This is a genomic window from Calidifontibacillus oryziterrae (assembly GCF_000331575.1).
GTDB classification, from domain to species: domain Bacteria; phylum Bacillota; class Bacilli; order Bacillales; family Bacillaceae_J; genus Calidifontibacillus_A; species Calidifontibacillus_A oryziterrae.
The window spans coordinates 173015-230685 of the sequence record NZ_ANOK01000005.1; the positions used below are offsets into that span (position 1 = coordinate 173015).

46 protein-coding genes, 1 CRISPR repeat array and 1 riboswitch (2 of these 48 running past the window's edge) are annotated in these 57671 nt (G+C 35.0%); of the genes, 14 read left to right on the forward strand and 32 right to left on the reverse strand.

Going from position 1 to position 57671, the window contains the following annotated elements:
- Positions 1-474, reverse strand: partial view of a DHA2 family efflux MFS transporter permease subunit gene (locus D612_RS0105325; RefSeq protein WP_017754459.1) — the 5' portion only. It extends 1071 nt beyond the left edge of the window; 474 of the gene's 1545 nt are visible here — the first part of the coding sequence; the start codon lies at positions 472-474; the stop codon falls past the left edge of the window.
- 383 nt (positions 475-857) lie between these two features.
- On the opposite strand from D612_RS0105325, the gene D612_RS0105330 reads away from it, so the two are divergent.
- Positions 858-1745: a dimethylarginine dimethylaminohydrolase family protein gene (locus tag D612_RS0105330; RefSeq protein WP_017754460.1), complete on the forward strand. Its 888-nt coding sequence runs from the start codon at positions 858-860 to the stop codon at positions 1743-1745.
- Positions 1746-2692: 947 nt separating this feature from the next.
- On the opposite strand, the gene D612_RS0105340 is transcribed toward D612_RS0105330, so the two are convergent.
- The 3 genes from D612_RS0105340 to D612_RS0105350 form a co-directional block, all read right to left on the reverse strand.
- Entirely contained in the window at positions 2693-3436 is a 744-nt protein-coding gene (locus D612_RS0105340) for an amino acid ABC transporter ATP-binding protein (protein ID WP_026092405.1), read from the reverse strand.
- Between the two features lie 15 nt (positions 3437-3451).
- Positions 3452-4111: an amino acid ABC transporter permease gene (locus D612_RS0105345; protein ID WP_017754463.1), complete on the reverse strand. Its 660-nt coding sequence runs from the start codon at positions 4109-4111 to the stop codon at positions 3452-3454.
- A 205-nt stretch (positions 4112-4316) separates the two neighbouring features.
- Complete coding sequence (locus D612_RS0105350) at positions 4317-5102, reverse strand: amino acid ABC transporter substrate-binding protein (RefSeq protein ID WP_017754464.1); 786 nt, start codon at positions 5100-5102, stop codon at positions 4317-4319.
- A 262-nt stretch (positions 5103-5364) separates the two neighbouring features.
- Between D612_RS0105350 and D612_RS17945 the strand changes: the two genes are divergently transcribed.
- Complete coding sequence (locus tag D612_RS17945) at positions 5365-6399, forward strand: WG repeat-containing protein (protein ID WP_017754465.1); 1035 nt, start codon at positions 5365-5367, stop codon at positions 6397-6399.
- A 382-nt stretch (positions 6400-6781) separates the two neighbouring features.
- Here the strand turns inward: D612_RS17945 and D612_RS0105360 are convergent, their stop codons facing one another.
- The gene (locus D612_RS0105360) at positions 6782-8056 is read right to left on the reverse strand and encodes an MFS transporter (RefSeq protein ID WP_017754466.1); all 1275 of its coding nucleotides are present in this window, start codon (positions 8054-8056) and stop codon (positions 6782-6784) included.
- Between the two features lie 124 nt (positions 8057-8180).
- Positions 8181-8627 (reverse strand): YaiI/YqxD family protein, encoded by a 447-nt coding sequence (locus D612_RS0105365; RefSeq protein ID WP_017754467.1) that lies wholly within the window; start codon positions 8625-8627, stop codon positions 8181-8183.
- A 112-nt stretch (positions 8628-8739) separates the two neighbouring features.
- Between D612_RS0105365 and D612_RS0105370 the strand changes: the two genes are divergently transcribed.
- Positions 8740-9504: an NUDIX hydrolase gene (locus tag D612_RS0105370; RefSeq protein WP_017754468.1), complete on the forward strand. Its 765-nt coding sequence runs from the start codon at positions 8740-8742 to the stop codon at positions 9502-9504.
- A 79-nt stretch (positions 9505-9583) separates the two neighbouring features.
- Here D612_RS0105370 and D612_RS0105375 read toward each other — a convergent pair whose 3' ends face one another.
- The 6 genes from D612_RS0105375 to D612_RS0105400 all read right to left on the reverse strand — a co-directional run bounded on the left by D612_RS0105375 (position 9584) and on the right by D612_RS0105400 (position 17230).
- A complete protein-coding gene (locus tag D612_RS0105375) occupies positions 9584-9781 on the reverse strand; it encodes an FmdB family zinc ribbon protein (RefSeq protein ID WP_017754469.1) in 198 nt (65 codons plus the stop codon).
- A 430-nt stretch (positions 9782-10211) separates the two neighbouring features.
- Positions 10212-11411, reverse strand: a complete 1200-nt coding sequence (locus tag D612_RS0105380; RefSeq protein ID WP_017754470.1) for a phosphoglycerate dehydrogenase — start codon at positions 11409-11411, stop codon at positions 10212-10214.
- Positions 11412-11555: 144 nt separating this feature from the next.
- A riboswitch (ZMP/ZTP riboswitch) is annotated at positions 11556-11636 on the reverse strand.
- A 90-nt stretch (positions 11637-11726) separates the two neighbouring features.
- Positions 11727-12680, reverse strand: coding sequence for a carbamate kinase (gene arcC / locus D612_RS0105385; protein ID WP_017754471.1), 954 nt, complete (start codon positions 12678-12680; stop codon positions 11727-11729).
- A gap of 2 nt (positions 12681-12682) precedes the next feature.
- Positions 12683-14107, reverse strand: coding sequence for a YlbE family protein (locus tag D612_RS0105390; RefSeq protein ID WP_017754472.1), 1425 nt, complete (start codon positions 14105-14107; stop codon positions 12683-12685).
- Between the two features lie 12 nt (positions 14108-14119).
- Positions 14120-15355: a SulP family inorganic anion transporter gene (locus D612_RS17950; protein WP_017754473.1), complete on the reverse strand. Its 1236-nt coding sequence runs from the start codon at positions 15353-15355 to the stop codon at positions 14120-14122.
- 249 nt (positions 15356-15604) lie between these two features.
- The gene (locus D612_RS0105400; protein ID WP_017754474.1) at positions 15605-17230 is read right to left on the reverse strand and encodes a PucR family transcriptional regulator; all 1626 of its coding nucleotides are present in this window, start codon (positions 17228-17230) and stop codon (positions 15605-15607) included.
- Positions 17231-17511: 281 nt separating this feature from the next.
- On the opposite strand from D612_RS0105400, the gene upp reads away from it, so the two are divergent.
- Complete coding sequence (gene upp / locus D612_RS0105405; protein WP_017754475.1) at positions 17512-18141, forward strand: uracil phosphoribosyltransferase; 630 nt, start codon at positions 17512-17514, stop codon at positions 18139-18141.
- 217 nt (positions 18142-18358) lie between these two features.
- Here upp and D612_RS0105410 read toward each other — a convergent pair whose 3' ends face one another.
- Positions 18359-19045, reverse strand: coding sequence for a YjjG family noncanonical pyrimidine nucleotidase (locus D612_RS0105410; RefSeq protein ID WP_017754476.1), 687 nt, complete (start codon positions 19043-19045; stop codon positions 18359-18361).
- A gap of 1155 nt (positions 19046-20200) precedes the next feature.
- Entirely contained in the window at positions 20201-21550 is a 1350-nt protein-coding gene (locus D612_RS18655) for a stalk domain-containing protein (RefSeq protein ID WP_017754479.1), read from the reverse strand.
- 573 nt (positions 21551-22123) lie between these two features.
- Here D612_RS18655 and D612_RS0105430 point away from each other — a divergent pair.
- Entirely contained in the window at positions 22124-22405 is a 282-nt protein-coding gene (locus D612_RS0105430; protein ID WP_154649439.1) for a hypothetical protein, read from the forward strand.
- Positions 22406-22489: 84 nt separating this feature from the next.
- Here the strand turns inward: D612_RS0105430 and rlmD are convergent, their stop codons facing one another.
- The 7 genes from rlmD to D612_RS0105465 all read right to left on the reverse strand — a co-directional run bounded on the left by rlmD (position 22490) and on the right by D612_RS0105465 (position 30674).
- The gene (rlmD, locus tag D612_RS0105435; protein WP_017754481.1) at positions 22490-23920 is read right to left on the reverse strand and encodes a 23S rRNA (uracil(1939)-C(5))-methyltransferase RlmD; all 1431 of its coding nucleotides are present in this window, start codon (positions 23918-23920) and stop codon (positions 22490-22492) included.
- Positions 23921-24233: 313 nt separating this feature from the next.
- The gene (locus D612_RS0105440; protein WP_017754482.1) at positions 24234-25121 is read right to left on the reverse strand and encodes a diacylglycerol kinase; all 888 of its coding nucleotides are present in this window, start codon (positions 25119-25121) and stop codon (positions 24234-24236) included.
- 902 nt (positions 25122-26023) lie between these two features.
- Positions 26024-26728, reverse strand: coding sequence for an ABC transporter ATP-binding protein (locus tag D612_RS0105445; RefSeq protein WP_017754483.1), 705 nt, complete (start codon positions 26726-26728; stop codon positions 26024-26026).
- Entirely contained in the window at positions 26721-27494 is a 774-nt protein-coding gene (locus D612_RS0105450; RefSeq protein ID WP_017754484.1) for an ABC transporter ATP-binding protein, read from the reverse strand. The genes D612_RS0105445 and D612_RS0105450 overlap by 8 nt, the downstream gene beginning before the upstream one ends.
- Entirely contained in the window at positions 27484-28464 is a 981-nt protein-coding gene (locus D612_RS0105455) for a branched-chain amino acid ABC transporter permease (protein ID WP_017754485.1), read from the reverse strand. The genes D612_RS0105450 and D612_RS0105455 overlap by 11 nt, the downstream gene beginning before the upstream one ends.
- Before the next feature lie 4 nt (positions 28465-28468).
- Positions 28469-29353, reverse strand: coding sequence for a branched-chain amino acid ABC transporter permease (locus tag D612_RS0105460; protein WP_017754486.1), 885 nt, complete (start codon positions 29351-29353; stop codon positions 28469-28471).
- 136 nt (positions 29354-29489) lie between these two features.
- Positions 29490-30674 (reverse strand): ABC transporter substrate-binding protein, encoded by a 1185-nt coding sequence (locus D612_RS0105465; RefSeq protein WP_017754487.1) that lies wholly within the window; start codon positions 30672-30674, stop codon positions 29490-29492.
- A gap of 555 nt (positions 30675-31229) precedes the next feature.
- Here D612_RS0105465 and D612_RS0105470 point away from each other — a divergent pair.
- Positions 31230-31745, forward strand: a complete 516-nt coding sequence (locus D612_RS0105470) for an acyl-CoA thioesterase (RefSeq protein WP_017754488.1) — start codon at positions 31230-31232, stop codon at positions 31743-31745.
- Between the two features lie 165 nt (positions 31746-31910).
- On the opposite strand, the gene D612_RS0105475 is transcribed toward D612_RS0105470, so the two are convergent.
- The 4 genes from D612_RS0105475 to cas1 form a co-directional block, all read right to left on the reverse strand.
- Positions 31911-32642, reverse strand: a complete 732-nt coding sequence (locus D612_RS0105475; RefSeq protein ID WP_017754489.1) for a hypothetical protein — start codon at positions 32640-32642, stop codon at positions 31911-31913.
- Positions 32643-33008: 366 nt separating this feature from the next.
- A CRISPR array of direct repeats spans positions 33009-37148; the repeat unit is 37 nt; unit sequence ATTTCAATCCTCTAATCGCGAGGCTCTGCTTTGATAC.
- A gap of 358 nt (positions 37149-37506) precedes the next feature.
- Entirely contained in the window at positions 37507-38160 is a 654-nt protein-coding gene (gene cas4, locus D612_RS0105480) for a CRISPR-associated protein Cas4 (protein ID WP_017754490.1), read from the reverse strand.
- A gap of 21 nt (positions 38161-38181) precedes the next feature.
- Positions 38182-38448 carry a CRISPR-associated endonuclease Cas2 gene (gene cas2 / locus D612_RS0105485; RefSeq protein WP_017754491.1) on the reverse strand — a complete coding sequence of 89 codons (267 nt, stop codon included), beginning with the start codon at positions 38446-38448 and terminating at the stop codon, positions 38182-38184.
- A gap of 2 nt (positions 38449-38450) precedes the next feature.
- Complete coding sequence (gene cas1, locus D612_RS0105490; protein WP_017754492.1) at positions 38451-39470, reverse strand: CRISPR-associated endonuclease Cas1; 1020 nt, start codon at positions 39468-39470, stop codon at positions 38451-38453.
- A gap of 160 nt (positions 39471-39630) precedes the next feature.
- On the opposite strand from cas1, the gene D612_RS0105495 reads away from it, so the two are divergent.
- Together D612_RS0105495 and D612_RS0105500 are read left to right on the forward strand one after the other, a co-directional pair.
- The gene (locus D612_RS0105495) at positions 39631-39903 is read left to right on the forward strand and encodes a hypothetical protein (protein WP_017754493.1); all 273 of its coding nucleotides are present in this window, start codon (positions 39631-39633) and stop codon (positions 39901-39903) included.
- Positions 39893-40210 (forward strand): type II toxin-antitoxin system RelE/ParE family toxin, encoded by a 318-nt coding sequence (locus tag D612_RS0105500; protein ID WP_017754494.1) that lies wholly within the window; start codon positions 39893-39895, stop codon positions 40208-40210. Before D612_RS0105495 ends, D612_RS0105500 begins: the two co-directional genes overlap by 11 nt.
- 68 nt (positions 40211-40278) lie before the next feature.
- On the opposite strand, the gene cas6 is transcribed toward D612_RS0105500, so the two are convergent.
- From cas6 to cas3, 5 genes are read right to left on the reverse strand one after another with little or no spacing between them, the layout of a single operon-like run.
- Positions 40279-41277: a CRISPR system precrRNA processing endoribonuclease RAMP protein Cas6 gene (gene cas6 / locus D612_RS0105505; protein WP_017754495.1), complete on the reverse strand. Its 999-nt coding sequence runs from the start codon at positions 41275-41277 to the stop codon at positions 40279-40281.
- A gap of 15 nt (positions 41278-41292) precedes the next feature.
- Positions 41293-41997 (reverse strand): hypothetical protein, encoded by a 705-nt coding sequence (locus D612_RS0105510; protein WP_017754496.1) that lies wholly within the window; start codon positions 41995-41997, stop codon positions 41293-41295.
- 11 nt (positions 41998-42008) lie between these two features.
- Positions 42009-42944 carry a DevR family CRISPR-associated autoregulator gene (locus tag D612_RS0105515; RefSeq protein ID WP_017754497.1) on the reverse strand — a complete coding sequence of 312 codons (936 nt, stop codon included), beginning with the start codon at positions 42942-42944 and terminating at the stop codon, positions 42009-42011.
- On the reverse strand, positions 42941-44638 hold the full coding sequence (locus D612_RS0105520; RefSeq protein WP_017754498.1) for a hypothetical protein: 1698 nt from the start codon (positions 44636-44638) through the stop codon (positions 42941-42943). Before D612_RS0105520 ends, D612_RS0105515 begins: the two co-directional genes overlap by 4 nt.
- 11 nt (positions 44639-44649) lie before the next feature.
- Positions 44650-46986: a CRISPR-associated helicase Cas3' gene (gene cas3, locus D612_RS0105525; RefSeq protein WP_017754499.1), complete on the reverse strand. Its 2337-nt coding sequence runs from the start codon at positions 46984-46986 to the stop codon at positions 44650-44652.
- A 780-nt stretch (positions 46987-47766) separates the two neighbouring features.
- Here cas3 and D612_RS0105535 point away from each other — a divergent pair.
- The 6 genes from D612_RS0105535 to D612_RS0105560 all read left to right on the forward strand — a co-directional run bounded on the left by D612_RS0105535 (position 47767) and on the right by D612_RS0105560 (position 54988).
- Complete coding sequence (locus tag D612_RS0105535; RefSeq protein ID WP_017754501.1) at positions 47767-48975, forward strand: hypothetical protein; 1209 nt, start codon at positions 47767-47769, stop codon at positions 48973-48975.
- Position 48976: 1 nt separating this feature from the next.
- The gene (locus D612_RS0105540) at positions 48977-49378 is read left to right on the forward strand and encodes a hypothetical protein (protein WP_017754502.1); all 402 of its coding nucleotides are present in this window, start codon (positions 48977-48979) and stop codon (positions 49376-49378) included.
- A gap of 14 nt (positions 49379-49392) precedes the next feature.
- Positions 49393-49647, forward strand: coding sequence for a hypothetical protein (locus D612_RS0105545; RefSeq protein ID WP_017754503.1), 255 nt, complete (start codon positions 49393-49395; stop codon positions 49645-49647).
- Positions 49640-52513 carry an AAA family ATPase gene (locus D612_RS0105550; RefSeq protein WP_161603220.1) on the forward strand — a complete coding sequence of 958 codons (2874 nt, stop codon included), beginning with the start codon at positions 49640-49642 and terminating at the stop codon, positions 52511-52513. Before D612_RS0105545 ends, D612_RS0105550 begins: the two co-directional genes overlap by 8 nt.
- A gap of 213 nt (positions 52514-52726) precedes the next feature.
- The gene (locus tag D612_RS0105555; RefSeq protein WP_017754505.1) at positions 52727-53953 is read left to right on the forward strand and encodes a toprim domain-containing protein; all 1227 of its coding nucleotides are present in this window, start codon (positions 52727-52729) and stop codon (positions 53951-53953) included.
- Between the two features lie 255 nt (positions 53954-54208).
- Positions 54209-54988, forward strand: a complete 780-nt coding sequence (locus tag D612_RS0105560; RefSeq protein ID WP_017754506.1) for a YhfC family intramembrane metalloprotease — start codon at positions 54209-54211, stop codon at positions 54986-54988.
- A 597-nt stretch (positions 54989-55585) separates the two neighbouring features.
- Here the strand turns inward: D612_RS0105560 and D612_RS0105565 are convergent.
- Complete coding sequence (locus tag D612_RS0105565) at positions 55586-55936, reverse strand: hypothetical protein (protein WP_026092406.1); 351 nt, start codon at positions 55934-55936, stop codon at positions 55586-55588.
- Between the two features lie 466 nt (positions 55937-56402).
- Positions 56403-57671 carry the 3' portion of an Asp-tRNA(Asn)/Glu-tRNA(Gln) amidotransferase subunit GatB gene (gatB, locus tag D612_RS0105570; RefSeq protein ID WP_017754507.1) on the reverse strand. It continues 162 nt past the right edge of the window, so the window shows 1269 of its 1431 coding nt (coding positions 163-1431); its start codon lies beyond the right edge, outside the window — the gene reads right to left on this strand; its stop codon occupies positions 56403-56405.

Consider the following 57671-nt stretch of genomic DNA (forward strand, 5'->3'; position numbering starts at 1 on the left):
TGCAGGAGCAGCCATTAAAATAAGTCCAAATACACCCATGGCTGCTCCCCTTTTTTCAATTGGGAAGCTTATAAGCATAACATTCATCAATAATGGCATCATAATCGCTGAACCCGCAGCTTGCACCATTCTACCAGTTAATAGTATTGGAAAAGCGTGGGCCATTCCGGCAATTATTGTACCTATTGTAAATAAACCCATAGCAAATAAAAAAATATGACGAACTGAATATTTTTGAATTAGAAACGCAGTTGTTGGAATTAATATTCCGTTTACTAACATAAATCCTGTTGTTAACCATTGAACAACGGATGCGTCAACCTTTAAATCAACCATTATCGACGGAAGCGCAATATTTAATAATGTGTTATTTAAAAATGCAATAAAGGCACCAATCATCAAAATTGAAAGAATCCCATATGGCGGACGATCAGTATTGTTTGTGGATTCTATATTTTTCTTAGAAAAGTCCATTATTTCCCCCCCTGTTTACTCTGTATGATGCGTCGATCAACAAAATCTTTTCAGATAATCTATATCATAAACCATTAGCTCCAGTTTTACATTAAAAATGAATGTTTCTTTTAAAAAAACATGATATCGATAGTATCTCACTATATTAAAAAATCATTACTGCGTATAAGGAATTGTCCAGTAAATCAATATTTTAATTCTAAATAAATATTATTTCTTTTACATGTAAAACATATTTTTGATACATGTAAAATCATATTTTCGATACATGTAAAATCATATTTTCTATACATGTAAAATCATATTTTCGATACATGTAAAATCATATTTTTATTACATGTAAAATCATATTTTTGTAATCATAAGGCTAGGAGGAACGATAAATGACGGGAGCCACTGAAGATATCAGTAAGACATTTTGCTATAGTGAATACGATGAATTAAAAAGAGTGATTTTATGCGAACCCCATTACATGACAATCCGCGATGTCATTAATGAAACACAGAAACATTTTGAAAACGAAGGAATCCATATTGAACGTGCAGTAGAACAGCATGGACAGTTTGTAAAAACATTACGTGACAACGGTATTGATGTGGTTTTACTTCCTTATCACAAAAAATACCCTGAACAGGTGTTTACACGCGATATTGGGTTTACACTAGGTCATACCATTTTCGTAGCAAAAATGGCAAGTAACGTGAGAAAAGGCGAGGAAGATGTGTTAAAGCAATGGTTGGATGATGAAGAGATTTCATATTTTAATTTACTGGAGGACCGTATTGAAGGCGGTGATGTTATCATTGACCGCAATACGATTTACGTCGGTTTAAGTGAACGAACAAACCAGAAAGCCGTTGATCATTTACAAAGTATTTTAACCCAATTCAATATAATCGCTGTTCCTTTTAAAGAAAGATATCTTCATTTAGATTGTGTATTCAATGTTATTTCAAATGAAATAGCATTAATCTATCCTCATGCCCTAACAAAAAAAGACGTTGAGTTATTTTCCTCCCGTTATGAGCTAATAGAGGTAACGGAAAAGGAACAATTCACATTGGGTACAAATGTTTTGGCAATAGGAAATAATAAAATACTAAGTCTCCCTGTAAATGAAAATGTTAATAGACAGCTGCGATCTAAAGGCTTTGATGTGATTGAAGTAGACATTACAGAAATTATTAAATCAGGTGGATCATTTCGCTGTTGCACACTACCAATTTTGCGTGGGAATGGGATGCAGAGCTACTATCATTTACGTATGTAGCTAGGATTTAATCGATTTTTTTCAAATGTAATCCGGGTAATCGGGCTTATTGCGGAAATCGGCCTTATTGCGCGTTATCGGCCTTGTTGCATGTTATCGGTCTTGTTGCATGTTATCGGGCTTGTTGCAGAAATCGGGCTTGTTGCGCGTTATCGGGCTTATTGCAGAAATCGGCCTTATTGCGCGTTATCGGCCTTGTTGCAGAAATCGGCCTTGTTGCAGAAATCGGCCTTATTGCATGTTATCGGGCTTGTTGTAGAAATCGGCCTTATTGCATGTTATCGGGCTTGTTGCAGAAATCGGCCTTATTGCGCGTATTTAAGGGATTGTTTATAATCTTAGTTAGCATACGGACATAGGTTCCGTTATTTTGAAAAAAAGACCTGTTTGTTGAATTTAACGGACTCAGGATACGTTATTCGACTGAAACACGTTCATTTTTGATTGGTTTTCATCAAATAACGGATCTGTGGTCCGCTATAATAATTATGGGCTAGCATTTTAACAAAATAACGGATCTGGTGTCCGTAAGCTTTCTTTTCCCCTTGTTTAAGACTTTTTTCATCGAAAACACACCCGGTTTTTATTTGCTCACGATAGAAACCTCGTTTGATTCCTGTCATACTTTTCTAACCTACTTGGACAACCACCTCTGCCTCACTTGATTCCCGTTCGATCAGTTTGCCATCGCATACAACCACCACTAAACTTACTTGATTCCCGTTCGATCAGTTTGCCATTGCATACAACCACCTCAAAACTTTACACTGACGGAAGATACAAACATAATATCAAGAACAATCGAATCCAACGGAACGCCCTATAACTTCAAGTTTTTGGCAGTTGAATTTGATGATGGTCAATCTACAAATGGCGCTTGTAATGTAAATTTTTCTATAGGCGGGATTCCTGTTCTGCCATTATTGAGCATAAAAATGGAGACATAATTACAAGGTACGATTTAGGAATGCCTTCGTTCGCTCAAACTGAGGATTTAAAAATAATTGGGATGGATGTGCAGACTCCACAATTTCTCCATTATCCATAAAAATAACTCTGTCCGCTACATCTCTAGCAAATCCCATTTCATGTGTTACAACAATCATTGTCATATGTTCTTTTGCTAAGTCCTTCATTACTTGCAATACTTCCCCTGTTAATTCAGGATCTAAAGCTGAAGTGGGCTCATCAAACAACAAAATTTCAGGATCCATCATAAGTGCACGGGCAATAGCAACACGTTGTTTTTGACCACCCGAAAGGTTAGCAGGGTATGCTGCAGCACGATCTGAGAGCCCAATTTTCGCTAACAACTCAGAACTTTTTCGTTGAATATCGGTATTTAATCCTTTTTTATGTAATTTCGGAGCGATCTCAAGATTTTCCTTAACGGTAAGATGAGGAAAAAGATTAAAATGCTGAAATACCATTCCCATCTTTGCTGTGATCTGTTTAATTTCCTGTGGTTTTGAATAGACTCCATCTTTTACAAGATAATCACCATCGACGCAAATACTCCCACCATTGATTTCTTCTAGATGAACTAAACCCCGAAGCATCGTACTTTTCCCAGAACCAGACGGTCCGATGACAGCTACGACCTCGTTTTTATTTACTGCAAATGTAATTTGCTTTAAGACCTCAAGGTTTCCAAACGATTTTTTCATATTGGACACTTCGATAATTGCCACCATTACCCTTCCTTCCTATTGAAACGTAAACCGCTGTTCTAGCCATTTAAAGAACATGGTCAATATAAGCGTCATAACCAAATAAATTATACCTGCGACGAAGAAAGGCACAATCGTAAAGTCGCGATTGACTGCTGTTTGCGCAAAGTGTAGTAATTCTGGAACAGCCACTGCATAAAGTAAAGCAGTATCTTTTACTAACGTAACGGATTCGTTGGCAACTGCTGGCAAAGCAATACGAAACATTTGTGGTAATACGATGTGTACAGTTGTTTGCCATTTCGTCAACCCTAGTACTTGTGCTGCTTCATATTGACCCTTATCAATTGCGAGCAAACCACCACGAAAAATTTCTGCAAAATAGGCTGCATAGTTCAAGATAAATCCAATACAAGCAGCTACAAAACGGTCAAAGACTAAATATTCTCCAACTACAGGCAGCATTGGTAACCCAAAGCATATTAACAATAGCTGTAGTAGTAATGGTGTTCCACGCATTACATATATGTACCCTTGTGCAAATAGAGACAGTGGCTTAAAACTACTTCTCACTGCTAGTGTTAAAACAAATCCTAATGGAATGGATGCCACAATAGCAATGATGAACAATAAGACAGTCATCTGTGCCCCTTCTAGCATCGGTTTAAGAATTGTAATTAAGTAATCCAGAGACATAGAGAATTCCTCCATAATTTAAAAGCGCTGGAGTTTACAAATGCGCAATTTTTGATTTTAGCAAACAAAAAGGCTATCCCCTTGGGATCTGACCGCTCTGGCAATTACAAGTTAGCATTGGGATACTGTTTTAACTAAGCTAAGTGTAGTGGCCAGAGGTGCCTAACCCTAATGTGGGACAGCCCCTTTTCATCCTAATTTAATATTACTTTAATACTTTGTCTTCACCAAACCATTTAGTAGAAATCTGAGCTGCCGTGCCATCTGCATTAAGTTCATCTAATGCAGCTTGAAGCTTATTTAACAACTCTTCATTTCCTTTTTTAACACCAATTCCATATTCTTCTGGTGCTAATGATTCTTCTAGAACCTTAAATGTTTGCTGCTCTTTCGTCATGTAATAATTAATAACAATTTCATCAATTACAACCGCATCAATACGGCCACTCTTCAAATCATTTAACGCTAACACATTATCAGCAAACTCTGTAACAGTTTTAATTTTATCTTTAATCGGATTCGCATTTAAAGCATCTGATGCAGATGAAAGAGATTGAAGTCCAACAATTTTGTCTTCCAAATCAGCTAGTTTCGTAATATCTGAATCCGCTATTGTCACAACAACTTGAGCATTTTTTAAATAAGGCTTTGTAAAAAGCACCTTCTCTTTACGTTCATCGGTAATAGTATAACCATTCCAAATCAGATCAATACGGCCACTGCTTAACTCAGATTCTTTAGTTTTCCAGTCGATCGGCTGAAATTTAGCTTCTAAGCCCATTTTTTCTGCTGCAGCTCTTGCATAATCAATATCAAATCCAACGATTTCATTATTTTCATCTCTGAATCCCATTGGTGCAAATTTATCATCAATACCGATTATAAGGGTGTTATCTTCATTTTCAACATTCCCCGCAGAATCTGAAGAACATCCTGAAATAATCGAAATTACCATTATTATCGCTAAAACACTCATCATTAAACGTTTCATATGTTGAACCACCTTTAAATAAATTATGATTATGATCTATTACTTTAGCATGCTACCATGTTATCATGCTATCGCACTAACATATTATAACACTATAGCTTTATAAATTACAATATCCTACAAATTGTTCGATATTTTGACACCCTCTTTATACCACTGCGGGTATATGATAAAATGATTTTTAAAGGACAATAGTCTCATAGTTATTTATTCATGAGGTTTAAAATCTCCGTTTAGATTAAGGAAGTGAAAGGAAACTATTATGATAAAAGAAAGAGTACGTTTTCGTGTATTATTTTTATTGTTAATTGGATTTATAACCATAACCGGTTGTTCAACGAACCCTACCGTTAAAGTAAAAGAAATTGCTTTTGAAAACCTTTATGTTATAAATAAAGATGGGAAATACGGGTTTATTAATGAAAAAGGGGAAATTGTGATTGAGCCCCAGTTTGAATATGCAGAAAACTTTTCAGAAGAACTCGCTGTCGTACAAACTCACGGTAAGCTTGGGTATATTACCAAAGCAGGATCCTACCAGATCGAACCCCAATATTCACTAGCTAACTCCTTTCATGAAGGGGTTGCCTCGATCATACCTTCTTTTGACAAAGGTCAATTGTATGGAATTATTGATAAAAACGGAAAGAACATTATAGAGCCTACTTACGATTGCATCAATGCGTTTTCAGAAGGGCTGGCTGCTGTTCGAATCAATCAGAAATATGGATATATTAATAAAGAAGGGAATCTTATCATCCCTGCTACATTTGACCACGCGACTGCATTTTATGATGGTTTTGCCGTTGTTATGATAAATGATAAATATGGATTGATTAACAATAGTGGGGAATTTGTTGTTGAGCCCGTTCATGAATACATTGGCGGCTATTCAGAAGGGTTGGTCGTTATAGCAAAAGACAATCGTTGGGGGTTTATCGATTTAGATGGCAATCCAATCATCCATTTGGATTATGAAAAAGCTAGTAGGTTTTTCGAAGGTTTAGCAATCGTAAAGAAAAACGGTAAATTCGGAGTTATCAATATGCAAGGTGATTTTATTATACAGCCTCAATTTGAAGTCATTCAGGAACAAACTGAAGGGATATTCGCAATGAAGCAAGCTGGAAAATACGGTTTTATTAGTATAGACGGAACTATTATCGCTTCTCCACAGTACAAACATGCACGCCCTTTTACAAATGGTTTAGCTGCTGTATACACTGAGGACACTTCGGGATACATAACGAAACAAGGCGAGCTTATATGGAGTGGTCCTTTACCTTCTAATAAATAGGTTTTGCAATAAGTCTATGTTTATATCAACTATGAAACTCTGTACCCGCTGCTTCTCTATTTAAAATGAATAGGCTTTAACAATTAAGTCTGTGTTTGTTTCAACTATGAAACTCTGTACCCGCTGCTTCTCTATTTAAAATGAATAGGCTTTAACAATTAAGTCTGTGTTTATATCAACTATGATACTCTGTACCCGCTGCTTCTCTATTTAAAATGAATAGGCTTTAACAATTAAGTCTGTGTTTGTGTCCCTTACTCACAAGCTATCGTAGCAAATAAAGCTTGTAGACCATCATTCCCTTGATAAGTCTACAAGCTTATTATTTTACACAATTAATTTATAAGTATACTCATCACAAATGGCTTTAGTGATGATCGCTTCAGGCATTTGTTTCTACTTGTTTAGCATGGTTCATTTCCCTAGCTTGTTCTTTAATAAGTAGACCACCGATCAAACCTATCAGTGAGAAAAACACAGGAATAATTAAACCATAATAATAGCCAACATTACTTGAAGATATTTGAAAGTAGTCAAGTACTCTCCCAAATATACTTGGCAATAATACCGCACTTAAAAAGCCCCCAGTATTAGCAAAGCCCGAAACGACTCCTACCTCTTTTATATTAAAGGATTGCCGTACAACAGCAAACGTTAAGGCGCCCGCTCCATTTCCGTAACCAATAATAAGGAAAAGAATTACAAGAATGAAAAAAGGCGGCTTCCCGCTAAATAACAGAAACATAGCCCAGCTAAGAAAAACACCAATATGAACAACAACATAAGGTTTTTTTATCGATCCGATCCGTGTTGAAATCCAGCTCGTTAGTGGCGCACCAATAATTGCCCCGATTATACCAATCATGATAAGCTGGCTAGCATCAGACCGCGTCATATCATATACATGCATTCCATACGGAACTGCCCACGATCCGATAAATCCAACATATGTCCCAACAACACCAAAATGGCATAAAAATGTTGCCCAAGCTTGACGAGTAGTAAATACACGACGCAAGATTGTTATTGTTTTCTCCCTTTCCTTTTTCTCCGCACAGCTAATTGAATGATCCTTACGCATTCGTTTTGGAATACGTACTAACACTATGTATAGAAGCAATCCCGAAATAACTAAAGTAATTCCAACTGTAAAAAAAGAGGACCTCCATCCGGCTAATTCGATCCATGCTGAAAAGGGAAAAGTCGCCATCAAAAACCCTATACTTCCACACATTCCTGTAAAACCTAGCAATCTAACAAATTCATTTGGTTTGAACCATTGACTTAAAATTAAAACTAAATTAATCCAAATCGTCGCATCGCCAGTTCCTACTAAGAATCTTGCAAAAAGAAGGATTATATCATCTGTCGCTAAACTATAAATTAATGTTCCTAAGCCATTAAGGAGTGTCCCAATAATTAGAAAAAAATTAGGACCAAATCGGTCGGATAAAATCCCAATAGGAATTTGCAAGCCGGCATAAGCCAAAAATTGAATACTCGTCAAAAGCCCAATCACAGAAGCTGTCACACTAAATTCTTTCATCAATTGATCGGTAATTAATCCCGGAGCAGTTCTTTGCGTAACAATCAAAATATATGAAAATAATGCAGTTGCAAAAACGACCCATCTGTATCTACTGTTTTGATTTTCCAATGTCTTCTTCTCCCACTTTTGCTTTATCTACGTAATTATACTTCATTTTTAAAATGCAAAATATAAAAATCCCTAGTAGTTTAAAAATTTTTATAATTACTTTTTTTAAAAGTCTTCCAATAGTTTAAATTAAAAGCACATCATTACATAATCTTTTTAGGCTTTCTTCGAATCTTATGTCTGATTCCTTTTCTCGTTTCTTTGGTCCTTTCGTTCTTCCACCCGACTCTCTAATTTTTTTCGCTAAATGCCTTGTAAATAATAACTGATCAATATTTTCCGGGGTATAAAGCCTTCCATTTTGGTCGATTGCATACCCTTTTTTTGCTAACACCATTGCAGCTAAGCCATAATCTTGAGTAATAACGATATCCCCCACTTGAACACGGTTTACTAGGACAAAATCGACCGCATCAGATCCTTTTGATACAGTAATCGTTGTTGCACCTTCTCGTTCTATATAATGGGATGTATCACATATTAGAATAACACTTAAGTTAAACTCCTTTGCAACCTTAATCGTAGGATCAATGACTGGACAAGCATCAGCATCTACTAAAATTACAGTCATACTCATTCCCCCCTTAGAAGAATAATTCCCATAAGAACCCTAATGAATTCTCTTTCGTATAATAAAGTACTTCAATTCTCATTATAACAATTTTGATTTATGGAGGTTCATCATGTTTTACAGACAAGAAGTTCAACGGATTCTTCCAGAGAGATTGGACGAAGTAAATCGTTTCTTTGATAAGTATTTGTTCCCTACTCAATTAAAAAATGGTGCAAAATTGGTTGGTCGCTGGGTAAGTGCAGCAAACGATGAAATTATGACATTATGGGAATATCCAAGTTATGAAGATTATTTGAAAATAGAGGAACGCGTGAAAAAAGATGAAATTTATCTAAATTCAAAAAAACAGCATTCAGAAGTTGAAAAGCATATTTTAGATTCAAAGCATGATTTTTTATCAGCTACGGGTTCTTACCAGCAACCAAGGCATACTGTAACAGTTAGCGGATTAATTACAAATGAAAGCAATGAAACGTTATTGGTAAAAACGTTTTGGCGTGATGATACGTGGGAGTTACCTGGTGGTGGTGTTGATGAAGGCGAAACATTGGACGTTGCACTATCCCGAGAAATCCTTGAAGAAACCGGAATTGAAGTTAAGTTATTAGGAATAACAGGTGTCTATTCTAATGGAGCTACAGTTGCGATTGTTTTTCGTGGAAAATACCGCGGCGGCGCTATTAGAACATCTGAAGAAACAAAGGATGTACAGTTTGTTAAACTTGATCCAGTCAATGTCCGAAACTATATAAAAAGAGAAAAATTCGTTGCAAGGGTAGTGGATGCCCTGCAAGGGAATTGTATACCATACGAATCATTTAGCGTTCGCCCATATAGGCTATTACAAAGGCTTGAGGGCACGTTTAACATGTAAACGCACCCCCACGTCACTTTTGGCTCAAGCATAATATTAGTTTGCTTACCACGAAACTCGCGGATTAACAACCACCTGCTCATGTGAATCCTCTTGAAGGTGGAGCATAGCCACCGCCAGATCCAGATGAGATCGGACCTTTTATATTTGCTTTATATACCCTTTCATGATTTGTACTTCCGCAATCTGGGCACTTCACTTCGGATAGTTTTGAAAAAGAAACCATTTCTGTAAATTCTTTTTGGCAATCACGACAGCGTAAATCAAAAAAGGCCATTTACACTCAACTCCTTGTAAAACATAATACACCTGTAGGTATTTTACCAAAGACCTTTACTTCGAGCAAGAAAGAACTCTTTGTAGCATATATCAATGCGTAAATCGTACAATTCGCTACAAATAACTCTTCATCCATTAGAGACTTTTATTACAATTACCTAAAACAAAAGCTATAAGTGCCCTGATTAGCGACGTATAAACTAAGAGCGCATCGACTGAGATAAACAAAACACGTCGAGGAACGAGTCGATGTTGACTTATCTCAAAAGAGATGAGCGAATTTTATTAGTCGCTGGGCGCTTGCGCTGGACGACTACTCTCTGTGCTATAGTATTTATCCACAGGATCAAATTGTATAATTTCCTAAACAAAAAAAAAGAAGCAAGAGAACTACCTATCCCTTGCTTCTGGGACACGAAACCTGTCCCCTAAATAATACGTACTGTTACGATATCGTTAATTTGGTTGATTTTTTCTTCTAAGCTCGGAATAATATCACCGTTGACTTTATTATCAATATCAATCATTGTATAAGCGTAATCGCCACGGCTTCTATTAACCATGTCTGCAATGTTCAAATTGAAGCTAGAAATGGCAGACGTAATTTGCCCCACCATATTTGGAACATTTTTGTGGAAAGCGGCAACACGTTTCTTACCTGTATATTCTAAAAATGCATTAGGGAAATTCACCGAATTTTTGATATTCCCTGTTTCTAGAAAATCCTTCACTTGGCGTGCAGCCATAATTGCACAGTTTTCCTCTGATTCTGCAGTAGAAGCGCCAAGATGTGGAATTGGTACTGCATTCTTCATTTTCAGCACATTTTCATTTGGAAAATCTGTAATATACTTTCCTACCTTTCCGCTTTCAAGTGCGGCGGCCATATCCTTTTCATTCACTAAACCACCACGAGAGAAGTTTAAAATATGAACGCCATCCTTCATAATACTGAAGCTTCCTTCGTTAAACATTTCTTTTGTATCATCTGTTAACGGAACATGAACGGTAATATAATCAGAATTAGCGAATAACTGTTCAATTGTCATCGCACGTTGAACATTACGAGATAAGTTCCATGCAGTGTCAACTGAAATAAATGGGTCATACCCAATTACATCCATATCTAAATCAAGGGCATCATTCGCTACAAGAGCTCCAATTGCTCCTAAGCCAATTACACCTAAAGTTTTTCCCTTAATTTCTTTTCCAACAAATTGCTTCTTCCCTGCTTCAACAAGCTTAGGAATTTCTTCCCCTTGACCTTCTAATGATCTAGTCCATAACACACCAGCAAATAGATTTCTAGATGAAGCCATCAATGAAGTTAAAACAAGTTCTTTCACAGCGTTAGCATTTGCCCCAGGTGTATTAAAAACAACAATTCCTTGCTCTGTGCATTTTTCAATTGGAATATTATTTACACCAGCTCCAGCCCGCGCAATTGCCTTTAAATTACTGCCGAAATCCATAGAATGCATATTAAAGCTGCGAACGACGATTGCATCTGGGTTTTCACTGTCATTGTCAATTGTATATTGATCTTTACTAAAAACATTTAAACCCCTCTCTGCAATACTATTTAATGTTTTTACTGTTTTTACTTTCTCTAATGCTACTGTACTCATGTTTTCTCCTCTTTTTCTTTAAATAATTTTTCCCTTAAAATTAAGCCTACTACAAAAACATAAACATTTCATATCACAGACCCATTACACCCTTAGCTTACCCCTCCTAATAAACATAAAAAGGTAAGGGGATCGATTCTCCCTTACCTTTGCCCAGGCGAACGGCTTTTCGAAACTATGCGCTCCCTCACGGTTACTCCGCGTTCGCCAGTCACACATAGTCTTTTGATTTATTAAAATATTAACAAAATATTCACCATTCTTCAAGCATTTTTATCAAACAAAAAATCTAAACGGTTTTTTTGATTGTTCTATTTAGGCCGAAAAGGTTTTCACCTTATTGTAAATAACTGTACCCGTCTCACCAAGAACCGCTTCTTTCGCTTTTTCTAATGAAGAAATAATCGCTTTTCTTCCTGGTTTTGATTCGACGAATTTAATGGCGGCTTCTACTTTAGGAAGCATACTACCTGGTGGAAATTGACCTTCATCTATTAATGATTTAGCTTCCTCAACAGATAACGATTTTAAATCAACTTGGTTTGGTTTTCCAAAGTTTATTGCGATTTTTTCGACTGCAGTAAGTATAAACAGAAAATCAGCATCAATTTCTTCAGCTAAACATTCACTAGCTAAATCCTTGTCAATTACTGCTTCGACACCGATTAAATCGTTACCTTTTTCAATAACAGGTATTCCACCACCACCAACTGTAATGACGACTTGACCAGTATTGACTAAGCTTTCGATTGTTTCTTTTTCAATAACCTTTAATGGTTTTGGCGATGGAATAACTTTACGATATCCTCGACCAGAATCTTCTATATATTTATCATTGCTCTCTGCCATTAGCTTTTCAGCTTCCTCTTTCGTGTAAAAACCACCAATCGGTTTCGTCGGATTCTGAAAGGCAGGATCATTCGAATCAACAACTACATGAGTAACGATTGTTGCGACCGGCTTTTTCATATAACGTTCACGTAGCTCTTTTCTTATGCCATTTTGCAGGTGATACCCAATATAACCTTGGCTCATTGCACCACATTCTGGAAAAGGCATTTCAGGTATATTCGGATTTTGCTTTGAAGCAATCTCAAAGGCAAGGTTGATTGCCCCTACTTGCGGACCATTCCCGTGTGCAATTATGACATCATGTCCTTGTTCAATCAGGTCAACAATAGGTTTCGCTGCTTCTTTAACTAATTGGAGCTGTTCTGAAGGTGTATTACCAAGAGCATTTCCACCTAGAGCAATTAAAATTTTACTCATGCCTATTTTTCCTCCTTATACGCTTCATACAAAGCAAGTAAGCCCTTATCAAAGCATGGTTTTGGCGGATGTACAATTCCTGCACCAATTTGTCCAACACCAGCAACCTTATGGGCAACCCCAGTATTAATGACTGGCAAAATTCCTGTGTCGATTACTTTTCGGACATCGATTCCAAAAGCACCACCACGGAAATTAAGAGTAGGTATTGAATTGTTGCTATTTTCTCCAACTGTAATATCATACATTTGCTCACTATACTGAATAGCGTCCTCTACTTCTCCACCAACAAATTGAACAATAGCAGGTGCTCCACCCATAGCAAAGCCGCCAATACCCATTGTCTCTGTAATTGCACTGTCACCTAGGTCACGTGCTGCATCTTCATCCGAAAAGCCTGGAAACAATAGGCCTTTAACAAATTCTGCAGGTGCTGTGAACCATTCTTTTTCCCCTAGACCACTTATTCTAATACCAAACTCAACACCATTTCGAGCCATTGTTGTAACGACTGTTGAATATGGAACGCCATGACCTGCGTCTAAAGCTGATTTACATGCAGGCATTGATAAGTTTAAGAAATAATGCTCATTTTTCTTAATAAATGATAGTACTTCATTGAGCTCCTCTTTATTTAAATCTGTTTCCAAGAAATAACCAACAATTTCTCGGTAAAATAAGCTTGTTGCTGCTTTATTACGATTATGGCATTCATCACCCATATGAAGAGCTTGAGAAATAATTGATTTTAAATCGATTCCATTTGTTTTAACCAATGCCTTTTTTAAAGCTGGTGCAAATGAATCTTTAATCCATTTCAAACGATCAATAACTTCTTCAGAAAAAGCCCCGAATCGTAAAACCTTCCCTAAGCCTTCATTTACTGTACAATATGCTCTATTTCCGTGTACTCTATTCTCGATAATATGAACTGGCATAGATGCTGATACAATCCCAGCCATTGGACCAACAGTCGAGTGCTCATTACATGGTGAAAAATCAATTTCGCCGGATTCAGCTAATTTACGAGCTTCATCTTCATTCGTTGCAAGTCCTTCGAATAAAAGAGCACCAATTACGGCTCCTTGCATTGGGCCGCACATATTTCTCCATTCAACAGGTGGACCAGCATGTAAGATCTTTTTTGGATGCATGCCTGGAATCACGTTTCCTGCCAGGTCAATATCAACTAAGTGAGGATGTGCATCCTTAATACGTTTAATAGCTTCTAGGTTAGCTTCTTCTACTTTTTCGTTATCTACTAAAAAATCTAATGCTTCAATCAGTTTAATATTCCCACCCGCTGGTGGCTGCCAATCAACTTGGACTGACTCTACCCTTTGCAGGTCTAAATCTTCCTTAAATTTTGAAGTACCAATATTTATCACCTTTAATGGTTGAGAAAATAAACCATCGTATTTACTCATTTTCATTGCCCCCTATCCTATCAACTGAGTTTCAGCGCTTGTATTTGCACTAGTTAACGCTGTATCGACTATGTTTTGCCCCCAGTTCCCTACCCAAGGAATGATTGCTAGTATAATTGCCGGAGCATATTTCAGATCAACAGCTTGGAATGCCTGCGAGCCAATAATCAGTCCAATATATATTAAGATCGGTACAATTGCTTCTAACGGAATAATTGTCAATAGCAAGGATATAAGCCCTAACCAAGTCAATAATAGTATCGCTAAACCTGTTGCCCATGCATAGCCAAGTCGGGCACCAGCTTCCTTCCAGCCTGGATGACCAATAAATACGGCTGTTGGGAAAGGACTACCAAATAAACTTGCTAGGATTGTCGTTGATCCATCTGCTAATAAAGCTTGTCTTGTGTTGTAATGGTCACCCGCAACCTCAGCGCTTTCAATGTTGTCAATCGTTTCGAAGAAATTGTAAATCCCTAATGGAATCGCTGCGATTAAATAAGGTGCCGCTTCCGAAAAACCATTCATAATTCGTTCAATTGAAAAAGTTGGCAATGAAAACTCGACCTGTTTAGCTGCTTCTGATACTTCTTTAATGTCCATAAAACCAGTTAACCAGCCAATTATGGTTCCAACTATAATTGCAAACAATCCTACTGGTATATGAAACGGAAATTTAATTTTTCCAAACCAGCCTAGAAAAATTATGACTAAGGATATTAAGCCAATGTATGGTAAATCAAATGTTTGCATTGCCGGTGTCATGGCGATGAAAGTTAATGACACACCCGCAAGGGAACCTAACATTGCAGCTCTAGGTAATAGTTCTCTTACCTTCGGGCCAATAGCAGCCCCTAAAAGCTCAACGAGTCCTTCAACAAATCCCCAGGCCAATCCCGCAAACCATGCTAAATACGGATCACCAGTTTTCCAGTACACCGGACCCATAATTAAAAAGACAATTAAAAACATATGTGGTACGCTTGTCCCTGAAGGCAATGCGGTTACCGTATTTCTACCTTCTTTTTTTGCAAGTTGATAAGCCATCCATGTATATATCAGACTGCTAGCAAACATGGAAAGTCCAACTGCCGGAAGAATTTGTCCATATGCGATGTTAGCTGGCAAACCAATCGAAATATTTAGCAACCCTGCCATTACTAGTATGTTTGTTAAATTGTTTGTAAATAATCCGAAAAAACCATCAACATCAGCCTTCTGCCAAAACCTTACTTTGGTTTGTGTCATGGGAAACCTCCCTTAACTGATTCATTTATGTAACTCAAGAGTTATGTTGCCTATTATGTACCTCCTTCCTTGTACTCAAGCACATAATATCAGCAAAACTTTAATCATTCATTGTTAATAATTCACAAAACAATTAACAATTATTCGTTAAGTATTGACCAATAGACTAATTAATGTATTAAAAAAGTACAAAAGACGTTGCGCTTCAAGAGAAGATACAACGTCATTTGTACAAATTATGAACAAGATTTATTTTGTATTTAAATATTGATATAACTGGATGGCTACCGAAATATCGGTTAATTCAAAGCCATCTTCTGTATTTATTCCTAGCTCTTTTAATTTATTTACACGGTATCGCAGCGTATTGTAGTGGATAAACATATCTTGAGCAGTCTTTTGGATATTCCAATTATTTTTTATTAAAAAATCGATTGTTTCAAGCAAATTGGAATCCTTTTTATTATTATACTCAATAATATTCCCGATTTTTTCCTCAACATATCGTTGTAAAAACGCTTCGTCATCTATTTGATAAAATAGCTTGTACATACTTAAATCTTCATAAAACTTTACAAACGTAGCTCCTTTGAGAATTTTCTTTTGAATTTTATACGTTAACACCGAGTGCTCATATGCATCTTTTAACTTGGAAATATTATAAACACTTTCCGACACACCAATAGATAGTTCACCCTTCTGTTTGAAATACGTTATTAACCTTTCCCCTGCTTTCTTTACCCTTTGCTTCAATCTATTTTCAAATAATACACTGATGAAACAAATAAGAGAATCGTTGTAATAAATTAACTTACAATTTTCTGCGGAAATGTCCATTATTTCTGAAACAATTCTTTCAACTAGCCCAGATTCCAATATTTCATAGGAAATTGCACGTTTTTTATCAACATCGTCAATGTTTACTTGAATGTTTAACAAAGTAACCGGGAAATGGAATTGCCATTTGTATATTTTGGCCTTTTCAATGACCTCTGTTTGGGAATTATATTGGTCGTTAAAAATATCGCGTATGAATGCATCTAAATAGTTTCGTTCTTTTTGAACAATTGTTTTCTCTCGTTGAAATACAATTCCAAACAATAACGACGCTTCCTCTAGTGCGGCGATTATTGAATCAGATAGACTTTCCTTTTTATTTAGCAAAACTACTACTTGTCCAAATAACTCCTCCTTATTACCATAGATCGGCTGAATATATATATAATCACCTTCATACATCTTTTCGCCTAATCGAATCTTAAAATTGTTCATTTTTGTTGCATTTTGTTTATGTGGCAAAACTTTAAATGCTGCATCTTTAGTATTAATCGAGGAATGAATTAACTCGTTTTTATTGTCTAGAAGCACAATTGGATTATTTACTATTTCAGCTAAAGCCTGTACTAAATGTTGTAAATCTGAACCCTTTAGCAATAACTCCATTAACTGCTGATGCACCTTGTCCCGAAATTCAAGAATCGATGTTTTGATCCCTAATAGCAATTCTAAAATAGTGTTTGTTAATAGTGATAAATTCGCATCGCCCGGTAACAAAATTATAGGAATATTATATTCGTTCGCTTGTTCAATCATTAATTCTGGTATTTCATCAATATAGCGCCCCGGTTTAATTGCAATCCCCGCAATTTTCCGATCTATCAACCTTGGTATAAAATTATTAATTGCCGCTTCATTATCGGCAATCGGATAAAGTGTCGTCAATAATAAACCATTTTCATCTATAAAAGCATAAATATCTGGAACTTCCATAAAAAATACATTATTTACCACACGATTTAGTCCAGAAAGTCCAGCAATGACTTCGACATTATTAAATTGCTCAATTGTTAAAATATCATTTACAGTTACTTGCACACTTAATCTCTCCAAATCAACTTATTTTAAGATTTAAATTATAAAAAGGTTCCATTTCAACCAGGTTAAACCGGATTAACCGGAAAAACCTTTTAACAACGTGAAAATAGCTAAATATTAATAACCACTTATAAAAAGACTATATCGAAAAACCTTTTATAAGTCACTTATAAACATCGAGAAACTATTTTAGCGTAATTTTATTCATCGTTCTGTCTTGATTTATTTATTTTTGTTATGTACACTTTGAAGGAGTTATGGCAATTAAAGGAGGCAACAGCATGGGAAATGTTTACGTTCTAGATCATCCACTGATTCAACACAAAATGAGCATTATTCGCAACAAAGATACGGGGCCTAAAGAATTTCGTGAGCTAGTAGACGAAATCTCTACATTAATGGCTTTCGAAATAACAAGAGATTTACCATTAGAAGAAGTTGAGATTGAAACACCTATTTGTAAGACTAAGGCTAAAATGTTATCCGGAAAGAAATTAGGAGTCATTCCTATCATGAGAGCCGGTTTAGGCATGATTAACGGGATTTTAAATATGATACCTGTTGCTAAAGTCGGTCATATCGGTCTATATCGAGACCCTGAAACATTAAAGCCCGTGGAATATTATGTGAAATTACCAACGGATATTGAAGAGAGAGAATTAATAGTCATTGACCCAATGTTAGCAACAGGTGGTTCTGCGTCAGCAGCAATTCAAGCTATCAAGAATAGAGGGGCAAAGCATATTAAATTATTATGCCTAATCGCAGTCCCTGAGGGAATTGAAGTCATTCAAAAAGACCATCCTGAAGTAGATATTTATCTAGGGGCTATGGATCCAGGATTAAATGAAAAAAGTTACATAAAACCAGGTTTTGGTGATGCTGGAGATCGATTGTTTGGCACAAAGTAAATATATTGTAGAATAGGGCGTAACGATAAGCGATTACACGCCACAAATAATAATTAAAATAAAACTCTAAACACTAGCATAACAATTTAGTTGAACCGCAACGATAAACTAAGCATACTACAAAGAAAAGTCGACTTCTTAAAAACTGCACCGAATTGTAATTTATACCTACAAATCGGGTTCAGTTTAAGAAGATCGACTTTATTAATTATTATATTCAAATTAGAATTTGATAAAGATCCGCTAACTTTTGGATTTGATAGGTTGGGTTAATATCCGAATCGTTTTGATTCTTATCAGGATTAAACCAACACGTATCTATGCCAGCTAAGTTGCCACCTTTAATATCTGCATGTAGTGAATCCCCAATAATCATTGTTTGATCACTTGAAAAGTTCACAATTCTTGTAAAAACATAATCAAAAAATTCCCTTCTCGGTTTTTGAAAACCAGCATCTTCTGACACAAAAATCCCCTTTAGCAATGGACTTATCCCTGAATCACGTAAACGCTTATGCTGAGTTTTAGATACACCATTCGTGACAACATACAGGTCAAAATCATTCTGTAATCTTGTTAATAATTGCAAAGCTCCTTCGACAAGATGATGACCTTGATCCAAGTAAGTACGATACGCACCTTCAAGAATGACCCCATCTACCTTTTGATTATATTCGCTAAATAAAATCGTAAAACGACTATTAACAACCTCTTCGCGTGTTAGCTTTCCTTCTTCAAACGATTTCCAGAGTCGTTTATTAAGTTGTTTATAATGTAATTCGATTTCCTGAGTTAAAGTCATATTTTGTTCTTCAAAAAGCTTTCGCAACGCAAAGCTTTCTGTTGTACCAAAATCCAATAATGTATCATCTGCGTCAAATAATAATGTTTTATACTTTTTCAAGATGAATCTCTCCAGTTTTACAACCAAATAGTTACTATATAATCCAAGACTAAACATTTATCTAGACATGCAATATTTATTGCATCAAAATACTATCAAATTTTACAATATGTCTTCATTCCTAGTAGGCCTTCTTATTGTTACTTTATCTTCCCAAGCTCGTCAACAAAAGCGGGTCTTCTGTAATAATCTTGCAATAGCTGGCTTATTATAGTTTGTCCATGTTTGTCACCGAAAACTTTTTGATAGAACCACCAATTCTTTTTCAGTTGATTTATTAATTAAACTTTCTTGATTACATGCAGTTAAAGAGTTTACAAGCATTAAAGATATTACAGTATAAAAAATGCTTTTCATTGTACTCCCTCCCCTTCGGTATTGATAGTTAAATAGTACCATTAGTGGAAATCATTTTCCCTAAATTATCTGAAAATATTATGACCTTGTTCTTATTTTTTATTGGTTAAGTATTTACATAGGAACAATTGTCTTTATACTATACAAGGAACATGCATTCTTATTGAGGTGATTTATAAAATGGACAAAATATTGTATTGTCGCTTTTCTGGCGGGCAGCGATTAATAAATGTTTTTGATTTTAAAGGCGAACAAATAATTGGATTTTCACTTGATGAACTTGAAAAAAAGAGTTAACGGATGAATTAATAGAATATATCAAATGATTATTGTAATGTTGATATACATGCTTTTGATAAAGTAGACCCATTTGGAATAACGTAAGTCCGTTCAAACACGCATATAATATACTAGCACCTCCTGGTATGATTAACGTATCAATTAAAGGAAGTACTTTTCATATTCTCAACAAAAACTAACCATTGTCCCCGTTACATTACATCCCGAAAACAAAAATACTTCTGCTGCTGATCCAGTAGAATCTGGCGATCTATCAAGATTCTGAGATTTTAAATCACTATATGCCTTAGTCAAAAGTAACGCAAAAAGCACAAATAGTATTCTATTACGTATTTGATTCATAATTAATCAATACTAAAGTTAATAGGTGAATATGAATGTTAATCATTCATGGAAGTAATGTTTTTAATGATTGAAAATATGGAGAATAACACATCATGAAATTAAAATAAAGTCCCCATCGCCATGACAGGGACTATTTAAGATTTTGTAAAATTGTTAACTTTTAATTTTGGTTACTTTAATTGGAAATTGAATAAAATAGATATAGTCTTTTGTATATAAAAATGGCACTTTTCCATTACCGAGTTTAGTTAGGTCGGTATAGGTTGTAGAACCAACTTTAATCTTCCTTAAGAAATCACCTTCTGATGTAAATTTTTCAAAATATAAGTATCCATTTTGATATCCCCTTATTATAGAAATTCCACCTTCTTGCACTGGAAGCTTATAAGTAGCGGTCTTATGTGTATTTGCATCAAAAATTATATATTCATATTCCACGCCATTGGATAGAACTAAAATATTATCAGACCAAAGAGAGCTTGAATGTAATCCACCATATCCGTGAGGATTTTCTAGTTCAAATAATTCTTCTCTTTGAGTTCCATCTAAAGATAATTTATAAATTCTAAGATATAACTTATTCTTTTCTCTATCAGGTTCATAACTCCAATAATAAAAACTTCCGTTTGCAATATGAAGATCTTTAAAACTTTCATTCTCTTCTAACGTTATAATTGGCTCTATACTCGTACCATCTAAGTCCATCTTATAGAGCTTTTCGCTCTCTTTATAGTTGTTGCTGTATAAAAAATAGATGTGATTTCCGTCTGTGATTAATTCCGCAAACGTATCTGGAGAAAAGTCAATTTTTTCCTTTACACTGCCATCGTATTTTATCTTATAGATAAAAGGATGGTATGGAGTTCCGTTATAACCCCCTTCAGATGATTTAAGATATAACCAATCACCAACCTTCAAACCTCTTGGGTCTGTATCATTATTTGTAATTCCAAAGTTTATTAGCTTTTGTTTATCTATGTCAAAATATGAATTGTATGAATTTCCGTTTTTTATTTCGTCAAATCTAGCAAAATAGTACCAGTTTTTCTTTTCTTTCGTCACACTTTTTACTGGCTCTTCATTTACCTTTATTAAAATTGTTTTTTCTATTGATTCAACAGAAACTGTTCTGTTTTTTTCGTCCCATTCCACTTTTGCCCCTAATATTTCACTTACAAATCTTACAGGTACCATTACTTTATTATTAATTATTTTAGCTGGTACATCAATAGACCTTTGTTCGCCGTTAACCGTTGCTGTACTAGAATTTACCTTTATTATGATCTTTGTATCCTCTTTTGTAGCTGTAACAGTATTAGAACTACTATCCCAAACAACTTGGGCGTTCAAATTTTCAAAGATACTTCTTAACGGTAGCATTGTCTTTCCTTCAATTAACATTGCTCCATCAAGACTTATTGCATCACCATCCTTTGCCATTACATTTGATGTTCCAAACACAGCAACTAATAAAATCATACATAATAACAAATATTTTTTCATATTAGCCCCCTGATATTTAGGTTATAGTAATATTTTACAATATTACAAGTTAGTTGAATAGAATATACGGCATTTTCCGATTTTTTTGCAGTAACGTTACTGAACAATAGCCCCATATTGTTCAATATTCTAAACTAATCTGATTCAATTAACTTACACTGTCATTGATGTAAGAGCAATTGTATAAATATTAGTATCTATACAGTTATTCGTTGAATTATAATTCAGTAAATTTAATAAACATACCGCCAAAATATACATCAATTATTTGCCAGAAACAATCATACTTGAGTAGGTGTGCCTATTTGGCATTATTTATGGCAGACCTGCGGTTGTTCCTCAACACGGGCAAAAGTTAAGTCAATGGTGGCGGACAATAGTATTCGCTCTTATTATGGCAGAACAATAGTAGTGGATTTCCTTTCCGCAGTTATTTGATCAAACATCTGCATTCAGTGGCTCAAAACAGCGCACTGCTGGCTCAAACTGTCCGCAATACTCATATCAAAGGTATAAGGGATTATATTGATATTGATAAAGGATATTTTGATTATGCTTTGCGAGTTGAAAATTTTGGCATTTCAATTCAAAGGACACGAATGGGAAGAACTAGCTAGATGCTGGGAAATTGCTGAGGATTCCGAAATTGTTAAGCAATTCATAATGTATAATTTAGGATCAAATGGTTTTAACAATAAGCAAATCAGGTACGATATTGAACAATTTTTACATGCATTGATAAAAGAAGAGAGGAAGCTTGGGGACAATTATCATGTCTATGAAGCATTTTTAAAACTTAGTGACTCTTCACTGGCAAAATGGATTACAAACAACTTATCTGAGTTGTGGACTTAAATCCTATTCGCTAATGGCATTTGATATATTTAACCATAATAAAAGGCACCTACATTTCTGCAGATGCCCTTTATCACAGCTAAATTACAATTCCGCTGCTACTTCAATATTCATTTCTTTGCCTGTTTTTTCGTCTATATAGTCCTTTTGATATAGCACTACACAGCACTCAACGTGGCTTGTATGCGGAAACATATCCACTGGCTGCACTTCAACTGTTTGAAAGCCGCCGTCCTCTAATATTCGCAAATCACGTGCTAATGTACCTGGGTTGCAAGATACATATACAACCCGCTTCGGCTTCATTGCAATGATAGTATCTAATAGCTCGACGTCACAGCCTTTACGTGGCGGATCGACTACAATCACATCAGCCTTAATCCCATTCTTATACCAATTAGGGATCACTTCCTCTGCTTTCCCTACCGCAAATTCAACATTTTCAATACCGTTCAGTTTTGCATTACGCTTAGCATCTTCGATTGCCTCAGGCACAATTTCCACACCGTAAACGCTTTTAGCTTTTTGCGCGAGAAATAACGAGATTGTTCCGATGCCACAGTAGGCGTCAATGACAGTTTCTACGCCAGTAAGTTCCGCATATTGTAACGCTTTATCATATAAAACCTTTGTTTGCTCAGGATTCACTTGATAAAAAGACCGTGCGGAAATCGCAAACTTTATATCACCAATGGAATCATATAAATATTCCTCACCCGCAAGCACTTTTGTTTGTTCTCCAAAAATAACATTTGTACGCTTAGTATTGATGTTTTGAATTATAGATTTAACCTGTGGGAATGCTTCCAGTATCTCTTTAATTATTTTACCTTTATGAGGAAGTTCTTCTGTTCGTGTAATTAACACAACCATGACGTCCTGAGACTGTCTACCGTACCTAGTGACAATATGGCGAAGAATTCCTTGATGTGTTTGTTCGTTATAGGCTGGTATGCCATATTTCTCAGCAATCGTGCGCACCCCTTGAACAATGCGGTCATTTGCTTCTGCTTGAATCAAACACTCTTCCATATTAATAATCGTGTGGCTACGTTGCTGATAAAAACCAGCCACAAGCCCACCTTCCCTTTCACCAACTGGAACCTGGGATTTATTTCGGTAGCGCCACGGCTCGCTCATTCCTAAAACTGGATGAACTTTCACATTTTCTAATCGCCCAATTCTATTTAACACTTCCTGAACTTGTTTTTGTTTAAATATAAGCTGTGCCTCATACTTTAGATGTTGAAGCTGACAACCACCACACTGTTTATAGATGGGGCATGGTGGCTCGACTCGCTCAGGACTTCGCTCATTTAGCTCAACAATTCGCCCATAACCATAGCCCTTATTTACTTTTACCACTTTTATTTGGGCCCGTTCCCCCGGAAGTCCGTTTGGAACAAATACCGGAAATCCCTCAATTTTAGCGACACCAGCGCCATCATGTGTTAAATCTACGAATGTAGCCTCCACTATTTCGTTTTTTTGAATGGGAGCTTGTTGTTTTGCCATATCATTCTTCCTCTTTACATTTTTTGTCTTTTAATGAAATCAGATTAACCGTTGCAAACCGTCCAATTCAGTACATCTGAACCTCTCACGACTAAAGTAAAAGTCACGGGTGTCCTAGAATATTTTATAAAAAATTCTCATGTAAAAATTGAACTTCATATATCGAAAAAAGGCAAACCATTGCTACTGGTTTACCCCCATTTTACCATTTTAAAATTCTTGACATGAAACTGGGTTGCCCTAACTTTTAAGAAACCATCCGATTAACTTTCGCAATATCTATCCTCCAACTTTACCAAACCAGTACTTTACTCTAATCCTTTGGTACAAAAATTTCAATATGCTGATATAAATTAGTAAATTCTGCTGGCAAAATTCCACCATATTCACCATCAAGGTTCAACTGTACTTTTTCCTCAGAGGTCACTTTAATTCGGTTCGCTTTTGTATAAATAACTAACTCATCATTTAAATGTTCGCCTCGTAAAGCCAAAGTAGCAATTCGTACAAAATCAGCCATTGTTGATTTTTTTAAAATAAGAAAGTCAAACATTCCATCGTCTAATGCTGCTTTAGGTGCCAGCTTTTCAAAACCACCAACAGAGTTCGTATTAGAAACTAAAAATAGCATTACTTCGCCTTCAAATAGTTTGCCATCATATTCAATTCTTACAGGAGACGGCTTCAATGTTGGAAGCATTTCTACACCTTTAATATAATAAGCAAGCTGCCCCAAAACAGTCTTCAATTTACTTGGCACTTCGTACGTTAGTTCCGTAATCCGTCCGCCACCAGCAATATTGATAAAATATTGGTCATTCATTTTTCCAATATCAATTTTTTTTGAATATCCATCTGTTATTATTTCACACGCCTTATCAATTGATCTATTTGCGTGAATCGCTCTTGCAAAATCATTTGTAGTCCCAACAGGAATGACCCCAAGCTTTGGACGTACTACATGTTCAGCTAATCCATTGACGACTTCATTAATTGTTCCATCTCCACCTGCTGCAATAACGACGTCAAACCCACGCTCAGTAGCTTGCCTAGCTGCTTCAATTGCATCTCCAGGACCTTTCGTTGCATGGCATGATGTTTCATAGCCCGCTAATTCAAGCTTATTAAGCACATCAGGTAAATACCGTCTGAAAATTTCTCTCCCAGCAGTTGGATTATAAATTATACGTGCTTTTTGCATGAACAACCCATCCTACCATAATATGAATTCAATTCCACTATTTAACATGATAACGAAAATTATTTGATTAAGCAATTAGGAACTATACGGGAAAAAGAAGCCGCTAATAAATTACCCAACTCACTTTAAAAGTTAATCTGGGTGTCTCCTGCTTTACCCATTCTGTTACCACTACTGATCCACCAATGACTTAAATTCAAATTTCGTTCTATCCATTGACTTGGAAAGTTTGTCGTTGTTATGCTTTCGAACGAGAATAATGTTCTAAGCTGTTTTATAGTAATTGAATTGTGCAAATTAAGGCTTTTGAAATAAGTTACGGACATACGTTCCGCTATTTTCGAAAAATGGTTGGAATATTAATTTTAGCGGACATAGAATTCCTTATTCGCTTGTTCAGACGCTATTTTCGTATGATTTTTATTAAATAACGGATGTGGTGTACGCATAAACAGATTATTATGTAGTATTCCATTAAATAACGGATCTGGTGTCCTTATTATCAACTTGTTAATTAGTATTTCAGCAATAACTTGTTAATTAGTATTTCAGCAATTATGATCTGGCGTCTGCAAAAACAGCTGGGAAATGTCAGCTTCGAGGCGCCCAGCTTTTGGGTCCGACTCTAGTGTTCACTAATAATCCATTTCTCAAATTTCTAGAAATCCAAATAAAATGTACAAGATTTCCTTATTAAAAATAAAAATTTAAAACGCATGGATTTAAATTTTATCTGTATTGAACCAAAAATTAAACTTTGAGGTTCAACTAAAATCCATGCGTTTTTTATCTGTTTATGAATGCCATAAATCAGCTTCTTTACCACTGGCATCTTCGATCAATTCTGTTTATGAATGCCCTAAATCAGCTTCTTTAATACTGGCATCTTCGATCAATTCTGTTTATGAATGCCCTAAATAAGCTTCTTTAATACTAGTATCCTCAATTAATTGAGAGGCTGGACCTTCGACTACAACTTTACCGGTTTCTAAAACGTAACCGTAGTCAGCAATTTTTAATGCTTGTCGTGCATTTTGTTCCACGATTAATACCGTTGTCCCCGACTCGCGAATTTCTTTTACAATCTTGAAAATATCTTGAACAATAAGCGGAGCCAGCCCCATTGAAGGTTCATCTAATAATAACAGCTTTGGTTTTGACATTAGCGCCCTTGCAATCGCAAGCATTTGCTGCTGTCCACCAGAAAGTGTGCCGCCTAATTGACCTTTCCGCTCTCGTAAAATTGGAAAACGATCCATTACCATTTCTAAATCATCCTTGACCCCATTATCGTTACGATGATAAGCGCCCATTTCTAAGTTTTCAAGAACAGTCATTGTCGTTAAGATTGCTCGGCCTTCAGGAACAAGGGCAATTCCCTTTCGAACTAATTGATACGGCTGCAACTTTGTAATTTCTTCATCATAGAAAAATATTTTCCCCTCTCTTGGCTTGAGCAAACCACTTATCGTGTTCATTGTCGTCGTTTTTCCTGCTCCATTTGCACCAAGAATCGTAACAATACTTCCTTCTTTTACATGTAACGATACATTTTTTAACGCTTGAATATTTCCGTAATACGTGCATATCTCTTGAACCTTAAGCAAGCTCATCCGCCTCCTCTCGACCAAGATAAGCCTCAATAACTACAGGATCATTTTGTATTTCTGTTGGTGTTCCTTCGGCAATCTTTTCTCCAAAATTCAGAACTGCGATTCGGTCACAAGCCTTCATGACAAGGGGCATATCATGCTCAATTAATAAAATTGTATAACCTTTACTTTTAATGAGCTTGACAAGTTCTAATAAATCGTTAGTTTCCTTCTCATTCATTCCCGCTGCAGGTTCATCAAGTAGTAATAGTTTAGGAGAACTCGCTAACGCTCGGGCAATTTCTAATCTTCTTTGCTGTCCGTATGCTAAATTCTCAGCAGCTGTATCTTTTAAATCTAGCAAACCAACAAGCTCGAGAAGCTCCTCTGCCTTTTCCTTTACTACTTTCTCCTCCTGCTTTTGACCTTTTGTTCGGAATACACTCCGCCATACGCCTGCTTTTGTACGACAGTGCGTACCCACCATAACATTCTCAATAACGGTCATTTGCTGGAATAAACGGATATTTTGGAACGTCCGACAAATTCCTTTCTCTGTTATTTGATGGGGCTTAAGTCCAGTTATTTTTTCATTAAAAAACAAGATTTCCCCCGAAGTTGGCGGAAACATAGCTGTTATGCAGTTAAACATCGTCGTTTTCCCAGCACCATTTGGCCCAATCAAACCAAAAACTTGTCCTTCTTCAATTGAGAACGAAACATTTGATAACGCTTGAAGACCACCGAAGCTTTTTCGTATTTGTTTTACTTCAAGAACCATGTCCCGCCCCCCTATTAACAGATTTCACTTGCTTTCTTTGCTTTGCCTTTTTAAACCACCCTAGAACATTTGCATCCAAAATACCTTGCGGTCTAAACGCCATCATTGCTACTAAAATTGCACCATAAATCATAAAACGATAGTCAGCAATGAATCGCAAAAATTCTGGCATTGATGTTAGGAATGCAGCACCAAAGACTGGACCCCAAATAATATCGCTTCCACCAAATACAGCAAAAATTAAAATTTCTACTGCCCGATGATACGAAAAATCAGCTGGGCTAATATAAGCTGTTACATGCGCATATAACGCTCCTGCAAATCCTGAGATCATTGCTCCTTGAACAAATGCTAAAATTTTATAATATGTAATGTTTACACCCATTGCTTCTGTAGCTCGTTCATCCATTTTGATCGCTGCAAAAGCCCGACCAACCCGCGAATGATTTTGTCTCATAAAAAACCATAGCAAAATGCTTACAATCAAAAGTAATAATAGAAAGACTGATAGACTGATAAATTGATTGTTTCGTAATCCTAAGTTAGCTGGTTCTATTCCCCATTGCTTTACTGTTGCTAAAATTTCACGGCCCATGTGAGGAATTCCCGAAATCCCTATTGCACCACTTGTTATCGATTCCCAATTGATGAAAAGAACACGGATAACCTCACCGAATCCTAGTGTTGCGATTGCTAAAAACACTCCTTGCAACCTCAATGTTGGTAAGCCTACTAATAATCCGACAGCACCAGCAACTATTGATCCCAATAATATTCCTACAACAATCGGCACATCATACTGAAGAGTAAGGATCGCAGAAGTGTAGGCTCCAATACCCATAAAGCCAGCATTTCCTAATGAAATCTGTCCTGTTGCTAATGTAATATACATACTGATTCCTAGAATAATGTTAATGAGTACGAAAGAGGCCACCTGTAAATAATATGGATTAATCATACTTTCTAACATTCTATCACCGCCTTGCCTCTGGAATCGCCGAACCAAACAGGCCTTGTGGGCGAACTAATAGAATGATAATAATTGCAATAAAAGCTATGGCATCACGATATCCTGAATCTCCAAACGCAACGACAAACGTTTCGGATAACCCTAAAATTAAGCCACCAACCATTGCTCCTCGTACACTACCCATACCGCCTAAAATAATAATGGCAAGCCCCTTTAATCCCATCGAAAGTCCCATTTGCGGTGTAACAGAATTAAATGCCATTCCAACTAGAATCCCGGCAATTCCTCCCATTGCTGATGCAAGAATTACCGTAAAAGTAATCATTCGTTTTGTATCAACCCCAAGTAGGCTAGCTGCAGCTAAATTTTCTGCACTTGCACGCAACCCTTTTCCTGCCTTTGTTTTTGATAGCCAATAAGATAGTCCCATCATCAAAATTACAGCTATAACAAAAATAACGATTTGCACGACATAAATCGTTATTGAACCAACTTGAATACTAATTTCGGAAAAAGACGTACGGAATGGATGATTCCCAGCTCCAAATAAATGATGGGCTAGATTTTCGAGAAAAATAGATACCCCTATGGTACTTATAAGAGGAGCAAGGTGTGAAACACCTTGCTTTCCACGAAGTGGCCTTAATGCAAATCTTTCCAAAAAGTATCCCATAACACCAGTTACGGCAATAGCAATTAAAAAGGCAATCCATAAAGGCCATTCAAAAGTATGAGTAATAAGCACTCCCATAAAGGCACCGAACATAAAGATTTCTCCGTGTGACATATTGATTATATTTAGAACACCAAATACTAACGTGTATCCTAAAGCTACAATCGCATAAATACTGCCAAGCGTTATGCCGTTAATTAATTGCTCTAAAAACATAAGCCGGTGCCTCTCCTTTCAGTTGTTTTTATTTGATAGATATCCATAAAAATAGTAATTTACCGATAAACGCTCTAACACTATTTTAGGACCATCTATCTTATAAAAATTATCTTTAAGTAACTAGTACTGACATTTATTCAAATAACTTAAATTCGCCACCATCAATGACTAAAACAGTTGGATCCATCACAATGTCACCATCTTGGTCAAAAGACATATTTCCAAGAACGCCTGGGAAGTCTTTTATGGCTGCCAATGCATCACGCACTTTGTCACGATCTGCTTCACCGGCATTTTTAATAGCTTCTGCTAGTAAATAAAAACCGTCATAAGCTTGTGCTGCAAATTGATCTGGATCTTTTCCATAAGCATCTTTATATTTTTGAATAAACTCTTGAACTTTCGGATCATCTTTACCACTAAACCAAGGTGTTGCTACAATTAAACCGTTTGCTGCATCGCCAGCAATTGTAATTACTTCTGGTGAGTTAAATCCGTTTCCACCAACAAACGGAATATCAAGTCCCATTTTTCTAGCTTGGCTCATAATTACTGCACCTTCGTTATATAAAGCTGAGCAAAGAATTAAGTCAGGATTTAAATTTTTTATTTTTGTTAATTGAGCATTGTAATCAGATTGACCTTTTTGGAACGTTTCCTCTGTAAGAATATTTAAGCCCATTTCATTTGCAACTTGGTGCATTGTATCATAGCCTGACTTTGTAAACACATCGTCATTTCCATACATAATCGCTACATTTTTTACCCCATATTTTTCAACTGCTTTTTTAATCGAAGCTGGAATAGCCAAAGACTCAGGAATTGAATCTCGGAAAATATAATCACCAATTTGTGGAATTCCTTGCGCAGTAACGGACGTTCCCATTGTTGGCACTCCACTTAAATCTGCCTCTGGACCAACAACTTGCATTTCAGTACTTAATGTAGGACCTAATAAAGCGGTTACATTTTCTGAGTTGATTAACTTTTGTGCAGCTGATAAGGCTTGTTCCTGCTTCCCTGCTGAATCTTCAATTAATACTTCAAGCTTTACTTCACCTTTTGTATTGATTTCTTCTAATGCTAACTTAACCCCATTTTTTATAGCTTCGCCATAACCAGCCCCAGAGCCAGTTATCCAAGAAATAACTCCAATTTTTGCTTCTACTGGTCCTGAAGCAGCTCCCTGTTCTGCCTCACCAGTAGGCTCGTCCGTTTGACCGCCGCTAGTAGTCGATTGATTGCCACCACCACAAGCAGCTAGAAACATCGCTAGCATTAATGTCATCGCTAGCATTAATCCTTTCATGTTTTTCATCTTTCTCCCTCCAAACCCTTGATTGTATAGTTATACTATCCTATTAAAATATATTATCTGAATTTTGTAAATAGTATTTATATTTATTTATTTCCAAAGTTTGATTTTATTCCCTGTAAATATATGGTTAATTCGTGACCGTTTTATTTCTTATTCAAGTCATCTTCTTATTGAAATTAATTTTGTAGTGTATCAATTGGAGTGTTATTTTTCTTTTTGTATAATGCTGATTTCATCTGATAAGTGGACTTTATTGTTTGTCATCTGGTTATGTGTTATTTTGCGTTCTGCATAAGGGTGATTCGATCTAAGATTATGTGCATTTTTAAAAGAATAAATATAGGTTTTTTTAAACCTACCATTCTGGAGCGTGCCCTACTTTATTTCTTATTAATATAAGTGCTGATACCTATTAATCAGACGATGACTACCAACTAGGAACCTATCCTAATTGATTTGTAATATTAAAATTTTAAAAATTACAAACAATTCACATGTTTTATTGATAATGAATGATACTATTAGAATAACTAGAATTCGAAAGGATTGATCGTTATGAATAGTACGAAACGGGTAAGTGAATCAAGGATTTTTAAATCTAGTCATGTTCTCCCACCGGATACAAATAATCATGGAACATTGTTTGGTGGCAAGCTAATGGCTTATATAGATGATGTAGCTGCTCTATCTGCCCGCAAGCATTCCCGCTTAAACTGTGTAACAGCATCTACGGATTCAATCGACTTTCTTAAGCCCATCAAGGTTGATAGTGAAGTTTGTCTGGAAGCTTTTGTTACGTGGACACATACTACCTCAATGGAGGTATTTGTTCGGGTAATAGCAGAAGATTTATTTACTGGTGAACGAATTGTATGTGCAACATCGTTTTTAACTTTTGTAGCTATTGGTGAGGATGGTAAGCCTACTGAGGTTCCAAAGGTAATTCCTGAAACAGAAGTAGAAAAATTCCTACACGAAACCGCATCTGCCCGTGCCGAAATTCGTAAAACTCGTAGAATTAACAGTAAACAGCTTGTCCAGAAGATTGGGTCAAAATTGTTGTGGGAATAAATGTCAATCGAAATTGCGGAAAAGCACCTTGACCTGTTAAGCAAATAAATCTAAAGTACAGAAACATACAAGAAGGTTGAACTATACACAGATCAACCTTTCTATCTTTATTTATTCTTTTATTTGCGCAGTTATTCTTTTATCTTCACGTGAAAATGATGTGTTTTATTCTTCTTCTCTTTTCGTTATCAATAGGGTAAAAGTATCACCTGACCTAGTTAGATGATATAATTTATCCCTTAGTTGGACATATGGATACTCTATTAATGATTTATCACCTAATAACCCCAATTCATTAAAAAATTTTGACCATGTTTCATCATCTATATCAGGTTCTAACGTCCGACAAACAATTGCCATAAAATATTCTATTTCAGTGTTTTTCTTGGTATTTGTTGTTAGAGTCGTAATAACATCAATCGAATATATATTATCATTTTCATTTAAAGCAACACCGAGCTCTAAATGATCCGCAGAATCGCTGTTATCTAAAATTGCACTGATATTTTTCACGCCGCTTCCATCAAGCGTAAAAGGAAAGTCGTAATTAGAAGCTACCATATTAAAATCTTCTATAAATTGATCAAACGGAATATTTAGACCTTTTTTTCCGAAAAAATCAGCATCCTCTTCCTCGTTTTTAGTTTCAGATTCTTGAGCAGTGAGATCAGCACTCGTTTTTTCTGAGGCAACAGGATTAACATTTTTTGTCAAATTAATGTTTTTATCACTTTGGACATAAAAAAAGGTTGCTACATTCAATATAAATAAACTCATACCAGTTATAAGAATGATAGTATGCTTTTTTATTTTTATATTTTTATTTGAAGTCATTTTCGAATAAAAAAATCTGAATAACACCTTCAAAAGCTTTTTAGACTTTAAAAAAATGTTCATTGTTAAATACCCCGCTTAAGCTTTAAACTTTTTAGGTAAAATTTAGATGAAGATAAAACTATATTTAAAACTAGTTCTATTTTAACTTGTATAAACCTTCCATTTACCTGAATTTAAATCTTTGATGCAACACCAAGGGAGCGACTTCTTAATTACAATAGTAACATTACAAACATAGATTATTGATCAACCCAAAAGTGACCATGTAAATCGAATAAAAATTAACCACCCTCATGTTAAATCGAATAGGAATCACTTAGATACGAAATCTTTACCCACGCATATGGATGATATAGACTTTGTATTAGTCCCTCCAATAAGGCAGCGATCATCTGGTTTCAAAGACCGAGTATGGTCAATGATAATATTTCAATCCTCTAATCACGAGGCTCTGCTTTGATACAAAAGAACGCTATAAATAAGCTGGCAACTATAAAGAAATTTCAATCCTCTAATCGCGAGGCTCTGCTTTGATACACAAATCAGCAATCTGACCTGCACCGATCCCATCATATTTCAATCCTCTAATCGCGAGGCTCTGCTTTGATACCAAAAAGGTAAAACTTTTAATTCTTTTGTAAAAGCATATTTCAATCCTCTAATCGCGAGGCTCTGCTTTGATACTTATTCAGAAGGTGGAGTGCAGCTATCTGTAAGTTTATTTCAATCCTCTAATCGCGAGGCTCTGCTTTGATACTCGAACACTATCTCGTTGTTCTTGGAGTGGATGCAAATTTCAATCCTCTAATCGCGAGGCTCTGCTTTGATACAATAATATTTTTCCAAAGCCCGGCTTTTCTGGAATATTTCAATCCTCTAATCGCGAGGCTCTGCTTTGATACATTGTATGACCCATTCGAGGACAAATACATGTTTATCAATTTCAATCCTCTAATCGCGAGGCTCTGCTTTGATACTTTGTTGATAACGTCGGACGGTAAATACTTATAATATTTCAATCCTCTAATCGCGAGGCTCTGCTTTGATACCAAGTAGATCGAGCGCTTAAATTTAATCCTGGAAACGATTTCAATCCTCTAATCGCGAGGCTCTGCTTTGATACTGCATCTCACAGATAATTATGGGTATCGTTTATTTAATTTCAATCCTCTAATCGCGAGGCTCTGCTTTGATACCTGAAATTGATTTGCTTTCAGTATTAATAGATAAACATTTCAATCCTCTAATCGCGAGGCTCTGCTTTGATACAAACTGTTCTTTTGTTAGTTTTGCTTGGATAAAATCTAATTTCAATCCTCTAATCGCGAGGCTCTGCTTTGATACTTAATAACCGCTAATATAGGCGCTTGGTCAATGAGATTTCAATCCTCTAATCGCGAGGCTCTGCTTTGATACAAAACGGAAGAAGAAAAAGAAAGTAGAACTATTTAAATTTCAATCCTCTAATCGCGAGGCTCTGCTTTGATACGTTCTTTAAAGGTAAGAAGATTTATCTATGTTCAAAATTTCAATCCTCTAATCGCGAGGCTCTGCTTTGATACTACACAACCAACTACACCTCCTGATGCAATTAATCTATTTCAATCCTCTAATCGCGAGGCTCTGCTTTGATACCAATTGCAATATTACAGTTCAATGAATCTTGCCTATCATTTCAATCCTCTAATCGCGAGGCTCTGCTTTGATACTTAAATTAATAGAAAAGGGGTGTGGTATCAATGAAGATTTCAATCCTCTAATCGCGAGGCTCTGCTTTGATACAGAATACTTTAAGGTATTTGATAAACTTTGGGATAGTATTTCAATCATTTCAATCCTCTAATCGCGAGGCTCTGCTTTGATACTTTAATTAATTCAGCCGATAAAATGAAACTTTTATCATTTCAATCCTCTAATCGCGAGGCTCTGCTTTGATACTTACTGAGGAGTTGGAGAAATTGAAAATTACATTAATTTCAATCCTCTAATCGCGAGGCTCTGCTTTGATACACATTGCAGCATGGTTAGTTGATAAAAATAACTATTATTTCAATCCTCTAATCGCGAGGCTCTGCTTTGATACGACATGAAATAGGTTTCATTCACTTTGACAAATAATATTTCAATCCTCTAATCGCGAGGCTCTGCTTTGATACTTGTGGCTGATGCAATCACAGTAGGTACTTTAAATGATTTCAATCCTCTAATCGCGAGGCTCTGCTTTGATACTAACAGCCGGGTAGCTCCCGGCTATCCTTTTAAGAATTTCAATCCTCTAATCGCGAGGCTCTGCTTTGATACTCTTCGGAAAGCAACGTAACCTTAGAGCCACATAAGATTTCAATCCTCTAATCGCGAGGCTCTGCTTTGATACAGACCTCTAAGAAGTGGAGCAAGATGTCCACTTATGGATTTCAATCCTCTAATCGCGAGGCTCTGCTTTGATACTGACAAAATTTTAACATTTGACGGGTTTTCTAGAAGATTTCAATCCTCTAATCGCGAGGCTCTGCTTTGATACTTTATGTTCACAACACACCGAACTTCAGTATTTATAAATTTCAATCCTCTAATCGCGAGGCTCTGCTTTGATACAATATTCCAAACATAACTAAAAAGTCTGTTAATGGATTTCAATCCTCTAATCGCGAGGCTCTGCTTTGATACTTCGTGCTGTGTTAGGAGAGTACGCAGAAGGTAAATAATTTCAATCCTCTAATCGCGAGGCTCTGCTTTGATACTTCATTAGCCGCATCAGCTGCTTCAATTCTTGCAATATTTCAATCCTCTAATCGCGAGGCTCTGCTTTGATACTAGATTCCACGAATTTGGCTCAAGCTACAATACATTATTTCAATCCTCTAATCGCGAGGCTCTGCTTTGATACCTCCAAAGTTGAAAACTTGGCTATCGGGAATAATTATTTCAATCCTCTAATCGCGAGGCTCTGCTTTGATACGATATAGAAAGTTATCGCCGGCGATGGACATTCTCTATTTCAATCCTCTAATCGCGAGGCTCTGCTTTGATACAATATTCTGTTAAAAAATGTCTATGTCCCCGAACACATTTCAATCCTCTAATCGCGAGGCTCTGCTTTGATACTATAAAAAACGCTCCCATAATATCAACTCCTATTCATTTCAATCCTCTAATCGCGAGGCTCTGCTTTGATACAATTCGTTCGGTCGAACCGATGGAATAACGGTCTATTTATTTCAATCCTCTAATCGCGAGGCTCTGCTTTGATACCTCGGACTGTTTACATTTTTGACGGTACCAATTGGGATTTCAATCCTCTAATCGCGAGGCTCTGCTTTGATACAGTATTTCAGGACAAACAAATACACGATACTTCTCAATTTCAATCCTCTAATCGCGAGGCTCTGCTTTGATACGGATTTAGAACATAAATCAAAACAGTTCAGCAGGTGATTTCAATCCTCTAATCGCGAGGCTCTGCTTTGATACGCTCAAGATATTCCCTTAATGGTTTCTCTTGTAATCGTATTTCAATCCTCTAATCGCGAGGCTCTGCTTTGATACATGTGTCAATTGTAAATGGGCAAGTTGCAGAAATTAATTTCAATCCTCTAATCGCGAGGCTCTGCTTTGATACCAATGGATATATGCTTTCGTAATCGGAATGACTGAAATTTCAATCCTCTAATCGCGAGGCTCTGCTTTGATACAGTTCGATTAACGAATAATTGTTTGCATATTGTTACATTTCAATCCTCTAATCGCGAGGCTCTGCTTTGATACTGAAATACGTGTGCTTAGTTGTGATATTGCATTATTATTTCAATCCTCTAATCGCGAGGCTCTGCTTTGATACTAGGCACATATGACGACGCAGGACATGCTCTTACATATTTCAATCCTCTAATCGCGAGGCTCTGCTTTGATACTAGAAACACAACAAGCATACTTAAATATGTTAAACATTTCAATCCTCTAATCGCGAGGCTCTGCTTTGATACGGTAAAAGTAATGTATGAGGACATCTTAGTAGGAGATTTCAATCCTCTAATCGCGAGGCTCTGCTTTGATACTTTTTCTGCCAATGGTATAATTGCTCGTTCTACTGCATTTCAATCCTCTAATCGCGAGGCTCTGCTTTGATACTTGCGAGGACGCATGTGCAAATAAAATTCATTTAGGATTTCAATCCTCTAATCGCGAGGCTCTGCTTTGATACGATCAAAATTAGGATTTGGAATATACATAGGTGTTATATTTCAATCCTCTAATCGCGAGGCTCTGCTTTGATACAGGTGTGATTATTATTTGTAAAGTAGTGATAAATATATTTCAATCCTCTAATCGCGAGGCTCTGCTTTGATACGTATAGAAGTTGAATGAACCTATCTCTTCTTTATAAATTTCAATCCTCTAATCGCGAGGCTCTGCTTTGATACATAAAATCACTTATTTAAAAAATGGTGAGATAGTAAATTTCAATCCTCTAATCGCGAGGCTCTGCTTTGATACAAAAAACTGAAATCTAACTCAAAATTTGGTGTATAATTTCAATCCTCTAATCGCGAGGCTCTGCTTTGATACCGCATTTGCTAACTACGGTCAAAAGCATATGTATCAAAGGTTTCAAAAATCTTACTATCTATCTATTTCCATTTTATTACGAATTTCCCTGTTCTGCAATAAATGGTCAACCTCCTTCGAAATCCATTTTATTAATGACTTTTCTGGCAAAATCCTTATTAATAAATTACCCAAATAAGCGAGGTTTTACTAACAAAAAACACATCCAATTTAAATTGAATGCGTCTTTTCCAAAGTATCTATATATGCAGTTACATTCTTCGCTAATTCGCTACAAATCCTTGCGTTATTATTTATCAATAAACAAAATAGATTTTCCATCATTTACATAGCATTGATCGCAAATACATTACAATAATTATATTCTTTCCTTTGTATTAAATAATTGTTTTACTAGTTCTAAGTTTTTCTCTTTTTGTTCTTGTTGTGATGATATATCATGATCATTACAATAACGAATAAATTCGCAATCCCAGCATCTTTTCCTAGCTCTAGGTTCTGGATAATGCTCCTCATTGATTATTTTATTAATCATTGAAATCATTTTACGAACATATTTTTTTTGTTCATTTGTAATTATTATTTTATAAGCCTTTTTCTCTGGTATTATGTAAATAAATCCTTCTGAAACTGTGCTTCCCGTCATTTCTTCCAGGCACATAGCATATGCAACTAATTGATATTTTATATTATTAAATATCCCCCTGTCAGTATCTTTGCACTCTACAGGAAAATAACGTTGGCCTAATTCATTTTTTGTATCAATTAAAATATCCAGTTTCCCTGATAATCCTAATTCCTGAGAACGAATAGGGTATCCAAAAATTCGTTCTCCTTCAATTAATTTATATTGTATTAATCCTCTTCTTTTTTCCTTCTTATTCATCTCTGTATGTTGCTCTCGACCATACACCATTTTAAATGTTGGTTTTTTTGGTACTGGTTGGACATATGTATAGTAAATAACTCGTGGACAATATACAAATTGCTTTAAATCAGTAATTGTAAGCAATAATAATCACATCCTTATTTTTTAAACTGCATCTTCTGAATAATGAATATCAATATAAATAACTTTATCTAAACTATCTTGACTTAATGGAAAAATAATAACACTGCTTCTTGAACTCTCTTTTAATAGAGCTTTTAGTCTTCTTTGCAATTCCCCTCGTAAATTACTATTCAATTGACCAAAAAAAGCACTATATTGTACACGTACTAACCCATAATCTTTACACATTTCCGAAGCTTTCGTACGAAGCCGATCCTCTGAAATATCATATATTAATAAAATATTCAATGCTACCACCTTGACGTGTGACCTTTAAATTCTCCCTCTCTTTTAAAAAACGAAGAAAGCATGCGAGCTTGCATTTGAATGATTGTTTTTACCATATAATCTTTCCCTTGAAATTCTTCGCGACTATTTAAACGCTTATTAATGTAATCTCTTATTGTGCTTAAAGTAGGTTTATTCATAAATAATTGACCATCCTCTTTCTCTTCCAACTTAGGCTGAAACCCTCTTGTTAAAATTGAAATAATGGCTCGGTCAACAACAGCTGGCCTGAATATTTCCATGAAGTCTAATACTAATGAAGGTCTTCCAGATCGATCTACATGTAGAAATCCGCCATAAGGCTCTAATCCAGACCGAATAATAGACGAGGTTACGCGTGAACGAAGTATGGCGTATCCGTAATCTAGCATCATATTAACAATATCTTTTGATCTAGGTTTTCTCGAAGGAAAGTCTATTTTATCTTCTAAAATGAATCTGACGCATTTCCAATAGCGTTTAGCGGCCTGTCCTTCATATGCATCAATAGAAAGCCGAATATCATCTATACATAAAGCATGTAGTTGCTCGATAGCTTTAATACTTTTCTTCATTCCTTGAATTTCTTCCTTTAATATATTAGCCACATCTAGTTCTTTACGGCTTTTTAAAAAGTATTTAATAACATTAATTTGATTTTGGATTTTAGTTGTAATACACTCCTTAATAAATAAAACACCCCGCTCATCATGATAACTAAGAAGCTGTTCTCGTCGCGCTTTAATTGAACCATGCAAAGCTGGTGTATAAGCAGTGATAAACGGCTCTTCCTTATAATTAACAAAATGAATTTGAGTTCCGTTTGTTATTAGCTCTTCTAATAATGCAATTGATACAACACCACATTTACTTGTAATAATAAGATCTTCCAACTCTTTTATTGCAATTTCTTCGATGACCTTTCCATCTTTCTTTATTATCAGCCTTTCACTTTTCTTTGATAAATTTACACCATAGTCATCAACAATAAGTTCTTTTAGCATTTCTATTCCTCCATTTCAGGTCTACTAGTCTAGTTATTTCCAAAAAATATTAAAAAATGCACTTAAAAAGTGCAGATTTAAAATAAACAGATATTTTTTCCCATTTCATCAAATTTATTTTCCAAAATATAATGTTATAATTTATTCAGGAGGGATAACCATGAGAAAATTAGAAGGACAGGAAGCCCAAATGATGAAAAAGATAATTGATGAGGGTGGAAATTTAATTTTTGAATTAGATGGGAGTCATTATCAAATAAGCCCAGTAATTAGTACAGTATCCTCAAAAAAACAAAGAGATGAAATGACAAAGGTGATTTTTCAAAATAAAGAAGTTTTAAAGCAATTACGGGATTCCGAAACAGAAAATATTTATATCGAAAATGAAGAAGATTTTATGAAAATAATTAAAGAGGTACAACATGGAAGGTAAGAATTATCGTGTTGTTTGGAGTAAAAAGGCTATACAAGCACTAGGTCGGTTATTTAATATTAATCACCGAATAGTTTTTAATCGGTCAAAAATTTTGCTATCACATTCACTAGAAACACAAGCAGAAGGTATAGCTGACTTCCCAGAATTCAAATTTAACGGTTACTACTGGACACTTATTAACAATGTTATCATTGTCTATAAAGTTGTTGATGAAGAGAACAGCGTATTTATTCAAGCTTGTTATTTTGCAAATACCGAACAATCCCACTATATTTTTTATAAAATTGAACCAGAAAAAGAATAACAAGTACCACTAAAGTGAATAAAAACCTTTAATAATACTTGTTAAAGAATATTGCTACCATTTATTTGTTATTTGTTTTTCCAAATAAATTTCACTTTACCTAAGCCAAACACCGGATTTTTACCTATATTGCTCCATTCAGCTAATTGTAACCAAGGTAAATAGGGTTCAAAATCACCTTGATACGCTGCATTTCCTACGATACCGCCCATTTTTAAACGTTGCTTTTGACGATTTGAATACCTTTCCCAGCTCGTCCATTCCACATTTGACTTTTTACAAGTGATTTCCTTTTCAGCTTGTTGGAATAATCTACCAAAATCAAAATTTAACTTTGGTTCATCATGGTGAAAATATAATAGAGAGGTAATGCGACGAACAGCCGATCTTAATACAATATGGAATGCAGGATTAGATACAAATTCACCATCATATTTAAGTCTTGCTGGCGAGGCAAAATGAATACGACATTCACCAGAAAGCTCACAATTCTGCGTTAGAATCTCCTCACCAGTTACTATGATAAAATCATTAATAACTTTACGCTGTGCATTTGAAAATATTGGCTTAGCTAAATCTCCATATGCATCAACAGACCAAACTTGTCTTAACTCCGCCTGTTTCTGACCACGCCCGAAGCCTTGGCGACCCATTGCATCTAACACGTATATAAAATACGGTAAATATTCTATTCCTTTTCCGAATAGCGAAAAACCAAATGTAAATCGTTCCCCTGGTGCAAAGTACGTTTTTGAATCATTAGGTGGTTCGAGCAAAAAAGGCCTCGGAATACTTTCATTATTAATTAAAATTTCCGAACCTTCAGGTGATGAAGTCTCAAAAACATACGCATAAACACAATGATCAAAATGCTTGGGTGAAACCCCGTTTCCATTGTTCGGACATGTGCAAGCTACTTCTTTAAAAGCATGCCCAAAACTCCCACGGAAGGTAGAACCTTTGAAAGGCGGTAGTTCTAAGCCGTTTGGACCCGCTTCATAAATGGCTGTGAATTTGGCAATTTTAATTTTCGATAAGTATTGATAGAGTTCTTCATTATTTTTCATTAATAAGATTTTCCCCTAATCGATTCTTTCATAATGCGAATATCCTCTACTTGATTTTATTAATTTATAAGGTACTCCTACCTGTTTTAAAACTCTATCTTTTCCTAATGAAGCAGACTTTGCATCATAATTATTTATAGATTCAAATTTTGACTTTTCTCCCATATCATCTAGGTATTGAATCATTAAAGCATTTGGCATTTCTATTTCTTTGTCCTCAAGAAAAAATGTAAAATCATGATTTAATGACATCTCTTCCCTTACACCTTTAAATTGAACAAAACATCCTCGTTTACCTAACTGATTAATGTGAATAAGTAAATGTTTTAACTTCTGAACACAGCTATCTTGTAATTTACTTATTTCAATTGCAACATGTAATGAATCACTATATATTACATATTCACGTAAAGCTACTGAGGACGTAAACACTTGACTTGGATTTTCCTTTAATATTTCTTTTCTTGATTCCTTCAAAATTTTCACAAACGAATTTTGAACAGTTGCTTTTTTCGGTGGCTTAAAGCGAATATCAAGCCCTTTAATCCAATTAAACTCTTTTTCTCCATCAAGTCCAATATGATATGCTGCATTTATTAAAGCCATTTTAAAAGAATACATTGTCGGTAGTAGATTCGTTTTTCCGCCAGAACTAGTCGCAAGGGAACTTTTTAAGGAAAACGGAGTTGTGAAATCGTACACGGCAATTAGCCAACTCATATAATCACCCACTATTCTAATTCTTGGATGAGATCTGTCATATTTTGAGTGAATTCAACTTGACTATCAAATTTTTTAGCATTGATCTTTCCGTCATAGAGTCGATTGAATTGCTCGACAATCCCTTCAATTTCTTCTCGATAATTACTATTTAACGCACTAATAGAAGGAGCAGGTACAGTTGATTTTGAGTAGCTAACAATACCTTCAAACCCTAAGATATGTGGATTTTGAGTATTTCGATGTGCTCCTAACGGTTTAATAAATGTAAACATTACACTTTCTAATAGAGCTTTTGCCCTTTTTAGCCTTTCTTCTTCTGACAAAGTATATTCTCTTGAAATATCATTAAACGCGATCCTGCTTAACTCTAGATTTACAACTACCGCATATTTGCCAGAACTAGCCGGTCGATAGAAAATATTTTGTCCAAGATTGGCACCTGACTCATCTCCAGAACCGGCTCCACGATTGTTATCAAATTTCACATGGAAGTATGATTCCGTTCGAGTGTAATCTGGTAAACCAACTAGCCATCCAAATTCAACAGTAGATTTTCTCGATGCAGACCGATTATCCCTAGTGATTAAAATCCCCTCTAAGTCGTCCACTGTACAATACGGCAATAATTGATCGATAATTTTAACACTATTCTTCTCACCATCTAACGACTCAAAAAATGAGCCATCTCGATTTATTCGATTAGCATCAAACTTTCTACATCCATCACATAATGGTAACTCTTTTTCTATTGATAAACTTGTCAAATGATCGGCTTGAATATGCTTTAACATATCACCACTAATTGCATTTACAACTTGAAGTTCACCTTGTCCATCAACGATATGGACCATCCTTGTTTGTAACTGATTACCTTCACCACCCTCATTATTTAAAGAGTGCATATCCAGAGTTAATAGACCAGAAATCGTTACATTGTTTATCATTCCTCATTTCCCCCTTCATCCTTTTTGGTTTTTCCATCATAACAAGAAGCAGCGGCAACTAACATCAGCGCAATTGTTTCATGTTTCTTTGGATATTGATCAAATAAATTTGCAAACTCTTTCAATGATTCTAATGAAACTAAAAGTCTTCCTTTATAATCTTTTCCCTTCTGCTCCATTTTTCTAGCAGTTTCCCGATTGTATTCGGAAATAAAATCATTAACCACACTTATAACTTGATCTTCAAACTTTGCTTTTCTTTTTATTTCCTGAAATAGTCCGTAATGAATTTCAAACTGTTGTTTCCCTTGCGACTTTCTGTATTGCTCATTTACTGTTGCTTCTCGAATTGCCTTTGCGATTTCATCAAACCCTCTGTTATTTATTATTTCTTTAAACATTGTACTCACTCGTTGACACACTCCTTTCAAGATTTCATGCCTATGTTGAACTAGATATTTCTTTCGCTCTTTTTGTTGTAAATAAAGACCCGCATATGATGTAAGATATTCAAAAAACTTTTTCCAATCTGAACTAGATAAAAAATCTCGATACATCATTAATAGCTGCATTTCTTCACTTTTTGATTCATCCAACCTTCCCAAAACTTTTTTATGATCATCAATCACATCTATCCAGAGGTCTGCGTCTTTCTCGTTATTTATTGGAAACCAATCTGGAAAGCTAATAAATGAATTATTAATTAATACTCTACCGGAACCTAAGCTTTTAAAATAAGCACCAGATAGCCCAGAAATAATATTACTTGGATTAACTTCCAACATCGACAAAAACGGATCATCGTCAGTAGTAACTTTTATAAAATCCTCAGAATGTTCTACCAAAAATTCAACTACATTTAGGATAACTAATATGTCGTTCTTACTTGACGAATACTCTCGCTGTTTTAAAAATTTTTCATGCAAATTCATTAAACCTTGAACGGTAACTTTACTTGGAATAAGTGCTGAAAACTTCAAGTCATCTTTCATTGGATAGGCATTCAACACGAGATTTGATCCTATAAAGCGCAGCCATTCTTCAAACCAGTCAACAAGTTTTGAAGGAATTGAGCCAACAGAAATGGAATTTGCTTTAGCCTTATTAACACCTTTTCCAATAATAGGATTATAGGCTTGTACAGCTGATACAGAAGGTCTAAATACTTCCTTTTCAATTGGCTGCTGTTCTAACGATGAATACATTTTTAATCTTTCAACAATTGTTACTTTAAGATCTTGAGTTGGTACTGTTTGAATATCCTTATACAATTTATTACTTGTACCAAGTGCTTGTAATACTCTTAGGCTTTGCATTAGCAAATAAATAGGATCGGCTGGTAAAGGTAAATTCTCCGAATCCCCGCTTAAATCAACTTTAGATTTTTTCGACTCTTTTTGTGCCTTATATAATTCTTGCTCCCTAAAATACCGAAAGGCTTGAACCGGAACCCCTTCCTCATCCTCTGCAAATTGAACATAGCAGTAACCAGGTTTACGCTTTAATTCCTCTACATCCATTTGTTCAAAGTCTAATTGACTAGGAAAAACACATTTAAAAAATCCCGAATACTCTTCAATCTGAATATCATTTCTATTAAATAGAATAGACAAAAGCCTAGCTAAACCAACTGCTACTAATGCATCACCATAACTTCCATATTTTTTTTGAATATAAAATAGAGCGTTACTCATTTACTCACCTCCTAAATTTTTTCTTGTTGAGATAATTGATCCGCTAATCTAAGCCTTCTACTAAAATACCAATACAAGGGCCATCCGAATTCATATTCAGAAGGATTTACTCCATATTTACTATATTGAGTTGCTTTTGCTAAGCCAAATTTCTCATTCAATGAAACCACATTCAACGAAAAACCTTCCAAGGTCTTTAAAATTATCTTTGAAGCATCACTAACCATACTATATTCTTTCACTTGATTAACATAAGCACCGTGATGTCTTTTTATAGCAGTAAACATAGCTAAAAATAGCTCCGATTCTAATTTTTTACTTACATTCAAATCCCCTACCACTTTCATTAATATTGGAAGGACTGCACAAGCACCTTCTGCCGCATGGGGAACCCTCTTAAATTTTGCTTCTTTTTCTTTTTGAACATGATAATGATTGTTTGCATCAAAATCTGTATGTGCTAAATACTCATTCGTTATATCACCAATAATTTCCTGCTGCCAATTTTGATATGCCAGAACATTATCAATTAACAACTTGCCAGCATCATGTAGGGCACCAACAAATTCTGCTAGTTCATTTAATGATATTGAATAGTTGTTTAAAGCCTTTTGAACTTGATTAGAAAAAACAGTATATTCCTCATCCCTACTCCGGATTTTTACTCTTACATCCATTGCATGCTCAAGATACGTTTCGTTTTTATATGAAAATCTTTTTCTTTTATCTATTTCATCTACAGTTTCCTTTGATGTAAATTCTCCTGCTTGATCCAATTTAAATCCAATGTTCTTACAGTAACTTGCAATCTGTGGAGATAATGAAATGAATGAATAATTATGAATGCTTTTTATATCCTTTAATGGTTTCCATTTTACTTCTTTTGAGTATTTATTTTGGATGTCCTCAGGAAACTCAGGATTAAAAACTAATCCATCTAAATTTTCAATTTTCCTTAGAGCATTTATTATAGTTCGATATGGAATAGAAAAATACTCTGGTTTTTTATATAGATCAAGCTCCCATGGTTTCGGATGAATAATGACTTGAATATTATCTACGTCTCTAATAAGTTCTTTAATATGGGAACGATGACCCTCAATTTGCGTTTTCGCAACTATTTTCCTAACCTCAGAAAATGATATTTTATTTAATAATTCTTCTTCATTATTTGAATGAACCATTTCAACCATTTGCGATTCTTCAATTGCTGTCATAATTATGGGGGCATTTTCCATTAAATAATCTTTAGTTCGATTTACTAAATTACTATCATAGGGCAAAGAACTTCCTTCTAATTCGTGTACAAACACTTTTCCAATGGATTCGCCATATCTTTCACATCTACCCATCCTTTGAATGAGAGAATTTGCAGGACACAACTCAGTAATTAAAACTGTTGCAGATATGTCTAAGCCTACCTCTACAACTTGATTTGCTATTACAATCATTTCCTTATTGGAATTTCGTTTCAATGTTTCTAGTATTTCAGACTCCAATTTATTTCGATGATTCTTAAGAAATCTTGCATGTAAGCATACAATTTTATTATTTTCTCCAATCGATCTAAGATGTTCGTTAAGCTCTTTATATAGTTTTTGAGCTTTTTTAACTGTATTCACTACCACTAATGTTCGATCTTGATGTTTTTTGGTAATCTCTTCTACACTTATGGGTGCCTCATTCCAAAACACTTCTCTGAGTCTTACGGCATTTAAATCCATTTGTAAATCTACAATCTCTTGACCGGATATCATTTGGTACCGCCCATTAATTTTATTTGCTAGGGCTTCAAGGAGTTTTTCCGTAGCTGTTGCTGTCATCATACAAGTTCGCACAAAAGGTGATAAATAATTTATCATGTCGATGTATGTTGCCAGTGATTTATCTACTTCAAGCAAATGAAATTCATCTAAAACAATATACGAACCTAAAATTGCACCAGGAGCGATATTACTACCATTTCTCGATGTTCCATATGAAACCCCCAAATAAGCTGCAAGCAGTTGATCAATTGTCGTTACTATGACGTCCCCTTCAAAATAGGGATCCTCATTTTGTCCGCCCATTTGAATAGTAACTTTTAAACTTCTTTCTGCTAAAATTGGTTTTATTACATCTGCAACAGAAGTTACTAGGGTTCTTTGTGGTAATACGTAAAACATTCGATCAGCAAAGGCAATATTATTTTCTTTAGCATAAATAAATGGAAAAATACTCATCCAAGTCTTACCTGAACCTGTTGAGGCTGTTATAATATATTTTTCATTGTCTAATATTTCCTGAATTGCTTGTAGTTGAAATGGATAAGGGTTATGACCTGTTAGTTGTTTAAATGAATTTTCCATAAGAAACCTCCCCTACTTCAATCCCCTAAATCGGGGCATAAATTTAACTATTAATAAACAGATATCATAGTTTCAATCCTCTAATAACGAGGCTATTTTTTTTTAACTGTCGAATTGCCAGATAAAACATTAAATAAATGGGAGTTTCAATCCTCTTAACAAGACGTTGCAATAAATTGGAATGACAACAATTTCTTTGAATAAATGACTATATTTCAATCCTCTAATAAAAACATGTATTCTCAATAGCTACAAAACAATTTACAATTCTCCAAAATGTATAACTTCGAACTTGTGAACATTCTTTAACCATAATGTTTAATTAATATAACTTTTAGTTAAACTTTCAATTATGAGGCTGAGAAACTCAGCCTCAAGGTTTTTATGCACAGGAGTCTAGCTCACTCTTGTGCATTTTTGACTTTGCTAACTAATAGCCAAATAACTAACAGTGAAATATTCTGGTTAACCAAAAAGATCTTGTTCGTATCCATTTATTTTAACCACCCCTTCGAAATTTAGTTACTATTAATAATTTGATTTCATAAGGTGAAACCAATTACTAATAATTATAGTAGCTCCATTTTATTTGAATTTTATACTTTTTCTCTCCATTGTTGGTGTGTTGGTCATTTTTAACATCATGAGCTATGATAAACTTTTTTATATAATAAAGACTTCCCCCACCATCCCTCTAATTCCTTCTGACTTTTTTGAAAATTCTGTGTATAAAATCCAAAGTTTTAGTCTAGCCTGCTAATAGTTTTAGGAGGTGAAAATGTGGAATTGCAACAAATTAATAAAATTCCAGAAATTGAGTATACGAAAGGCTTTGCATATTTATTTCATTTATTGAGTCACTTAACAAGTTCTAAAAATCTATTCGAACACAAAATCCATGTCATCATGGAACTTTCTAGAAGTTCTACTAGCTCTACATTCTCAAAAGCTGACATCGAGTCTATGATCCCTCAATATCCAGCAAAAGATCTCGAGTCGATTGTTACTAGCTTAATAGACGGCGGCTGGCTGAAACGTGAAGAAGGAACATTAAGCTACCAATTCACAAATCCAGGGTTATTATTCACACGCTTCCTGCCATTTTTATATCAGGGTGATCAACTGGATGATCAGTCCTTTCAATCTGCCTTAAAAGATATGATGAATGCGGCTGAAAAAATGAATTTAAGTCTAACTTCACTTGAATTTATGAGAGATCAAGCCATCCATTCAGTTCAAAGAAATATTGAAGAAATAAAGGGGGCATTGATATCCAAAAATGAAGAAAAAATCTATGAAGCTAGACAGAAGCTTGATGCCTTCTTACAAAATATTGATGATTTTCTAATAAGATTTAAGCAAATTAATGATTTTAAACGATTAAACAATATGGACATCACTGAGAGCGATAAAAATTCTATTGAATTCTTGCTCTCACTTGAATTAAAAATTAATGAACTGTTTGATTATCGGCGGCAATCATTAATCAATTCGATTTCAATGGGAAATGGGATCTTTACAAAGAAAGATATTGATCGTTTTATCTATCAATCTTCATTCAAAAGTTTATCCAACCTTCTTAATAATATTGTATATACACCATCACAAGCACAATGGATTGATGAAGATGAAATAATTGAAGCACTAGGCCAATTTTTAAACATTGTTAAACCATTAAATTCGTCAAGAAATATTAGTAAAAGAGTATATGGAATTCGTGAAGAACAAAAAAGCATTTCTGCATCTTTTTTAGACAAAACTAACCTAGTTTTAGAAAATACATTTTCAGAGAACAATTTAATTTCCTTAGAAAAGTTTTTACTTCAATTTGATAACAAAGTTGATTTGTTTATGCATTTTGCTGCTTTGTGCTATTTGGACTCAAAAAAATTATTACGATATCAATTACAAACAATCAAAAAAGCAAAATCATTAAATAATAGCATATTGAAAACAGTCTCAATTGCAACCATAGAAAGGAGAGAGTGACTTGAATAATATTTATGACATTACATCTGAAGAAATTTGTGCTGTATTAACCATTCAACCCATTTCTAAGCAATACATACCTCAATTAGATTTTGATGATTATTTAAGAAAGAAAGTAATCAATTCACTTGCTGAAGCTGGTTATGAGTTTATCGATGATTCTTTATCAGGCTATTACGATGCTAGATTAAAGAAGGAAATCCGTACAACAAGACCAATAATGGAACAAAAATTAATCGGTAACCAACTTAACATTAATGAAAAAGCTATACTTGTAATTTTGTGGTGTTTACTTGTTCTACCACGGATTGATCATATGATTCGGAGAGAATTAAGAGATCCCTTGACTATTACGGAAGAACAGCTATATGAAAATTTCAAGCAACATATTGGTCCAAAGTAAATCTCAGAAAAATCATGACAATACTTCGCAAGCACCAATTCTTACAATATTCTCTAAAAAAGAAAGCTTATATTGCTGGCCCAAGATTGTTTACCGCGATCGATTCAAGTATTATGTACGACCGTGTCAAAACTAATATGATTGATTTTTTAGTAGCTGAACATGAAAAACAGCAAACAGCATTTAATAATACTGTTAATTCTACTATTCAAAGTTATGTTCTAGAAATGAAGGAGGGTGAATACAATGAGCACCGCAAAAATGCATAAAAGGTATTTACCATTAAAATTAAAAAGCATTGAAACAGAAGGATTTTCATATTTCCCCCGACAAGAAATTTTAATACACGATGTTATAACAATGTTGAACGGCGAAAATGGTGCAGGCAAAACAACCTTACTAAATATGTTTCGTGTCCTTTTTGGAGCAAAAAAATTTGATAATGGCCACACTCTAAAAACTTTCTTTGAACGCGATCATATTCATGAGATTTATATATTAGGCAAATTTTCTAATACTATTGATCAAAATTGTGGTCGTCGCCCCTTTCAAGAAATAGGAAAATGGAATGACGATGTAACAATTGTTTGCCGCCTTATAAATGATAAACAAATCTCAAGAGAGTATATAATCTTTGATGGAGTATTTGATTTAGAAAAAAATCTGAATGAAAAAATAAATTGGCTGGATGTCGGACAATATTTGCATCAAATGAGTGAGATTGGAATGCCTCGGTCCCTTTCTAATGCATTTAGTTTATCACAAGGCAAAACCGAAAAAATTCTTGAGTTATCGGAGGAACAACTTGCTCAATATATTTTGCAAATATGCGGTGAACAGGAAAGAATTGAACAATTTAATAAAATAAAAATTGATTTAAAGGAACAAAAAGAACAATTCCATAAGCTATGCCTTCAAAAACAACAAGAAGAACTCACTTTGGATAATCTTCTAAAAAAAATTACAAGATTTAAAGAGATTAAACAACATGAAGAAACCAAAAATATACTTTCATTTAATAAACCATTGAGCATCCTTAAAACCTTAAATGGAGAAATAAATATTATAAACAGTTCACTTAAACAATTAGATGAAAGTATAAAAACTTTAGATCTCAACCTACTTGAAAAACAAAAGCAATACGATGTAACGCTGATAGAAAAAGATAATATTCAAGCACAATTAAATAAAATCACAACTGAAATAAATGATCTTCAAACAGAAATAACACCTATTCATATTAATCTTAATGAAATATCTACTCAAATTAGTAATATCGAGGAATTCATAATAAAGTATGAAAATATCGAAGAAGTCGATCTTCAACTTTTGCAAACAAAAAAAAATAAATATACTATTCAACACAGAAACCAAATTACAAAAGTCACAAACGTTTTAAATGAAATTGAATTAATTAAGAGTGACATTTCAAAAATTGAAAAAAATAAAAATGTGATCTATCCCCTTGCAGTCCAAAAACTAACAGAATTACTAGAATCCGAAGAAATTCAGTATTTATTATTGGCTGAATATGTGGAAATGCAAGATCATGAATGGAGAAATGCTATTGAAGCATTATTAGGAAATGAACGTTTTACGATAATAGTTGATCCAAAACAAATTGTTTCAGTGATGAAAATTGCCCAACAAATTGAATATCCATTTTGGATTTCACCGTATTCATCATGTGTTTTAAACGCAGATAAGCAATCAATTTTAACTAAAATGACTGTTTTGGATGAGCGTATTTCGGGCTATCTAAATAAGTACTCTAAGTACAAAATGGCAGCCACGATTGAAGAAGCTTGGGAATGGTCAAGTAAAGGTGATAGCTGTATCTTAAACAAACCATACCCTTATTTAGTTACTAAAAGAGGCGGTAAATCGATAAAAGCCAATCGTTTGTACTGCGGAAAAAAGGCTTACGAGGCACAATTAATTGAATACTATTCACAGCTTAACAAGCTCGAAACTAACATTATAGATTTAAAAGCAGAAGAAGAAATACTTTCTAATAAACTCAAAATTATAGATGCCCAAATAAATGATCAAGAAAATCGTCTACTTCTTCCTGAAAAACAAACTATCTTTTTTGAACTACTAACAAATAAAACAAAACTAAAACAAAAGCTAATTGAATACACAAAAGAGTTATCTCAAAAAAAATCCAATCAACATATGTTAATTATTAATTCACAAAATATATTTGCAGAAATTGCAAAGCTAGAAGAGCAACTCAACCAATCTAAACACAGCCTGAAAGCAAAAGTAAGCCAACAAAATGACCTTTCAACTAAAAAGGAAATTAAAAAACGAAATTTCCAACAAATCTATCAACAATTATCAAAAGAACAACAACATAAGTTTCGCGATGAGGAATATTGCAATTCATTAAGTGAATATGAATTTTACAAAACAGAAATTGAAAAAATTAATTCTCTAATACAGCAATTATATTCTTTAGGAGATCCACTTGACCCTGAAATTGAAAATTTAGTAGTATTAGAAGAAAAATACAAAGCCCACTCAGTATTGCTACAAAACAATTTAAATGAAATCGAAAATACTGAGAATCAATTAGAGAAACTACAACAAAAGCACGCTGAAGCTCGTGAAGAATTTATGACGATGGTTCAAGAAGCTTTCAAAAGGGTTAAACTATCACTTGAAACCATGGCGAAAGAAGGAAATATTCAAGCAACCATTAACTTTTTCCCATACGGCGATGAAAAATGGCGAGCGGATTACAAAATTGGCTTTCATGGTAAAAAACCAATAAGTTATCGTTCAAATTCCAAATTAAGTGGTGGTCAAAAGGTTGTTGCTTCATTGCTACTAACACTAGCTACAATAAAAGCAGATGGAATCCTAAGTTTTATGATACTAGATGAACCGTTTGCACATCTTGATCAACAAAACATGGAATTAGTAGGATCTTTTTTGAAAAATACAAATTCCCAATACATTATCGCAATGCCATATTCAGAAAATTTGAAAGTCGCTTATCCTTTTGTCGATATGTCTATTCAATTAAGACCAAAAGAGCCAAATGAAGAGGTAGCACCGCCCATCACATATGGAGTGATTAATGATGAATACATTCAACAAAAATCACATTTTAAACCACAATCATAATTTATCAACTATAAAAACATGGAGTCCATTTCAACTTAGAAATGGCTCCTATAGACGTGAAAAAAATACTACTAAACGATGTAATGAATGTAGTTATGAAAGGAAAATATTAACTGGAGAATAGGAACTTACGGGATAAAACCAATCGGAGGTTCCCTATCTGATCACTTTAAACAAAATGATGAAAAGATTGCCAAGAAAATACTATTTGATTTGTTCAAAGCTAACAACAAAAAAAGATGGAGAAACTGGAAATTAAACTTATTAAAAACTTGTAATTATGAAACCCTTGATCATATAATTAATACTTTAAACAACTTAGGCATTTTAATTGTACGCTTTAAAAAAGACACAGATAGAATTGACTGTAAAAATATAACACACATATACTATAACGAAAAACACTTGAAGGATATAAAATCTTTTATCAATGTTGTGGAACCCGAAGTACCATTTTGGGTTAAAGAGGCCTTTCCAAAAATCCAAAAAATCCTTACAAAACCGGAAAGTACAAAAATATACAATATCCTGACTTCCCAAAAATATTTATATGAATCAAATCATAAAGCTATATTAGAAGATGAATCGGGCCACAAAATTGCTTCTTCAAGCGATTCAAGTTTTACTTACTTCCGTATTATTAAATGCCTATATGGACTTTTAGAACTTATTGAAGAGAATAGAACCGAAAATATAAAAACATTTTCACAACGATTATTCTCAGATACGAAGGTATTAACTAGACAAGATATAGAGAAGTTGAAAACATTACTTGGCAATACTATAGTGTCTTCAATTTTAAAGAGTGATTTTTCTGAAATACTGTTGTCTGCCAAGTTTTCATGGCGGTTTGGTCCTAACATTGGCAGCAGTATAGCATTCAAAAATTATACACCAATACCTAGAGATATGATTAATGATATAGAGTTATTTAACTGGTCTGCTTCAAATCTATTAATCGTTGAAAACCAAGAGTTGTTTCATAATATAGTGAAACAGCAACTACTAGACCAAAATAAGTGGGGAGTATTACTAAGTAATGGTTTTCTTTCATCTGGAGAAGAGATACTTATTTCTAAAGCAAGCAACCACCCACTTAAAAATATTTATATTTGGCCAGATTTAGACCCTTATGGTTATGAAATAGCTAAAAACATTGCTGAAAAATTTGCTGTCTATCCAGAGTTGCGTTTTTTTCTGTTTGGATTTCTACAAAACGATTTAGAAAATCTACCTGTCTATAAAAAAATGCTGCCACAAGATATTCAAAAAGTAGATCAACTACTAAAAACAAATATACACCCTCAAGTTAAAGAAACTATTCTTAAAATGAAAAAAAGCGGTAATAAAGGGGAGCAAGAAATTATGGTAAAGTCAATAAATAAGGATATTTTTGAAAAAAATGTTTTCAAAAGTTCAATCCCCTTACATTTAAAATAATACCGTTGATTACTCAAAAATGCTTGCGTTATAATTCTTGGCGCCAAATAGTAAGTGTGTTCATATTTATGTTTCAACTAATCTGGTTACGGGAATAAATATGAATGTAAATGATAATGCTTAGTTGATCGTTTGCAGACCACATCTTGTTTGTTGTGACTACTATTAATTGTATCGCAGCGAATATAGATGACTACAATAGAATAATGCATTTTTGGGATTTTATTATCACTTAAGATACGGAGGAAATATCAAGTGGTAACACAATTACAAATGGCAGGGATGATTGCTCAAATATTAATCGCAATATTAGTTCCTGTTGCTATTTTTATTTATTTATATAGAAAAAAGGCATTTTCTTGGAAAGTATTGGGCATTGGAATTCTAATTTTTATCATTTTTTCTCAGGTCCTTGAGAAAGCATTGCATATTGCAGTTCTTGATCCTTCTGGTCGCTCATTAAAATGGACGAATAGCGCCGTTATGTTTGTAGCGTATGGAGCTTTGGCAGCAGGTGTGTTTGAGGAAATCGGTAGATATGTTGGATTTAAATTTTTGCTAAAGAGAAATAGACAGTATCGGGATGGTTTGTCATTTGGTCTTGGACATGGTGGTATTGAAGGCATTTTAATTGGCGTGCTCTCAGGAGTAAATGCACTAGTTATTGCCAACTTAATTAATACGGGGATGTTTGAATCAACTATCGGTGCAACCATTCCCGCAGAGCAGGCCGCACTAATTAAGGATCAATTTATAAATACCGGCTTTAGTATGTATTTGTTGGGTGGAATTGAGAGAATTTCTGCGATTTTTGCCCATATTGCCTTTTCTTTATTGGTGTTGCTAGGCGTTCGTGAGAATCGCTTTTTGTATGTTCTTTATGCTATAGGTCTACATGCATTAATGGATGTAGTACCAGCTATGTATCAGGTTGGTACAATTCAAAACGTTTGGATTGCTGAATTCATTATTGCGTTATTTGGTGTTGCGGCGATTGTGTATATTCTTAAGGTAAGAAATGTATTTCAGAATTAAAATTGTATTTAGGACGTTGAATATTAATACTCCTAAAAAGCGCCGAAGTTTTTCGCAATCTGTATACTTCGGTCATTTTATTAATTAGCTGTACTAAATTTGACCGATGATAATATAAGATTGTTGATTGAAGTGATAAGCGGCGACTCTGCGTGATATCAAGTAAGTGAATCGAGAACCTGGATTGAGCCTAGTAAGTGAATCGGGGACGCTGGATTAAACATAATAATTTAAGCGTAAGCGGCTCGGTGCTTGCCCGAGAAAAACGTCCGCTTGAACAGGAATCAACTATATACTTTAACTGAGCCTGTTAATTAGATCTTTGTTAAACAAACGTTTATTTTATTTCCGATCAACCTCTGTTAGAATCCCTAACACCGTTAACAAGCGGTAGTTAACGTCAGCCATAAGTTATTAAACCAAAAAATACGAGGCTAATCCGGTACACATGATCGGGAGAGCCTCGTAAATGATATAAAAATTTAATTAGTTTTGTGTTGTGGCGACTATTTTTGCTGAAGATACAAATGGAACTTGTCCATATGGTTTGTTAATAGTATATTTATCGGAAAAAAGAGCGCTAAATCCTCCGAATTATTAACAACACCGACTTACTTTTAAAAATACCCACATATATTTAGCATTTACCCACATAAACCGTGTAAATACCCACACAAATTTGATTAATACCCACACAAATTTGATTAATACCCACATAAAATGCGGATTTCCACATAAAATGCGGATTTCCACATAAAATGCGGATTTACCCACATAAAATGCGGATTTACCCACATAAAATGCGGATTTACCCACATAAAATGCGGATTTACCCACATAAAATGCGGATTTACCCACATAAAATGCGGATTTACCCACATAAAATGCGGATTTACCCACATTTCCTAGAAATCCACTGGGGGAAGCACGAATGAACAGCCAATCCAACTTACTACTCCTAGAGAATTCTCACGCAAGTATCACTATGGTAATTTGACGGACATAACTCCACAACGAGATCCCAGAAAGAATCTCTAAAATGACACGCAAGTATCACTATGGTAATTTGACGGACGTAACTCCACAACGAGATCCCAGAAAGAATCTCTAAAATGACACGCAAGTATCACTATGGTAATTTGACGGACATAACTCCACAACGAGATCCCAGAAAGAATCTCTAAAATGACACGCAAGTATCACTATGGTAATTTGACGGACGTAACTCCACAACGAGATTCCAGAAAGAATCTCTAAAATGACACGCAAGTATTACTATGGTAGTTTGAAGGTCGTAACCAAAACCACATCCAGCTGAAGCTAAGCTAATTCCCAAGAAATTCTTGCAACAATATTGCAATGGACTTATAAAGAACTATTAGCTAGGGAAAATCATAGCATATTCCTACATTATTTATCTTTTCGCAAGCTCTTCAGCAATGAGTTTGTTCACCATTTGTGGATTTGCTTTGCCTTTTGTTGCTTTCATAATTTGGCCTACGAAGAAGCCAGCTGCTTTTTGATTACCGCTCTTGTAGTCTTCAACAACCTTCGGATTGTTGTCGATTACTTCAGCAACAATGCCGCGAAGCTCGCCTTCGTCGGAAATTTGGACAAGGCCTTTTTCTTCCACAACCTTTTCAGGGTCGCCCCCGTTTTCAACAAGCTCCTTGAAAACGTCCTTCGCTATTTTCGAAGAAATGGTTCCTTTTTGAATAAGAGCAATCAACTTCCCTAACGCTTCTGGTGTCAGCTTTATATCATGAAGCTCTGCATTATTAGCATTTAAGTATGCTGATAATTCACCCATAATCCAGTTGGACGCTTGTTTCGGATCAGCGCCGACAGCAACGACAGCTTCGAAAAAGTCTGATGTTTCCTTAGAAACCGTCAATACCGCAGCGTCATAAGCAGGTAACCCAAGTTCGCCAACATAGCGTTTGCGACGGGCATCTGGAAGCTCCGGAATTGATGCACGAACACGATTCATCCAGTCCTCATCAATATAAATATCAACTAAGTCCGGCTCCGGGAAATAACGATAATCGTCAGAGCCCTCCTTCACACGCATCAATATCGTTTTCTTTTTCGCATCATCGTACCGACGTGTTTCTTGGTTAATCACACCGCCAGTCAACAACACCTGCTCCTGACGTTTTTCCTCATACTCCAATCCGTCACGAACAAAGGCAAATGAGTTTAAATTTTTAAGCTCTGTTTTTGTACCAAATTTTTCCTGACCGATCGGGCGAAGAGAAATATTGGCATCACAGCGCAATGAACCTTCCTCCATTTTACAGTCAGACACCGCTGTATACTGGATAATAGATTTTAATTTTTCCAAATAAGCATACGCTTCTTCTGGTGAACGCATATCTGGCTCAGATACTATTTCGATTAATGGTGTCCCTTGGCGGTTCAAGTCAACTAATGAATGGCCGTCACCTGTATGCGTTAATTTACCAGCATCTTCTTCCATATGTATACGAGTAATGCCAATTCGCTTCTTCTTACCGTCAACTTCAATTTCAATCCAACCGTGTTCCCCAATTGGCTTATCAAATTGTGAAATTTGATAAGCCTTTGGATTGTCAGGATAAAAATAGTTTTTGCGATCAAACGTTGTAATCGGTGCAATCTCGCAATTAAGAGCCATCGCTGCCTTCATGGCAAATTCAACAGC

Excerpts from the sequence above, each read along its gene's own strand:
- D612_RS0105330 (WP_017754460.1), top strand. The coding sequence starts at position 858 with ATGACGGGAGCCACTGAAGATATCAGTAAGACATTTTGCTATAGTGAA.
- D612_RS0105345 (WP_017754463.1), bottom strand. The coding sequence starts at position 4,111 with ATGTCTCTGGATTACTTAATTACAATTCTTAAACCGATGCTAGAAGGG.
- D612_RS0105350 (WP_017754464.1), bottom strand. The coding sequence starts at position 5,102 with ATGAAACGTTTAATGATGAGTGTTTTAGCGATAATAATGGTAATTTCG.
- D612_RS17945 (WP_017754465.1), top strand. The coding sequence starts at position 5,365 with ATGATAAAAGAAAGAGTACGTTTTCGTGTATTATTTTTATTGTTAATT.
- D612_RS0105365 (WP_017754467.1), bottom strand. The coding sequence starts at position 8,627 with ATGACTGTAATTTTAGTAGATGCTGATGCTTGTCCAGTCATTGATCCT.
- D612_RS0105370 (WP_017754468.1), top strand. The coding sequence starts at position 8,740 with ATGTTTTACAGACAAGAAGTTCAACGGATTCTTCCAGAGAGATTGGAC.
- D612_RS0105375 (WP_017754469.1), bottom strand. The coding sequence starts at position 9,781 with ATGGCCTTTTTTGATTTACGCTGTCGTGATTGCCAAAAAGAATTTACA.
- D612_RS0105380 (WP_017754470.1), bottom strand. The coding sequence starts at position 11,411 with ATGAGTACAGTAGCATTAGAGAAAGTAAAAACAGTAAAAACATTAAAT.
- arcC (WP_017754471.1), bottom strand. The coding sequence starts at position 12,680 with ATGAGTAAAATTTTAATTGCTCTAGGTGGAAATGCTCTTGGTAATACA.
- D612_RS0105390 (WP_017754472.1), bottom strand. The coding sequence starts at position 14,107 with ATGAGTAAATACGATGGTTTATTTTCTCAACCATTAAAGGTGATAAAT.
- D612_RS17950 (WP_017754473.1), bottom strand. The coding sequence starts at position 15,355 with ATGACACAAACCAAAGTAAGGTTTTGGCAGAAGGCTGATGTTGATGGT.
- upp (WP_017754475.1), top strand. The coding sequence starts at position 17,512 with ATGGGAAATGTTTACGTTCTAGATCATCCACTGATTCAACACAAAATG.
- D612_RS18655 (WP_017754479.1), bottom strand. The coding sequence starts at position 21,550 with ATGAAAAAATATTTGTTATTATGTATGATTTTATTAGTTGCTGTGTTT.
- rlmD (WP_017754481.1), bottom strand. The coding sequence starts at position 23,920 with ATGGCAAAACAACAAGCTCCCATTCAAAAAAACGAAATAGTGGAGGCT.
- D612_RS0105440 (WP_017754482.1), bottom strand. The coding sequence starts at position 25,121 with ATGCAAAAAGCACGTATAATTTATAATCCAACTGCTGGGAGAGAAATT.
- D612_RS0105450 (WP_017754484.1), bottom strand. The coding sequence starts at position 27,494 with ATGGTTCTTGAAGTAAAACAAATACGAAAAAGCTTCGGTGGTCTTCAA.
- D612_RS0105455 (WP_017754485.1), bottom strand. The coding sequence starts at position 28,464 with ATGTTAGAAAGTATGATTAATCCATATTATTTACAGGTGGCCTCTTTC.
- D612_RS0105460 (WP_017754486.1), bottom strand. The coding sequence starts at position 29,353 with ATGTTTTTAGAGCAATTAATTAACGGCATAACGCTTGGCAGTATTTAT.
- D612_RS0105465 (WP_017754487.1), bottom strand. The coding sequence starts at position 30,674 with ATGAAAAACATGAAAGGATTAATGCTAGCGATGACATTAATGCTAGCG.
- D612_RS0105470 (WP_017754488.1), top strand. The coding sequence starts at position 31,230 with ATGAATAGTACGAAACGGGTAAGTGAATCAAGGATTTTTAAATCTAGT.
- D612_RS0105475 (WP_017754489.1), bottom strand. The coding sequence starts at position 32,642 with ATGAACATTTTTTTAAAGTCTAAAAAGCTTTTGAAGGTGTTATTCAGA.
- cas1 (WP_017754492.1), bottom strand. The coding sequence starts at position 39,470 with ATGCTAAAAGAACTTATTGTTGATGACTATGGTGTAAATTTATCAAAG.
- D612_RS0105495 (WP_017754493.1), top strand. The coding sequence starts at position 39,631 with ATGAGAAAATTAGAAGGACAGGAAGCCCAAATGATGAAAAAGATAATT.
- D612_RS0105500 (WP_017754494.1), top strand. The coding sequence starts at position 39,893 with ATGGAAGGTAAGAATTATCGTGTTGTTTGGAGTAAAAAGGCTATACAA.
- cas6 (WP_017754495.1), bottom strand. The coding sequence starts at position 41,277 with ATGAAAAATAATGAAGAACTCTATCAATACTTATCGAAAATTAAAATT.
- D612_RS0105510 (WP_017754496.1), bottom strand. The coding sequence starts at position 41,997 with ATGAGTTGGCTAATTGCCGTGTACGATTTCACAACTCCGTTTTCCTTA.
- D612_RS0105515 (WP_017754497.1), bottom strand. The coding sequence starts at position 42,944 with ATGATAAACAATGTAACGATTTCTGGTCTATTAACTCTGGATATGCAC.
- D612_RS0105520 (WP_017754498.1), bottom strand. The coding sequence starts at position 44,638 with ATGAGTAACGCTCTATTTTATATTCAAAAAAAATATGGAAGTTATGGT.
- cas3 (WP_017754499.1), bottom strand. The coding sequence starts at position 46,986 with ATGGAAAATTCATTTAAACAACTAACAGGTCATAACCCTTATCCATTT.
- D612_RS0105545 (WP_017754503.1), top strand. The coding sequence starts at position 49,393 with ATGACAATACTTCGCAAGCACCAATTCTTACAATATTCTCTAAAAAAG.
- D612_RS0105550 (WP_161603220.1), top strand. The coding sequence starts at position 49,640 with ATGCATAAAAGGTATTTACCATTAAAATTAAAAAGCATTGAAACAGAA.